Below are 55,019 nucleotides of genomic sequence, written 5' to 3'. Positions count from 1 at the left end.
TCGCGGTCGACCTGATAACCACCGGTAAACGCACCGAACGCCGGCATCAGGCTGATGCGCTCGCCCAGTTTGAAACAAGCCAGACGCAAGCTCTGCCGCCCTTTGCCGTGCAACCGATAGACCGGGTGTACATGCCCGGCCAGCACGTGTCTTTCCGCGTGGGGGTCGGGCTCGTGTTGCAGGGCGAACGGGCCAAGCAACAGCGGCTCCGGCACCACGCGAATGTTCAACGATGCGGGCGGGTCACCCGCGCGTTTGTCGTGATTGCCGCGAATCAGCGTCATCGGCAGATCAGCGTGGCGCGCCCGCCATTCGGACAGCGCGCTTAACGTGCCTGGCGCATGGGAGCCCGGGCCGTGGAGAAAATCGCCAAGGAAGATCAGTTGCCGGCAGGGCATTTTCGCCAACAGTCGATCTATCACGGCGATGTTACTCGCCGTCGTGCCTTGCGGAACCGGCTGACCGAGGCTGCGATAGGCCGCAGCCTTGCCGAAATGCACGTCGGCGATCAACAGCGCCTGTTGCGCCGGCCAATACAGGGCCTTTTCCGGTAACAACCAGAGTTCCTCGCCCGCCAGACGAACGGGGTAGGGCGCATTCATCAGGCCTTGCCCTTGTCGGCTGATTGCTCCAGATCACCGACCATCCGTCTGATTCGGTCAGCGAGTTTTTCTGAACTCATGCTCTCGCGCATGCGTTCTACCAGCAGCGGAAAGCCTAAGGGTGTAGGACGTTTGATCAGGTGTACGTCTAGTTTCATGCGATTGATGTGCTCCAGCGTCTGTTCAAGCCTGTGAATATCCAGTTCCTCTCGCAGGACTTCTTCCCCGGCCTGCGCCAGCAGCAGGTTGTCGGCGTCATATTGTTTGAAAACCTCGAAAAACAAACCGCTGGAGGCCTGCACCTGGCGGGTACTTTTTGGCGCGCCGGGGTAGCCGGCGAACACCAGTCCGGCAATTCGGGCAATTTCGCGAAAACGCCGCAGGGCCAGTTCACCGGCGTTGAGGCTGGCCAGCACATCGCGCAGCAGATGTTCGGGGTTGAACAGTTCGGCATCAAGTTGCTGCGGCCAATCAACCGGGGTGGCGCTGAGCAACTCCAGACCGTAATCGTTGACCGCGATCGAGAACGTCACCGGCTGACGCTGACTGGCACGCCACGCGAGCAGGCTGGCAAGCCCCAGGTGCACTTGGCGACCGGCAAACGGATAGAGGAAAAGGTGCCAGCCTTCGCGGGATTTCAGCACCTCGACCAGTAAGTTGTGCGTCGTGGGCAGGCCAGACCAGCGCGCTTGTGTTTCCAGCAAAGGGCGCAGGGCCTGCATTTCCGGCCCGACAAAATCACCCTGTGCGGCGGCGGTGAAGCGTGTCACTACTGCCTCGGCCAATTCGTTGGAAAGCGGCATGCGCCCGCCATTCCAGCGCGGTACGGCGGCTTTTTTCGCGGTGCTGCGTTTGACGTAAGCAGTCATGTTTTCCACGCGCACCAGCTCCAGCAAACGTCCGGCAAACAGAAAGCCATCACCGGGCTTGAGCCGCGCAATAAAACCTTCTTCAACGCTGCCCAATTGCTTGCCACCACCACCCTTGCTCCAGAACTTCAGCTGAATGCTCGCGTCGCTGACGATGGTGCCAATGCTCATGCGGTGCCGCCGCGCCAGTCGCGCATCTGGCACGCGCCAGACGCCGTGCTCATCCGGTTCGACTCGTCGGTAATCCGGATACGCCGTCAGAGACATTCCGCCATGGCGTACGAAAGCCAGCGCCCACGCCCAATCCGCCAGTGTCAGGTCGCGATAAGCCCAGGCGCCGCGGACTTCTTCGTACAGCGCCTCGGGTATAAATCCGCCCCCCAGCGCCATGCTGACCAAATGTTGCACCAGTACATCCAGTGGTTTGTGCGGTGAGCGTCGCGGTTCGATACGCCGTTGCGCCACGGCATCGCGAGCAGCGACAGCCTCGATCAGCTCGAGGCTGTGGGTGGGCACCAGCGTCACCCGTGAGGTGCGTCCCGGTGCATGGCCGGAACGCCCGGCGCGCTGCATCAGGCGGGCGACACCCTTGGCCGAACCGATTTGCAGCACGCGTTCCACCGGCAAAAAATCCACGCCCAGGTCCAGGCTGGACGTGCAGACCACGGCCTTCAAATGGCCGTCCTTCAATGCCTGCTCTACCCAGTCGCGGGTGTCGCGGGACAATGAGCTGTGGTGCAAAGCGATCAAACCGGCCCAGTCCGGCCGAGCTTCAAGCAGCGCTTGATACCAGATTTCCGACTGCGCCCGGGTGTTGGTGAACACCAGGCTGCTGGCGCAGGCGTCGAGTTCGGCGACTACTTGCGGCAGCATCTTCAGACCGATGTGTCCGGCCCAGGGAAAGCGTTCGATGGTCGGTGGGAGGAGGGTGTCGACCTTGAGGTTTTTTTCACTCTGGCCCTGAATGCTGACGCCACCGCCCTGTGGGATCAGCACCTGCTCGGCGTGGGATTGATTACCGAGCGTGGCGGAGACGCCCCAGACGATCAGGTCTGGCTGCCAGTAACGCAGGCGGGCGAGGGCCAGTTGCAGTTGCACGCCGCGTTTATTGCAGAGCAATTCGTGCCATTCGTCCACGACGATCATGCGCAGGGTCGACAGTGCGCTGTGTGCATCGGCGCGGGCGAGTAGCAGCGTCAGGCTTTCCGGGGTGGTAATCAGCGTGGTCGGCAGACGTCGGCTCTGGCGCGCACGTTCGCTGCTGCTGGTGTCGCCGGTACGCAGGCCGATGCTCCACGGGATCTGCAGATCGGTCACCGGCGTTTGCAACGCGCGGGCGGTGTCGGCGGCGAGGGCGCGCATCGGCGTGATCCACAGCACGGTCAGTGGTTCGGCAACGGGTTTGCGTTTGCGCACCGTTTCAACAACCGGCGCGGATCGAGCGAAACGGTTGAGCGCGGCAAACCACACTGCATAGGTTTTACCAGCGCCGGTGCTGGCGTGGAGCAGTCCGGACTGGCCGTTTTTTACGGCGGCCCAAACCTGTTTCTGAAAGACGAACGGTTTCCAGGTACGGGCGCTGAACCAGGTGTTTGCAAGGTCGGGAGATTTCGCCATGCCGGCTGCGCGCGCTCTGGAGGGGTTCTTCCAATGACCGCGGCGTGGCAGGACAAGTTTAATTTTGTGGGTGATGGATTTCCCGGTGGGAGCGAGCCTGCTCGCGAAGGGGGCAGAACATTCACAATCTATGTGACTGACAGACCGCTTTCGCGAGCAGGCTCGCTCCCACAGGGTTACGTGGGTAGCTTATTTGAGGTTGCCACTGAGGAATTGCTTCAGGCGTTCGCTCTTTGGATTGCCCAACACGTCTTCGGGGGCACCTTCCTCTTCCACCAAGCCCTGATGCAGAAACAACACCTGGCTCGACACCTTGCGGGCAAAACTCATCTCGTGCGTCACCATGATCATCGTCCGGCCTTCTTCCGCCAGTCCCTGGATCACCTTCAGCACTTCACCCACCAGCTCCGGGTCCAGCGCCGAGGTCGGTTCGTCGAACAGCATGACTTCCGGCTCCATCGCCAATGCCCGGGCGATGGCCACGCGTTGCTGCTGACCACCGGAAAGAAACGCCGGGTACTGATCCGCCACGCGCGCCGGCAAGCCGACCTTGTCCAGATAGCGCCGCGCGCGATCCTCGGCTTCCTGTTTGCTGCAACCCAGCACCCGGCGCGGGGCCATGGTGATGTTTTCCAGCACGGTCATGTGGCTCCACAGGTTGAAGTGCTGAAACACCATTGCCAGTCGCGTGCGCAGGCGTTGCAGCTCACTGGCGTCCGCGACGTGCATGCCGTGATGGTCGGTGACCATGCGAATGGCCTGGTCATCAAGGCTCATGGCGCCGGCGTTGGGTTGTTCGAGAAAGTTGATGCAGCGTAAAAACGTGCTTTTGCCCGAGCCGCTGGCGCCGATCAGGCTGATCACGTCGCCGGTCCTGGCCTTGAGCGACACGCCTTTGAGCACCTGATGGTCGCCATAGCTTTTGTGCAGGCCTTCAACGGTCAGTTTGTACATGGGACAGACATCCTCAAGGCGAAAGTAGGTAGCCGCTGCGATAGGCTTCGGCGCCCGCGACGTGGGCGATCACCATGCCGGCCGTGGCCATGCGCCGCAGCGAACGGGCGTACATCAGGCCGGCAGTGGTGCAATGAACGGGGGTGATGCGATCGTGGATCGGGTCGATGATTTCGGCGATCTGTTGGCCCGCCTCCAGGTATTGCCCCGCTGTGGCGGTGTATACCAGCAGGCCGCCGACCGGCGTGGTCACGGGTTCCACCCCGGCCAGTGGCGTGGCCGGGTACGGCAATGGCGGCTGCGGTTTTGTCTCACCGACGATGGCATCGGACTGGACCAGATAGTCGATCAGCGCCTGACAGTCGCGGCTGGCCATGGGGTGATTGACATCGCCCTGGCCGCGCAACTCGACGGTCACTGAAAAACTGCCCAGCGGAATCTCGAACTGTTCGCCGAAACGTTCCCGCAGTTGCCACCACAGCAGGGTGAAACACTCATCGAACGACTGTCCGCCGGAGTCAGTGGCCAACAGACTGGCCTGCGAGCCCATGTAACGCGCCAGCGGCTCGACCTGCGGCCACGCTTCGGGCGTGGTGTAGAGGTGAACCACGGATTCGAAATCGCAGTGCAAATCCAACACCATGTCGGCATCGCAGGCCAGCCGTTGCAGAGTCAGGCGCTGTGATTGCAGTTGCGTGCTGGCGGTCTGCCGGGCGAGGGCGTGGCGCAGGCTGGTGCGGATCAGTTCGAGGTTGCGTTGCGGGTCATCGCCCAGCTGGCCCTCGATGGCGTTGCCGATTTCTTCGCTGAGGTCGACGAACCAGCGATTGAAGTTCTGCCCGCTCTCCAGTTCGTAGCGGCCCAGTGGCACGTCCATCAGCACTTGATCGAGGCCGATCGGGTTGGCCACCGGTACCAGCACGATCTCGCTGCGCAGACGGCCGGCCGCCTCCAGCTCCGCCAGGCGCTGCTTCAGATGCCAGGCCACGAGCATGCCGGGCAATTCATCGGCATGCAGCGAGGACTGGATGTAGACCTTGCCTCTGGCTTGTTCCGGGCCAAAGTGAAAACTGTGAATCTGTCGTGCGGTCCCCGGCAGCGGGGCGAGCAGGTCATGGATCTGGTGTCGCATGTTCTTTCTCTTTATTCCTGAAAGCGCGGCTTAGTGAGTCGGCCCGAGGAAGGCCAGCCATCGGCGTTCGGCGAGGCGAAACAGGCCGACCAGCGCAAAAGTAATGGTCAGGTAAATCAGCGCGGCGATGCCGAACGACTGAAAAGTCAGAAAAGTTGCCGAGTTGGCGTCCCGGGCGACTTTCAGGATGTCGGGGATGGTCGCGGTGAAGGCCACGGTGGTCGAGTGCAGCATCAGGATCACTTCGTTGCTGTAGTAAGGCAACGAACGCCGTAGGGCCGAAGGCATGATCACGTAGGCATACAGCTTCCACCCGGTCAGACCGTAAGCCTTGGCCGCTTCGACTTCGCCGTGGTTCATGCTGCGGATCGACCCGGCGAAAATCTCCGTGGTGTAGGCGCAGGTGTTCAAGGCAAACGCGAGGATCGTGCAGTTCATCGCATCGCGAAAGAAGCTGTCGAGGATCGGCTGCTCGCGCACGGCGGCGAGGCTGTAGATGCCGGTGTAGCAAATCAGCAGTTGGATGTAGAGCGGCGTGCCACGGAACAGGTAGGTGTAGAACTGCACCGGCCAGCGGATATAGAAGTGCGGAGAAACCCGAGCGATCGACAGCGGAATCGACACAATGAAACCGATGAAGATCGACGCACTGAGCAGCCACATTGTCATCGCCAGCCCGGTGATGTTCTGGCCGTCGGTATAAAGGAAGGCTTTCCAGTATTCCTGCAGGAGTTCGATCATCGTACGGCCTCCCGGGAACCGGCGGCATAACGGCGTTCGAGCCAGCGCAGGATGAAATTCGAGGCACTGGTGATCAGCAGATAGATCAACGCGGCGAGGACCAGGAAGTAGAACAGCTGATAAGTGCTTTTACCGGCGTCCTGCGCGGCTTTGACCAGATCGGCCAGACCGATGATCGACACCAGCGCCGTGGCCTTGAGCATCACCATCCAGTTGTTGCCGATGCCCGGCAGGGCGAAGCGCATCATTTGCGGGAACACCACGAAGCGAAAGCGCTGCCCGCGTTTGAGGCCATACGCCGTGGCGGCTTCAACCTGCCCGCGTGGTACGGCGAGGATCGCGCCACGAAAGGTTTCGGTGAAATACGCGCCATAAATGAAGCCCAGGGTCAGCACCCCGGCGCTGAACGGGTCGATCTCGATGTACTCCCATTCCATGTAATCGGTCAGCGACGTCAGCCAGGTTTGCAGGCTGTAGAAGATCAGCAGCATCAGCACCAGATCCGGCACCCCGCGGATGAGCGTGGTGTAGAGCTGGGCGGGCAGACGCACCAGTTTGACTTTTGACAGCTTGGCACTGGCGCCGAGCAGGCCGAGCAACACGGCCACCAGCAGCGACATCGCCGATAATTTGATGGTCATCCAGGTGCCTTGCAACAGCAACGGGCCGAAACCCTGAAGGCTGAACGCGGAGAGCCCCAGATTTTGTAAGAGGTTTTCGAACATAAATCAGCAACCTGAGCGGATGGAAAAGGCGCCCATCGAGGATGGGCGCCGGGGCATTATTTGCCGCTGTGCAGATTCAGATCGCCAAAGTGTTTCTTTTGAATCTCGGCGTATTTGCCGTCGTCGTGTAACGCTTTGATACCTTTATCCAAAAGCGCTTTCAGCTCAGTGTTACCTTTCTTAATACCGACAGCCGTTTTGGCCGGCAGCAATTCGCTGTCGACGGGCTTGCTGACTTCGTAGCCTTCACCTTTTGGCGACTTCAGGAAGCCCAGTTCGGCTTGCAGCATGTCCTGAATGGCGGCATCGAGACGGCCCGAAGTCAGGTCAGAGTAAACCTGGTCCTGATTCTGATAGGCCTGAGTCTTCACGCCAGCCTTGTCCAGCACGGCTTTGGCGTAGGCTTCCTGAATGGTGCCTTGCTCGTAGCCGACGGTTTTGCCCTTGAGGGACGCGACGTCTTCGCTCAGGCCGGAACCCTTCTTGAACACGTAGGCGGTCGGGCCGGAAAACAGTTCGCTGGAGAAATCGATGACTTTTTCGCGAGCCGGCGTGACGGTCATCGACGAGATCACACCGTCGAATTTGTTGGCCTTGAGGCCCGGAATCATGCCGTCGAAGTCACTTTCGACCCACTTGCACTTGACCTTCAGTTCGGCGCAGATCGCGTTGCCCAGATCGATGTCGAAGCCTACCAGGCTGCCGTCGGCCGCTTTCGACTCAAACGGTGCGTACGAAGGGTCAACGCCGAAGCGCAGCTCTTTGTATTCCTTGGCCAGCGCGGAGCCAGCGGCCATGCACAACGCCAGTGCAGAAAGGGTCAGCAATGCTTTTTTCATTATTCAATCCCTAAGAACCAATATGAGCGCTTGTGGCGCAGAATTATTGTTACTGGAACGCGTACGACCTATAGAAAGTAGCAATTTCCGAACCATAGTCCCGAACAAGTGTTTTAAAAGGTGGGATTGATAGATAAGCAGAAAATTGATGCACGGAAACGGGCATCGCAAATGTGATGCACTTTTTGTGTGCGGATCGTTCCCGGGCGGTGCGTGGGAACGCTCGCGGGTGAGGGTCAGGCCAACAGATCCTGCAACGTCGCCAGGCTATCCGCTTCCTCCACAGTCTTGTCCTGCCGCCAGCGCAGCATCCTGGGGAAACGCACGGCGATTCCGCTCTTGTGCCGGCGCGAGAGGGCGATGCCTTCAAATCCCAGTTCAAACACCAGGCTGGGTTTTACACTGCTGACCGGGCCAAATTTTTCCACGGTGGTTTTGCGCACGATGCTGTCGACCTGCCGCATTTCGGCATCTGTCAGTCCTGAATAGGCCTTGGCGAACGGCACCAGTGCGCGTTGACTGGACTCGGGCGGGCCGTCCCATACGGCGAAGGTGTAATCGCTGTACAGGCTGGCGCGGCGGCCATGACCGCGTTGTGCGTAAATCAGTACCGCGTCGACACTGAAGGGGTCGACCTTCCATTTCCACCACACGCCCATGTCTTTGGTGCGACCCACGCCGTATAAAGAATCGCGTGCCTTGAGCATCATGCCTTCGACGCCCAGGCGCCGCGAGGCTTCGCGCTGACGGGCGAGGTCGAACCAGTCCGTGCCGGTCAATACTGGCGAGGGCAGCAACACCGGGCTGTTGCAGCGGGCGATGACATCGTCCAGTTGCGCGCGCCGCCGGGCTTGCGGTTGATTGCGCCAGTCATCGCCTTGCCATTCCAGCAAGTCGTAGGCGAGTACCACCACCGGTACGTCTTCGAGGATTTTCTTGTCGAGGGTTTTGCGCCCGATTCGCTGTTGTAGCAGGGCGAACGGTTGCACCGCGGGCGGCTCGGTCGATTGCGGATCAAAGGCATCTTCGGTGTGCGGGCGGTTGCTTTTCCACACCACGATTTCGCCGTCGATGACCGTGCCATCGGGCAAGCCGTGGACCAGCACATCCAGTTCGGGGAAGCGCTCGGTCACCAGTTCTTCGCCGCGCGACCACACCCACAACCGCCCGTCACGCTTGACCACTTGCGCGCGAATGCCATCCCACTTCCATTCCACCTGCCAATTGCTGGCAGGGCCGATCAGCGCTTCGAATTCTTCAACCGGTTGCGACAAGGCATGCGCGAGGAAAAACGGGTACGGCTGGCCACCGCGCTGAGCATGCTCGTCGGCAGATTCTGCGGCGATCAGCTTGAGATAGCTGGCTGCATCGGGCCGATTCGACAGGTCGGTGTAACCCACCAGACGCTGGGCCACACGTTTGCTGTCGAGCCCGGCCATCGACGCCAGTGCGCGGGTCACCAGCAGTTTCGATACGCCAACGCGGAAGCTGCCGGTGATCAGTTTGATGCACAGCATCAGGCTTGGCCGATCCAGTTGCGCCCACAGTGCGGGCAATTGCAGTGACAGCGCCTCCGGGGTTTCACCGCGTAGCGGTAGCAATTTGTCCTCGATCCATTCGGCGAGGCCGGCGTCGGAGCTGTGCGGATTTTCCGGCAGCACCAGCGAAATGGTTTCCGCAAGGTCGCCGACCGATTGATAGCTCTCCTCGAACAGCCATGGCGTCAACCCGGAGACCGCGACCGCCAGTTCGCGCAGGATCCGCACCGGCACCAGTTGCCGGGGCCGGCCACCGGACAAAAAGTACACCGCCCACGCCGCATCTTGCGGTTCGGCCTTGGCGAAGTAGGCCTGCATGGCGGCCAGTTTGGCGTTGCTGGACGTGGTGGCGTCGAGTTCGGCGTACAACTCGGCGAAGGCTTTCATGCTGGTATCTCTGCAATGGTCGGAGTGGCAGCTGCGCTATCTTCTTCGTCGTCGCCGTATTCGGTGTTGAAGCCTTGGGCATCGAGACCTTGCTCGCGCAGATGGCGCACCAGCACACCAATTGAGCCATGAGTGACCATCACCCGTTCGGCGCCGGTCTGCTCAATCGCCCATAGCAGACCGGGCCAGTCGGCGTGGTCGGACAGCACGAAACCGCGATCGACCCCGCGCCGCCGACGCGTGCCGCGCAGGCGCATCCAGCCACTGGCGAACGCGTCGCTGAAGTCACCGAAGCGCCTCATCCAGGTGCTGCCGCCGGCTGAAGGTGGAGCGATGACCAAGGCCTGGCGCATGATCGGATCGTTTTTTTTCACATCACCGGCGTAGATCGTCGGCGGCAGGTATACGCCGGCGTCGCGGTAAACCCGGTTCAACGGTTCGACGGCGCCGTGGCTGAGGATCGGCCCGAGGCTTTCGTCGATGCCGTGGAGGATTCGCTGGGCTTTGCCGAAGGAATAGCAGAACAACACGCTGGCCTTGCCCGCGGCGATATTGCCTTTCCACCATTCGTTTATTTCGCTGAACACCTGCCCCTGCGGCTGCCAGCGATAGATTGGCAGGCCGAAGGTCGATTCGGTGATGAAGGTGTGGCAGCGCACCGGTTCGAACGGCGCGCAAGTGCCGTCCGGCTCGATTTTGTAATCGCCGGAGGCGACCCAGACTTCACCGCCATATTCCAGGCGAACTTGCGCCGAGCCGAGCACATGACCGGCGGGGTGGAAACTCAAGGTGACACCGTGGTGGGTCAGGCGTTGGCCGTACGCGAGGGTTTGCAGGTTGATGTCCTGCCCCAGGCGCGAGCGCAGAATCCCTTCGCTGGCGCTGCTGGCCAGATAGTGCTGGTTGCCGGTGCGGGCGTGATCGCCGTGGGCATGGGTGATTACCGAGCGCTCGACGGGGCGCCAAGGGTCGATATAAAAATCCCCGGCGGGGCAGTACAAACCTTCCGGGCGCGCGATAACAAGATCCATGTCATTGCCAGAATGGGGGGCTTGTTAGCTATGAGGTTGGCGCGTGGTGAGAAGTTCTATGGATTTTCGAGAGCTACCCTCACCCCAGCCCTCGCCCGAAGGGAGAGGGGGCCGACCGCGTTGTCCGGCGAGTTACATTGACCTGAAAAACCGAGTCGATTATGGATTCACGGCGGGGTTTTTACGTCGGTGTGTCTTTGCAGCAACCCTCACCCCAGCCCTCTCCCGAAGGGAGAAGGGGTCGACCGTGTTGTCTGGCGGAGTTACATCGACCTGAAAAGCCGAGTCGATTATGGATTCACGGCGGGGTTTTTACGTCGGTGTGTCTTTGCAGCAACCCTCACCCCAGCCCTCTCCCGGAGGGAGAGGGGGCCGACCGTGTTGTCTGGCGAGTTACATCGACCCGAAAAGCCGAGTCGATTATGGATTCGGATGAGTTCGCTCAGGTCGGTGCATCTCTCGAATATCCCCGGATCAGTCCCCTCTCCCTCTGGGAGAGGGCTAGGGTGAGGGGCTCTTGATCTTTGTTACTTGCCCGGGGTCAGAGTCAGACGCGCTTTCCCATAAACCCGATCAAAATTCTGTGGCTGCATCGGTAACCCGATGTACTGCCCCTTGAGCCACTGATCGATGCCATTGAGGTAGTTCGGGCTAAGCGGATTCCCCGACTGCCCTGTGCCGTTCTGCCCCATCAAGGGTTCGGTCTGACCGAAGTCGACGATAAAACGCATCGATGGCGCACGGGTCGTAGTGAAGTCCTGGCCCCAGGCAAACGCCGAAGTATTCAGTGTCGTGTGATCGCCGCCTGCCGCCAGTGGCCCGCGAACGGTCTGGCCATTGGCGTTCTTCCACGCATAGCTGTGCAATTTGCCCCACTGCCAGGTCTTGTGATCACCGCCCAACTGACTGTCGCCAGCGTTGATCGCCGCCGCCAAGCTGCGGGCGAGTATCACGGCCTTGTCTTCTTTTTGCGGCGTGCGAAGGTCATCCCAGAACGGACTGTCCTCGCGCTCCAGCAAATGATCGGCCTGCGCCGCGTAGGACAATTCACCGTTAGCGATAAACGCTTTCCACGCCGGGCTGGATTCGGGGCCGAGTTCGTCGAGGAAGATCTGCTTCATGCTTTCTTGCAGAAACAGTTCATAGATCGCCGCATCGGCCGAAGTCGGGCTGAGTTTGCCGTCGAACGCCATCAACCGCGTGAACGCTTCACGCGCCTTGCTGCGATCGGCATCCGGCAAGGCATCAATCGCCTGTTTCAGCGGCTGCTTCATGCCTGGCGCGTCAAAGACTTTCTTCAGTTTGGCGGCGAATGTTGTGGTCTGGTCGTATTGCATGGCGATCACGCTGCGGCTGTCGTGCTTGCCGCTGCCGGCCAGTTCTGCCAGACGCTCGCCGCGTTCCGGTGCAGCCCAGGAGTTGGATAACTGCATGCCATAACCATGCGGGATGACTCGCTGGTTGGCGGTGCCGAGCCAGCCTTGCGCCGGGTCCTGATCGTAGGGGTGCAGCATCGGGTCGGCGTAACCGTCCCAGTCATAACGACCTTCCCAGCCTGGCGATGGCAGCAGGCCTTCGCCTTCACGGCGATTGGGGAAGCGCCCGGTGACTTGCCAACCGATGTTGCTGGCGTCGGCGAACACCAGATTCAACGCGATGGCGCGGATTTCCCGGCTGGCGTCCGACGCGCGTTCAACGTTCTGCGCACGGCTCAGGTCAAAAAATGCGTCCAGCGATTTGTCGTCGGTGAAGCTTGGCGTCTGCAAGGCCAGGCCGTAGCCGCTGCCTTGCGCTGCAGCCTTGGCACTGTTGAGCAGTGCGCCGTGACGGGTTTCGTACACCGCTTCGCGAATCGGCCGCTGGCCTTTGACGAAGTAGGTTTCGTTGCGCACGCCCAGTGGCTGCCATTTGCCATTGACCTCGTAGGTCAGGCTGCTGCCCTGGCGCCGGATTTTTTCCAGGAACAGGTCCTGGTTGTCGCCGAGCACGCTGCTCATGCTCCAGGCCACTTTGCCGTTGAAACCACCGAGCACCATCGGCAGACCGGCAACGGTCACGCCGGCAGCCTGATGTTTCGGCGCGCGGATCTGCACGAAACTCCACAGCGACGGCGCGGCCAATGGGCCGTGACTGTCGCTGGCCAAAAGACTTTTGCCGCTGCGGCTGCGTTGCGGCGCGATGGCCCAGTTGTTCGAAGACGTGGCGCCCAGCAGGTTCAACGTCGACAGCTGTTGGCTGACGCTGCTCAATTCGCTCAGGCCGGGGATCTGCCCGTTGAGCTTGAGGCCTTGCAGCTTGTCGGCTTCGCCCAGCGGCAGGTTTTCGTCAGGCGCCGACGGGGTCAGCCATGCAAGCTTGTCGGTGGTGACGGTCTGTGTCAGTACCAGCGAAGCGATTTCTTCCGGCAGGTTGGCCGACTGGCTGAAGTTCAGCAGGGCGAAAATCAGCGCCGAATCTTCTGGTTTCCAGTATTCAGGCTTGTAGTCACTGGAGGCGAGGTCGCCCGGCAGCTTGTCGGCGTAGCGGAACAGGTAGGCGTTGACACCCCGCGCATAGACTTCGAAGAAGCGCTTGAGCCGGGGTGAGGAGGCTTTGTACAGCTCGCCGGCGCTCTTCTTCAGATTGACCGCGCGCATGTAGCGGTCGGCGTCGAGCATCGACGCGCCGGACATTTCCGCGAGACGGCCCTGAGCCAACAGGCGCAGGGTGACCATCTGATTGATGCGGTCGCTGGCGTGGACATAGCCAAGGGCGAACAGCGCGTCGTGGAAGCTGTTGCTTTCGATCAACGGCATGCCCATGGCATTGCGGCGCACTGAAACGTTCTGCGCCAGACCCTTGAGCGGTTGCACGCCAGAGGTGGGCGGGAGGGTGTCCTGAGCGTTCCAGGTCTGACAACCGGTCAGGCTCAAAACACCGGCCACTGCTGCGGCAACGCCGAACCGGGGAAGAAAATGTGTGAGGGCTGGCGAGGCCATGGCAAAGCTCCTGCGGGGGTGTAGAGGCTGGGGGCGCAATAAAGGCGCTACGTTAGTGAGCAGGAGGATGCCGCGCAAGCGGGGCGAGTGGTTATTTCTTGCCACTGATCGATGATCGTTTCATGGCTTGCCTGGTTGAAGGCAGAGATGCTGAACTGCGACAAATCAAACGACCCTCGCGAGAAAACCGCCATGGAGCTTCAGGCCAACGCTGCACTGATCATCATCGACCAGCAAAAAGGCATCCTGCATCCGCGCTTGGGGCGGCGCAATAATCCACTGGCTGAAGAACGCATCCTCGATTTGCTGAGTGTTTGGCGGCGCAGTGGGCGGCCGGTGATTCATGTGCAGCACCTGTCGCGCTCGCCGGATTCAGTGTTCTGGCCCGAGCAGGAAGGGGTGGAGTTTCAGCAGAGATTTTTGCCCCGGGATGGCGAATGGCTGATTCAGAAACAAGTGCCGGACGCGTTTTGCGCCACTGGGCTGCAAGCGCGCCTGCATGAGGCGGGAATCGGGCAGTTGATCATCGTTGGCGTCGCCACCCACAACTCCGTGGAGTCCACGGCGCGCACGGCGGGCAACCTGGGGTTTGATGCCTGGGTGGCGGAGGATGCGTGCTTCACCTTCGACAAGGCTGATTTTTTCGGCACGCCGCGTTCAGCTGAAGAGGTGCATGGGATGTCGTTGGGGAATCTGGAGGGGGAGTATGCGACGGTGGTCAGGGTTGAGCAGATTCTGGCGGCAGGCTGAACCTTACTGAATGTGCCGGCCTCTTCGCGAGCAGGGTAGATTGCATTTCAACTGAAGAAACTCCGCCACTGTGGGAGCTGGCTTGCCAGCGATAGCGGTGTATCAGGCGACATCGCGGCTAAGAGTGCCGGCCTCATCGCTGGCAAGCCAGCTCCCACAGGATTTGCGGTGCACACAGGTGTCTTGCCTGGCACCGGTCAACTGTGGGAGCGAGCTTGCTCGCGAAAGCGATCTGTCAGGCGAAGAAACACTTCGCCGAAAGCATCACGCCCCGTGGCACTTCTTGAATTTCTTGCCGTTGCCGCAAGGGCAAGGGTCGTTACGGCCGACGTCTTTCAGGGCATTGCGCACCGGTTCCTGGTGGGCGTGGCCGCAGTTCGGGCCGTGAACATGGCCGTGGTCGTGATCGTGATGATGGTCATGATCATGATCGTGGTTGCAATCAGGGCCATGGACATGAGGTTGTTGGGTCATCGGTGTTGCTCCGGAATTAAATCGGCGGGGATTATCACGCCATTGCGCTCAAGGTGCACGTAGTGAGCGATGAATAAACCGGTTTCCATTTCCCCCTGCAATCGATAGGGAATCTGCTGCTCCGAGTTTTTCAGCATTTTCACCACGCCTTTTACCTTCGGCCAAAGGTTGGTACGGATCGGCACTTTGAAGTACGCGCTGTGTTTGGGGCCGACGGTAAACCAGTGTTCATGCTCGCCTTCAGCCAGCAACATGTCAGCCAGATGAATACGGTATTCCAGGCCGCGCACGGTCAAATCGCTGTCGTTGGGATTGTCGACGCGAAAGTGCAGGATGAACTTCTGCTCGAGGAGTTTGGCGCGCACCACTTCGACTTTTACCAGGTGTACGGCGGGGTCGCGGGTGTCGTCGGCGAACCATGAAGCGCAACCGCCGAGCCCCAGAAACAGGAAAAAGGCGAGGGATTGCAACGCGCGTCGTTGAGCAAACATGGAGTAGCTCCTTTTGTTGCTCAGTCTAGCCCTAAAAGATTGGCCGATTTTTTGATCTCAAGCGCCGAAATATCCCGCACAGCACTTTTTGAACTTCTGCCCGCTGGCGCACGGGCAACTGTCGTTGCGCCCCAGTTTCAACTGCACCGTCGGATCGATGAAATACCAACGCCCGGCGTTCTGCACAAAAGAAGAGCGTTCGCGGTGGCTGTGTTCGCCCTGGCTATCGTGCCAGCGCGCGGTGAAGGTGACAAAGGCATGTTCCGGCTGGCCGCCGAAGACTTCTGAGCTTTCGACCTCAAGGCCCAGCCAGGTGCTTTGCGCGCTCCAGGCGCCGATCGATTGCCGGTCCAGTTCTGCTTGCTGAGCGGGCAGGGTGGTCGCCACCAGATAATCGATCAGGCCCAGCACGTAGGCGCTGTAGCGCGAGCGCATCAAGGCTTCGGCGCACGGCGCCGGGAGGCCTTCGTGATAATGACCGCAGCAGGCATCCAGCAGATTACCGCTGCCGCAAGGGCAAATGGCTGTACTCATTGCATTACCACCAGTATTTCCCGAAGTTTTCCGGATTGGCCCAGAACCGTGAGTTGAGCCAGTCGGGGACTTGTTTGTAGTCAAGCAGATCATAAGTGAACAGGGTCAGAACCTGCTCGTCGCGGGCAAAGCGCTCGCTGGCTTGCAGCGCCAGCGAATAGAAATCGGTTTCCTGCCAGCCACTGGCCGACAGATCCGCCAGCACCGCAATGCGACTGGCGTTGAGATTACGAATGCCGCCCAGCAGATTCAGGCCGTCGCGCTTGGGCAAATGTTCCAGGCAATCGACTACAAGGGCCAGATCGAAGCGCCGTGCCGCCAGTTCAGCAGGCAAGGCACCCGGGGCGGCATGGGCAACGCAGGTGTCCGGGTGGGCTGCTTTAAAAGCGGCCAATGCCGGGAATTCACTGGCGCCGATCAGCAGCAAACGCGCCGGGGCATAGCGATCCAGCAAAGCGGCTAACGCCTGTTGGGGCGTGCGGGAAGAAATGACGGCGTTCATCGAAGCTCCTCAATCAGACCGCCAAGACTAGCCTGCCTGACTGCGGCAGCAAAGAGCCCTGTCTCGCAGGTTTCCAGCAAAAACGCCGAAGTCCTGTGAACACGGTGGCAAACAGCAGTCGCCTATTGCTGGCGGAGATTAAAACTCCGGTCTTTACTCCCTGAATCGGTTTCAAGCCGATCCCTCAGGAGAAAACTAGATGAGCATAGTTCGGACAGCATTACCCTTGGTTCTGCTAACCAGTGTGTTGACTGGTTGCGCAGGTTTGCAGAAAACCGACTGGCCGACCTGTGCGGCGGTCGGTGGTGTCGTCGGTGCCGGTCTCGGCGCTACCGAGAGCGCCTCGTGGGCGGGCGGCGGCGCACTGATCGTCGGTGGTATGGCGGCGGCCTATTGCTGGGTGCACGGTGATGGCGACGAAGACGGCGATGGTGTGCCGGACAGTCGCGACAAGTGCCCGGGCACGCCTAAAGGTGTGCAGGTCGATGCAGACGGTTGCCCTCCACCCGTCCCTGCGCCAGTGGTTGAAGAAGCTGTGGTAGTCAAGGAAGAAACCATCGTCATCCGCGATGTTCACTTCCAGTTCGACAAAGCCACGCTGACCGGCGCTGACAAAATGGTGCTCGACAAGGTCGCCACGCGCCTGAAACAGGAATCCTCGACTGCGCAACTGACCGTCACCGGTCACACCGACAGCGTGGGCAGCGATGCCTACAACCAGAAACTGTCGGATCGTCGTGCACACTCGGTGGTCAAGTACCTGGTCGAGAGCGGCATACCGCAGGGCAGCTTCGTTTCGGTGACCGGTGCCGGTGAAAGCCAGCCAGTTGCGGATAACAAAACCGCTGACGGTCGTGCCCAGAACCGTCGTACCGAAATCAAAATCAACCGTTAGTCCTCTTGCATCCGCGGCTTGTGCAGTCGCGGATGCGGGTCTTTACTCCTGTGTAACCGGTATGGGCCGGTGACACAGGAGCTTTCACAATGACTGTTTTCTCAAGGTCCGTCTTGCCGGTGCTGCTGCTTGGCAGTTTGCTGACCGGTTGCGCCACTCACAGCGATGGCACTGCACCCCTCAATCAACGTACGTGGCCGATCTGCAGCCTGCTTGGCGGGCTGGTCGGCGGCGGGCTCGGCGCTATTGAAAGCGCTGGCTGGGCCGGTGGCGGCGCAGCGCTGGGGATTTTAACCGGCGGACTGATCTGTTACGCCCAGGATGGCGATGAAGACGACGACGGCGTGTTCGACCGTCGCGACCGTTGCCCGGATACCCCGGCCAACACACCGGTCGATCACCGTGGTTGCCCGCTGCCGCAGTATCCGGTCGTTGAAAAACCGGCCGAACCGGCGCCGCAAACCGAAGTTGTCACCTTGAGCGATGCCGGCGATGTGTTGTTCGCATTCGACAAGTCCGACCTGACCCCGGCGGCGACAGCCCAGCTCGATACCCTGATGGACAAACTGCGCAACGCCGACGTGGTGAGCATCAAGGTGATCGGTCATACCGACAGCAAAGGCTCGGATGCGTATAACCAGGCATTGTCGGAACGGCGCGCCAGCAGTGTGGCGGCTTACCTGCTGAGTCAGGGGCTTGCACCGAACAAACTCACCAGTGAAGGGCGTGGCGAGGGTGAGCCAGTGGCAGACAACGCGACGGACGAGGGTCGCGCGCAAAACCGTCGCGTGGAGTTACATATCAATCGTTAGGATGGGTCTGTAGTCCGCAAGCTAGAGCTGTCGGACGGCGATTAATGTCGATCCGGCAGCCATTTGGCGGCTGCATAATGATTTTTCATTTTTGCCTCTGGCTTATCCCCCGCAGAAGCCGTTACTGTGCGCCCAAAGAATAATTCGCAACACGGGGGAGCGTATGAAAGTGTTCTGGGGGCTGGGGCGATTATTGACCCTGCTGTTCTGCTGCGTGGTGCTGGCTAATCAGCTGGTGCCATTCGTACATCCGCTGCACCTGTTGGTCAATCTGGCCGGCGGTCTGCTGTTGCTGATCCATGTGCTCGAAATCCTGCTGTGCAATCGCAGTCTCAAGGGGCGCCCGCACCCTTGGCGTGATCGTGCCCGCATCCTGTTGTTCGGCGTATTCCACCTGCAAACCATCCCGGCCCCGGCCGCTCCGGAGGCTTCTTCCCATGCGTAAACTTTGTCTGCTCGCTGCATTTATCAGCCCGTTGGCCTGTGCCCAGGTGGTCAGCGTCGAAACCAATTCCCTGATGCGCCTGCCGAACACCGCCGGTACTTTGCAACTCGAAAAGCTGGAAGTGGCCGATTACGGCACCTTGCTGATTCCCGCCAATGTGACTGAGTTGAGTGTCGGTGAGTTGCGCCTCGGCCATGAAGCGCGGATCGCTATCGTTCCGGGTGAGCAGGCGCTGGAGATGAAAGTCAATCGCGCAGAACTGAGCGAAGGCAGCCGGATCACCGCTCGCGGTGCCCCGGGGACTTATGAAAAAGCCGCCCGCGCAGGGCGCAATCTGAACCTGCAATTCAAGGCATTGAACGCACCGCAGCTGCAAGTCGATGCGCGCGGTGGCACGGGCGCGCCGGGGTTTGTCGGGCTTGATGGCGGCAACGGTGAAGATCCGGGCTGCACCTATGGCTCGGCCGGGCACGGTGCGGATGGCAGTGACGGCAGCGATGGCCAGCCAGGTGCCCCGGGTGCGCTGGTACGGCTTGAAGTACCGCGCGAATTTCCGGTCGAGCTGATCAAGGTCAATGTGGCCGGCGGTGCCGGTGGCCCGGCGGGTGTCGGCGGCAAGGCGGGGAAGGGTGGCAAGTCCAAGGGCTGCCTGGTGTACCGCGCCGATGGCGGCAAGAGCGGCAAGGCGGGGGCTGATGGTCAGCCGGGGCCAGTGGGTGCAGCGGGTGCGGTGACTGTGCAGCGCCTTTAAAAGCTTTCCCTCACCCCAGCCCTCTCCCAAGGTGAGAGGGGGCCGACCGAGGTGTGTGACGCTATCCAACGACCTGAAACATCGTGTCGATTGTGGATTCACGGCAAATTTTTCACGTCGGTGTATTTCTCGAATATCACCGGACCGGTCCCCTCTCCCTCTGGGAGAGGGCTAGGGTGAGGGCTCCTGATCTTCAGCGTCTGTACTTCAAAACATCGGCCGAGCCGCCGCAATCGCCACCAGCACCAGCCCGACAATCAGATTGAGTCCCACCACCCGCCGAATCCGCCCCAGCACCGCCGCACCCGCCGGCCAGTCCTTCGCCTCAACCGCTTTGCGCAACTCCGGCAGCATCAACCCCTGAATCCGGATAAACAGCGCGGTCATCACCACATACAAACCCATCATCACCTGCACGTATTTCGGTGCGGTCTCGAACCCGACTTGCTGCAGATGGAGCATACCCACGCCGCTGATTGGCAACAGGATCACCGCGACCCAGACCCAGCGGAAAAAACCTTGAAATACTTCTACCCACAGCGTCAGCCGATTGGGGCCGTCCAGAGCCTTCATAGCCGCGGGGCGCAAGACTATCCAGGCGAAAAACATACCGCCGACCCACACTAAAGCGGCCAGCACATGCAGGGGATAAACGAGGCTAAAAGGTGTCATTGAGGTACTCCGTTCTGCGCGATAACGATTCGCGGGGTATGATAGCCGCCGAACCGAACCACTGAAAATTTATCCAGCGTTTTTGCGCCCGACACTCAATGATCAGCACTGAACTCAAAACCACGATCCAGGGCGCCTATTCGCGTTTTCTAGAGGCCAAGAGCCTCAAGCCGCGTTACGGCCAGCGTCTGATGATCGCTGAAATCGCCAAAGTTCTCGGGGATATCGACACCGACGACGAAGGCCGGCGCAGTGGCGACCCCGCGATTGTCGCGGTGGAAGCCGGCACCGGTACCGGCAAAACCGTGGCCTACAGCCTGGCGGCGATTCCGACGGCGAAAGCTGCCGGCAAACGCCTGGTGATCGCCACCGCGACCGTGGCCCTGCAAGAGCAGATCGTCTACAAGGACTTGCCTGACCTGATGCGCAACAGCGGGCTGAATTTCAGCTTCGCGCTGGCCAAGGGCCGTGGCCGCTATATGTGCCTGTCCAAACTCGACATGCTGTTGCAGGAAGGCCACGCGCAAACCGCCACCGCGCAGCTGTTCGAAGAAGAAGGCTTCAAGATCGAGGTTGATGAGGCCAGTCAGAAGTTGTTTACCAGCATGATCGAGAAGCTCGCCGGCAATAAATGGGACGGCGACCGCGACAGTTGGTCGACCGCGCTCGAAGACGCCGATTGGGCGCGACTGACCACCGACCACAGCCAATGCACCAACCGCCATTGCCCGAACTTCGGCCAGTGCGCCTTTTACAAGGCGCGCGAAGGCATGGGCAAAGTTGATGTCATCGTCACCAACCACGACATGGTCCTGGCTGACCTGGCATTGGGCGGCGGCGCCGTGCTGCCCGACCCCCGCGACACCATCTACGTCTTCGACGAAGGCCATCACCTGCCGGACAAGGCGATCGGCCATTTCGCCCATTACACGCGTTTGCGCTCCACCGCCGACTGGCTGGAAACCACCGCCAAGAACCTCACCAAGCTGTTGGCCCAACACCCACTGCCGGGCGATCTTGGCAAACTGATCGAGCAAGTGCCGGAGCTGGCGCGTGAGATCAAGGCCCAGCAGCAGTTCATGTTCAGCGCCTGCGAGCAAGTGGCCGATTTCAAACCCGGCGAAGACGTCGAAGGCCGTGAGCGGCCGCGCCATCGCTTTGTCGCCGGGGTCATTCCCGAGCACATGCGTGAAATGGGCATCGAGCTGAAAAAAGGCTTCTCCCGCCTCAATGACCTGTTCACGCGCCTGACCGACCTGCTCAAGGAAGGCATGGATGGCGAGGTCAACATCGGCATCGCCAGCAATCAGGCCGAAGAATGGTATCCACTGTTCGGCAGCCTGTTGTCGCGGGCGTCCGGCAATTGGGAACTCTGGACCGCGTTCACCGCTGAAGACCCGGAAGACAGCCCGCCCATGGCGCGCTGGCTGACCTTGGCCGAAAGCGGCTCGCTGTTTGATATCGAGGTCAACGCCAGCCCGATTCTCGCCGCTGAAACCTTGCGCCGCAGCCTGTGGAATGTCGCCTATGGTTGCCTGGTCACCTCGGCCACCCTGACTGCCCTCGGCACGTTCGACCGCTTCCGCATGCGCGCCGGTCTGCCGAAAAAAGCCGTCACCGCCGTGGTGCCAAGCCCGTTCCATCACGCTGATGCGGGCGTGCTGCGGGTGCCGGATCTGAAGGCCGACCCACGCGATGCTCCCGCCCACACGGCGGCGATCATCCGTGATTTGCCGGACCTGGTCGAAGGCTCACGCGGCACGCTGGTGCTGTTTTCTTCGCGCAAACAGATGCAGGACGTGTTCGACGGTCTGGACCGTGACTGGCGCAAGCAAGTGTTCATTCAAGGCAACCTGTCGAAACAGGAAACCCTGAACAAGCACAAGGCGCGGGTCGATGGCGGCGATTCCAGCGTGCTGTTCGGTCTGGCCAGTTTTGCCGAGGGTGTCGACTTGCCGGGCGCGTATTGCGAGCACGTGGTGATCGCCAAGATTCCGTTCTCGGTGCCGGACGATCCGGTCGAGGCGGCACTGGCGGAATGGATCGAAGCACGGGGCGGCAATCCGTTCATGGAAATCTCGGTGCCCGATGCCTCGCTGAAACTGGTTCAGGCCTGCGGTCGTCTGCTGCGTACCGAAGAAGACCGCGGCACCATCACCTTGCTCGATCGGCGGCTGGTCACCCAGCGCTACGGCAAGGCGATCCTCAATGCGTTGCCTCCTTTCCGTCGTGAAATATCCTGAGACATCGGTGGGCAATTTTGCCCGCCGCGTTGTCTATCTCTCTGCCATCGCTTTTCCATTGGCCATTTGGTCGTTAGGGAGAACTCCGTTCTTATGATCCGCCGTTCGTTGCCTGCCGTATTTGCCATGATCTTCGCTGCTCCGTTGCTGGCGGCGCCTGCTGGCCAGCAGACGTTGTTCAACTTTGTCCGTCCCGCCGACGTGGTGAAAATCGCCACGGAAAACGCCGACCTGCCGCAAGCCAACGCCGAGCAAACCGCTGAAGGTGAAGTGCTGCGCCGGGTGACGTTCAACGCGGTGGCACGTCCGACGTTGCGTCTGACCCCGCAAACCGGCGCATGGGACTGGTCGCAGTCCGGGATGATGAGCCTGCGCATTCAGAGCGCGATGAACTGGGCTGTGACGGTCTACGTGCAGATTCAAAGCAACAACGGCCAGACGCTGACCAGTCGCGTCGATCTGCCAGCGGGCCCGGCGCAAACCTTGCTGGTGCCGTTGGTGGCAAGTTCGCCGCTGAGCCAGGGCATGAAGGCCGGCCCACCGATGCCAATGACCGTAGATGGCCAGCGCATTCTGCTGGCCAGCAGCAGCGGTGAGATTGATCGCAGCCAAGTGGTATCGGTGAGCCTGTCGCTGGATCAGCCGAAAGTTGCCCAAAGTCTGCTGCTTGAACGCTTTGGCGTGCAGGACGGCGAGGGCATCACGCAAGCGGTGTACGGCAATCTGGTCGACGCTTACGGCCAATCGACCCGCAGCAAATGGCCGGAAAAAATCTCCAATGACGAACAGCTCAAATCCGCCGCCGCCAAGGAGCAGCAACAGCTGAAAACCTGGCTTGCCGAGCGTGAAAAGGCCTCACTGGACAAGTTCGGTGGCTGGAGCAAAGGTCCTGCGTTCAAGGCCAGTGGTTTTTTCCGCACCGAAAAACGTGACGGCCGCTGGTACCTGGTGACGCCTGAAGGGCATCCGTTCTACTCCCTCGGCGTCAACACCGTCAGCCCCGAGGTCAATCAGACCTACGTGGCCGGTCGCGAGTGGATGTTCGAATCCCTGCCAAAATCCGGTGAACCTCTCGCCAGCCATTTCGGCGAAGGCGATAACCGTGGCGGCAACGGCGCCGATCAGGGCCGAGGCTACGGCAATGGGCGCTGGTATGACTTCTATGGCGCCAACCTGCAGCGTTTGAATGGCGAACCGTGCAAACCCGACAGCGACGTCAAGGCTGGGGTGGCCGAAGCGGCCAAGGCTGGCGCGGCTGAGGAAACCGCCGTCAATGCCGCCGAACCGATCGCCACCTCCGAGCAACCCAAGGCTGGCGTCGCGGAGGCGGCCAAAGCGGAATCGGTTGCGCCAGCGGCCCAACCGCCCGCTGCCACGCCGTGTACTGCCACGGTCGATGAGCAGAAGTGGGCCAGTCATACCCTTGATCGTCTTCAGGCCTGGGGTTTCAACACCCTCGGCAACTGGAGTGCAGACGCTGTGGTCGATGCCGAGCGCGTGCCGTACACCTTGCCGCTGTCGATCGTCGGCGATTACACCAGCATCAGCACCGGCAACGACTGGTGGGGCGCGATGCCCGATCCGTTCGACCCGCGTTTCGCCATGGCGACCGAGCGTGCCGTGGCCATCGCGGCCCGCGATCATCGCGACGATCCGTGGCTGATCGGCTATTTCGCCGACAACGAACTGGCGTGGGCCGGTCCCGGCAACGATGCGCAATCGCGTTACGCGCTGGCTTACGGCACGTTGAAAATGACCACCGACGTACCGGCCAAACGCGCGTTCCTCAAGCAGTTGCGCGACAAGTACCGCAATCAGGCGGGGCTGTCGAAGGCATGGGGTATCGATCTGCCGGCGTGGGAGTTGATGGAAGATCCGGGTTTCGTGCCGCCCATGCCGAACCCGGAGCATCCGGAAATCGAAGCCGATTTCAAATATTTCCAGAAAGTCTTCGCTGACACTTATTTCAAGACCATCTCCGACTCGCTGAAATGGCATGCACCGAATCAACTGCTGCTCGGTGGCCGCTTCGCCGTCAGTACCCCGGAAGCGGTCGCGTCGTGCGCGCAGTATTGCGATGTACTGAGCTTTAACATGTACACCCTCAAGCCGCAGGACGGTTACAACTTTGCCGCGCTGGGCGCTTTGGACAAACCGGTATTGATCACCGAGTTCAACTTTGGCTCGACCGATCGCGGCCCGTTCTGGGGCGGCGTGACGCAACTGGCCAAGGAAGAGGATCGCGGCGCGGCGTACGCCAACTTCCTCAAACAGGCGCTGAATGAGCCGTCGATTGTCGGCGTTCACTGGTTCCAGTTTCTCGATCAACCCGTGACCGGGCGTCTGCTGGACGGCGAGAACGGGCACTTCGGTTTGGTGGGCGTGACGGATTTGCCATATCAGGGATTTGTTGACGCGGTGCGCAAGGGCAATTTGCAGGCTGTCGATCAACTGGGCAAAGAGGCCGCGAAACCGCCGGCTGCGGCGGCTCATGAAGCTGAAGGCAGCCGCAAGGGGGAGGCGGGTAAAGGTCCGGGTGCGGGTCACTCGGGTGGGCATTCCGGCAATGGTCACTGAGTTTTAGATCGCCAGGATCGCCCGGAGATGACCACCGAGCCCACAGCTGTTCCCAAACCCCTCAAGGACTGGAACAATGCGGGCCACTTTGTAGAGCGTTTTCGCGGGGGAGTTGCGGGTGCAGATTCAGGGACATTACGAACTTCAGTTCGAAGCGGTGCGCGAGGCTTTCGCCGCACTGTTCGACGATCCCCAGGAACGCGGCGCAGCCTTGTGCATTCAGGTCGGCGGAGAAACCGTCGTCGATCTCTGGGCCGGCACTGCCGATAAGGATGGCGCCGAAGTCTGGCACAGCGACACCATCGCCAACCTGTTCTCCTGCACGAAAACCTTCACGGCCGTCACCGCGTTGCAATTGGTTGCCGAAGGCAAACTGCAACTGGATGTTCCGGTCGCCCGCTACTGGCCGGAATTTGCCGCCGCCGGCAAAGAATCCGTCACGCTGCGTCAATTGCTTTGTCATCAGGCAGGTCTGCCGGCCCTGCGCGAACTGCTCTCGCCCGAAGCGCTTTATGAATGGCAAACCGTGGTGGACGCCCTAGCCGCTGAGGCGCCGTGGTGGACGCCGGGCACCGGTCACGGTTACGCCGCGATCACGTACGGTTGGCTGGTCGGCGAATTGCTCCGCCGTGCCGACGGTCGCGGGCCGGGTGAGTCGATCGTCGCCCGTGTCGCCAAGCCATTGGGTCTGGATTTCCATGTGGGTCTGGCGGATGAAGAGTTTTATCGCGTGGCGCATATCGCTCGCGGCAAGGGTAATGCTGGCGACGCCGCTGCTCAGCGACTGCTGCAAACGACGATGCGTGAACCCACTGCCATGACCACCCGCGCTTTCACCAATCCGCCGTCGGTGCTCACCAGCACCAACAAACCGGAATGGCGCCGCATGCAGCAACCGGCGGCTAATGGCCACGGCAATGCGCGCAGTCTGGCCGGGTTCTACGCGGGACTGCTTGATGGCAGCCTGCTCGAAAGCGACATGCTGCAAGAGCTGACCCGCGAGCACAGTCTGGGCGAAGACAAGACCCTGTTGACTCGCACCCGTTTTGGTCTGGGCTGCATGCTCGATCAACCAGACGTGCCCAACGCCACCTATGGCCTCGGCCCACGGGCCTTTGGTCATCCGGGCGCAGGCGGCTCTATCGGTTTTGCTGACCCGGAGCACGATGTTGCATTTGGTTTTGTGACAAATACTCTGGGGCCGTACGTCTTGATGGATCCGCGTGCGCAGAAGCTCGCGCGGGAGCTAGCCACTTGTCTGTAAAGTATCACCCGAGGTTCCAGGGCCGGAACCTCGAAAGGTTTTTCGATTCAAAGCGTCTGTTTATCCGGGCGAAAGTGCTCTGATTTTTCATTACTTCATTTTGTGGATTTTCAATGTCAGCTAAAACGACTCTCGCCCTGGCCCTGTGTGTTGCGATCACCGGTTGTGCACAGACTCCTAAAAACGACGCGGACGGCGGCACCTGGTGGCCGTTCGGTTCTTCTGACAAAGTGGCGGCCAATGAGCCTGCACCGACTCCAGCTCCAGCTCCGGCGCCGCAGAAACCTGCCGCCACCGCGCCGGTTGCCAAGGCTGAAAGCAGCAATCCCTGGTACTGGCCGTTCGGCTCCGATGATGCCGCTGTCAAAGCTGACATGAAGGCCGAAGTAGCACCTGAAGCCAAGAAACCGGTCTCCGTCGCCAAGGCTGAAGCTGACGCAGGTGGAAAATGGTGGTGGCCGTTCGGCGGCAAGGATCAGCCTGTGGCCAAAGCGGTACCGATGCCGGATCCGAAAGTCACCCAGGCCTGGCTCGACGATTACGAGCCGCGTCTGCGCACCGCCATCAAGGACAGCAATCTGCAACTCGAGCGCCGCGAAAACGTGCTGGTGGTCACCGCGCCGGTCGAAGGTTCGTTCAACCCGGATCGCCCGGCGATGTTGCTGCCAGTCACCCTCGGCCCGTTCACCCGGGTGGCGAAAATCCTCGAAGCCGACCCGAAAACTGCCGTGCTTGTACTGGGTCACAGCGACACCAGCGGTGCTGCTCCAGCCAACGTCAAACTGAGTCAGGAACGGGCCCAGGCCATTGCGGCGATTTTCCGCCTCAGCGGTTTGCAGCGTGATCGTCTGATGCTGCGCGGCATGGGCTCTGAAGCGCCACGTGCCGCCAACGACAGCGTTGAAGGCCGTGCATTGAACCGTCGTGTTGAACTGCTGGTCACCCCACAAAACACCATGGTTGCGTTGCTCAGCAAATACAACATGCCGGCGCCGAAGCCAGTGACGATGGTTGCTGCGCAAGACGTCAAGCCAGTGGCCAAACCAGTGACGCCAGCCCCTGCTGCGAAGAAAGCTGCCGTACCCGCCACCAAAAAAGCCCCGGCCAAGAAAGCTGCCGCCAAGGCACCGGCGAAAAAAGCTCCAGCCAAAGGTCCAGCGAAGAAGACCGCGCCAGCCAAAGCCGCCGCGACCGACAAGAAAGTCGCCGCCACCGAAGCCGCCAAGAAGTGATCCGCTAACGAAAAGGAATGCGCCATGACCCAGGCTCTGGCAGATATGCGTCGTGATTACACCCGCGATGGCCTGACCGAGGCGCAAGCCCCGGCCGAGCCGTTTGCGCTGTTTCACCAGTGGTTTGCCGATGCGGTGAAAACCGAGCAGGCGCCGGTGGAAGCCAACGCCATGACCGTGGCCACGGTGGATGCGGACGGGCGTCCGCATTGCCGCATTCTGTTGCTCAAGGGCCTGGACGCGCAGGGTTTCACCTTCTTCACCAACTACGAAAGTGCCAAGGGTCAGCATCTGGCGGCGAATCCGTTCGCGGCCATGACCTTCTTCTGGCCGACTCTTGAGCGTCAGGTGCGCATCGAAGGTCGGGTGGTGAAAGTCACGCCTGCAGAGTCCGATGCGTATTATCAAGTGCGTCCATTGGGCAGCCGTCTCGGTGCCTGGGCGTCGCCGCAGAGCCGGGTGATCAGCGGGCGAGGGGAGCTGGAAGATTTGCTCAAGGCCACCGAGCAGCGCTTCAGCGATACCCAGCCCGATTGCCCGGAACACTGGGGCGGTTACCGCTTGCTGCCCGAGCGCATCGAGTTCTGGCAGGGCCGTGCGAGCCGGCTGCACGATCGCCTCAACTACCGGTTGCAAGATGCCGACTGGATTCTTGAACGTCTGGCACCTTAAGCAGTCTACCGAGCGAGATAACCTGCTGCTGCGGCCTCTAGCCACATCGGCAGGTCTCTGCGCTTGATCTTCAGCGCCTGAGCGCGGGCCAACTGTTCGAGCATGAAGGCACGTTTGCCTTCATCCTTACCAGCCAGTGACAGCGCGAGGTCGCGGTCCATCCAGCGTTTGATCCGCAAGTACAACCACCCGTGGAAGTACAGGCCGGCGACGGTGGTAACGACGATGATGAAGTAATCCATGAAAATCCTCGGGGGCGGTGGCGCAGGATCGGTCATTTGACGCTAAGGTAGGGCTTCTGAGGGAAGAGCGCAGGCGTCTGTACCTTGCCTGAATGAAAGCCAATTTATCCGCACTGTGTCGTGACAGACGTCAAGCGGCGGAGTTAAATGAATAGATGTTCTTTTGGAGTTGATGCTATGCGTAAGTCTGTTCTGCTGGTTGCTTCCTTTTCCACGATGGCGATGTTGCTTACCGGCTGCCAATCGAGCCTGACCGGTGACTCCTACTCCCGTGACGAAGCGCGTCGCGTGCAGACGATTCGCATGGGCACCATCGAATCCCTGCGACCGGTCAAAATCGAAGGCACCAAGACCCCGATTGGCGGCGCTGCAGGCGCTGTGGTCGGCGGTGTTGGTGGCAGCGCTATCGGCGGCGGCAAGGGCAGTATCGTTGCTGCTGTCATCGGTGCGGTGGCGGGCGGTCTGCTCGGTTCCGCAACCGAAGAAGGCCTGACCCGTACGCAAGGCGTGGAAATCACCGTTCGTGAAGACGACGGCAGCATGCGCGCCTATGTGCAACAGGTTCAGGAAAATGAAGTATTCCGTGTTGGCGAGCGGGTACGGATTTCGACTGTTGGCGGGACTAGCCGCGTTTCGCACTAAACGAGATTTAGGGTAAAGAAAACCCCGATCAGGTGAGCTGATCGGGGTTTTTTGTGGCCGTTGCCTTTTTGAATCAAGTTTTTCAGTCTTCGCGACAAAGTCCGATGCAGTAAATCAAATCGTCCCTGAAGGGTATATTGACGAGCTGCATGATTTCTCTCGCTTGGGTTTGCGTCAGATCATGCTCACTCATTGGTACGTCTTTCAGGGATTTCCATCCCATAACGTTGAGAACTGCTTGCTCAGAAGTCTGCGGTACATCTTTGTCATATTGCAGAGAGTCGTCTGGATTTGATTCTGGGAAAAATCCAGAAAGAGCTAAAAAAATCATTTTCAATACTCGATCGTCACTTGGTTGTAGTGCGCCTTTCGGGTTGTGCTTTACCCGTCTGCTCGCCCGTTTGAATATCGAACTCGCCGAGATGAGGGGAATGCAGGGAGTAACTTGGGGCCTTTTGTTCGATTCGCAGGCGTACGCGGGTGCGGGCCTGTTTGAGCGCGCTCAGTTGTAAAGAGCGCTGTCGCCAAGGCTTGACGGCATGAAGAGCGCGACCAATCCCACCAGGGTGGCCGCTGCGGTACTGGCGGCGACGGCGGGTAGCGCTTCGAAGGCAGAGCCGGCCAGGGTAAAACCGCCGATCCCGGTCGGAATGGCCGTTGCGCTGATTTTCTTCAGTGCAACAGCGCCGTTCGCATCAGCCTCACGGGCGCCCAGCAGGATCAGCTCGCCGTAATCCTTCAGGCTATCGGTCGGCACCATCCCGGAAGGGTTGGAGTAATCAATGATCGCGTCCGGCAACTTGCAGGACTTGGCGAATACGCAGCCGGCGCGCCGTCATGTAGCGGCAAGTGACGTGATGGCCGTCGCCCGCGGGTGGGTTGGAAACCCGGGGAATGTCCTTGTTGCGAGCCACTGATCGTCCTTTCGTTCATCCATCGACAGCCCCTCGGAAAGGGCTGCACGACGTTAACGAAGCAGGAAAATTGTGGCTGTAGGACGAGTCGCTAAAGCGTGGGGATTTTTCGACTAAATCAATTTGTCTAGCACGAATTCTTTGAACCAAGGGGGCTGGATGTCTGATTTGATTTCAATAAGCTCGCCGTCAGTGATCTCCGCTATTTGCGTCAATCCTTCACTACCTTCGTCCGAGTTGTCAAAGACGCTCTGTTGGATGTCAGGATGGCTTCAGACAGAAGCTCAAGAGACCTCCAGTAACGTGCTTCTATTTTGTCCGGAGGAACGCTGTGCCCGCCTTGGGACACACGATAGGCAACCCTGGCAATGTTGATCTGAGGATCGGCGGTAGCGACGTAATAAACATACACCCTGTAACCGGACTGATGGGCTTCGGCGAGCAGGCTGACTTTGTCTAAGGAGGACATAACGGTTTCGAACGTGAAACTAATGCGTTCTTTGATCAATGATCTACGTATGAAATCGGCAAGCGCTGATGCGACGTAGGAGTCGATTTCAGTATTTGAAAAGCTTAGGCGTTCACCATCAATCTTGAGGGAATCGAGCTTTGCTAGCGAATGCGGGGATTTCTGAACTAGGGGATGCTCACGGAAAAAGTCAAAGATAGCTTCTTTGTGAGCTTCGATACGATAGGAGGTGAAGTCAAAATACCCGGTGTCTTTTATTGAGCGTTCAATGTCATCGGGATTTATGTAATTGCCCAGTAAATGTGCGGGAACGAGGCGATTGAAAGTGCTTTTTCCTGATCCGTTGGGGCCTGCAAATATCCGTATTCTTGGTGTGCTCAAAAAGTAGCTCGTTTAGAAGATTTATTGATGTGCAGGCGAGTGCCGCTTTTCAGGTTTCCATAGGTGCCGATTGAGCGCAAAGCAATCGAGGTCTTCTCAGTTACTTCAAACAACTGGCCATCTTTAGCAACGAGAACCGATGCGCCGTTGGCAAGAGCCATCTTATAGGCGTTGCTGAATGCCTTCAGAGCAATATCTGGAATCCGAGACTCCTGCACGGCAATCTGATCGTCCGTCATTGGGCGTTTTTCTGGTTTACGGGACATATCTGACTCCAGATAACTGTGTAGAGAAAGTACTGGCTTCTACGAAAGATATAGCACACTTGCCGGGTGAAGAGCCAAGCCCCTTCGCATGGAGGGGCTCCGCTTTTTGTAGAAAGGTGCGTCTCAGGCGCTTTGTAACGTGCTCTTGCGACTGGCCGCCGCCGTTACCGCATAACCAATCAACGCGGCGAACAGCGAGCCGGTCAGAATGCCCATCCGGTCCATGCCTGCGTATTCACTGGCACCTGGAACGAAAGCCAGCGACCCGACAAACAGGCTCATGGTGAAGCCAATCCCGCAGAGAATCGCGACCCCCAGCACCTGACCCCAATTGGCACCCTGAGGCAGGGCGGCGATGCCCGTCTTCACGGCCAGCCAGGTTAGGCCGAACACACCGACGGTCTTGCCCACCAACAGGCCCACGGCAATGCCCATGGGTACGAGATGGGTGAAGCTTTCGACGGTGACGCCACTCAGTGACAGGCCAGCGTTGGCGAAGGCGAACAGTGGCAGGATGCCGTAGGCGACCCATGGATGCAGCGCGTGTTCGAGGGTCAGCAGCGGCGAAGGCTCGGCGTTTTTCGTGCGCAGCGGGATACAGAAGGCCAGGGTTACGCCGGCCAATGTCGCGTGCACACCGCTCTTGAGTACGCACACCCACAGGATCAGGCCGATGATCATGTACGGGCCAAGCTTGACCACGCCGAGGCGGTTCAGCGCCACCAAGGCGGCGATGCATGCCGCTGCCAGACCCAGCGAGAGGGTCGAGAGATCGCCGGAGTAGAAGATTGCAATGATCACGATGGCGCCGAGGTCATCGATGATTGCCAGGGTCATCAGGAACAGTTTCAACGACACCGGTATGCGTTTGCCAAGCAGAGCCAGCACGCCGAGGGCGAAGGCGATGTCGGTAGCGGTCGGGATCGCCCAGCCGTCGAGGGCAGCGGGGTTGTCGCGGTTGAGGAACCAGTAGATCAGCGCTGGCACCAGCATGCCGCCAATAGCGGCCGCGCCGGGCAGGACGAGCTGCGATGGTCTGGACAACTGACCGTCGAGTACTTCGCGCTTCACTTCCAGGCCGATCAGCAGAAAGAACAGCGCCATCAAGCCGTCGTTGATCCACAGCAGCAGGGGTTTAGCGATTTTCAACGCACCGATCTGCGCCACCACCGGGGTGTCGAGCAGGCCGCTGTACAGCCACGAAAGCTGTGAGTTGTTGATAATCAAAGCGAGGATGGCCGCGGCGATCAGTAATAGACCGCTGGCAGCTTCCAACTGAAAGAAACGCGTGAAAGTGCTACGCAGAGCCAAGGTCGCTCTCCATCGATAAGTCAAAAAGGTGGAACACCCTAACCCGTACTGTTAGTTGTTAAAACAAAAGTTATATTCTTTTTTGTTATATATCGTTACAACGCGCCTTCCTGAAAGCCAAGGTCAGCCTAGCAGTTGGCTGACACATTGAGACGCAGCTGTATCTGTGCGCGATGCAGGAATTTTCCTAAGCTTGCGAGAGAGCCTTCGAGGAGGCTGAACTCCTGCCCGATTCGACCGAGAACCCTGACCATGAGCGACACCCGACAGTGGGCCCGCGAAGCCATCCGCATCATTGAAGCGGATTTCCAGCGCAGCGCCGACACCCATCTGATCCCCTTGCCGCTGCCGGGTTTTGCGGGCATCGAGTTGTACTTCAAAGACGAATCCAGTCATCCGACCGGCAGCCTCAAGCATCGCCTGGCCCGCTCATTGTTCCTCTATGCACTGTGTAACGGCTGGCTCAAACCCGGTGCACCAGTGATCGAAGCCTCCAGCGGTTCGACGGCGATTTCCGAAGCGTATTTCGCGCGCATGCTGGGTCTGCCCTTCATTGCAGTGATGCCGGCGACCACGTCCAAAGAGAAAATCGCCCAGATCGCTTTCTACGGTGGGCAAAGCCATCTGGTGAAAGATCCGACGCAGATCTACGCTGAATCCGAACGCCTGGCTCGCGAGCACGGCGGCCACTTCATCGACCAGTTCACCTATGCCGAGCGCGCCACCGACTGGCGGGCGAACAACAATATCGCCGAATCGATCTTCCAGCAGATGCGCTACGAGCAGCACCCCGAGCCGAGCTGGCTGATTTCCAGCCCCGGCACCGGCGGCACCACCGCCACCCTCGGCCGTTACGTACGCTATCGCCAGCACTGCACCCGCGTGTTGTGTGCGGACGCCGAACGTTCGGTGTTCTTCGATTACTACCAGACTGGCGATGCGAGCCTGCGCCTGGATTGCGGTTCGCGGATCGAAGGCATCGGCCGGCCACGGGTGGAGGCGTCCTTCCTGCCCAAGGTGATCGATGCGATGGTCAAGGTACCGGACGCCTTGTCACTGGCGGCCATGCATTATCTGGCGCAGCGGCTGGGACGGCACGTCGGTGGGTCGAGCGGGACCAATCTGATTGGCGCACTGATGGCGGCGCAGCAGATGAAAGCGGCGGGGGAGTCGGGTTCGATCGTGGCGATTCTGTGCGATGGCGGCGAGCGTTACGCCGACACCTACTACGATCAGCAATGGCTCAAGGCTCAGGGGTATGAGCTGGACGAGTTGATCGAGGCAGTGGCGGCGAGTGCCGAACGCGGTGAGGCACTACCAACCTCAGTCCTGCGCGCCAATATCTGACCCACCGAAAAAAAATTGTGGGAGCTGGCTTGCCAGCTCCCACAGGGTTTCATGCTGCAGGTGCTAAGCGTCAGGCGTCCAGGCCGAGAATGTCCCGCGCCACAGCCTCGGCAATCCGAATTCCGTCGACACCCGCCGACAGAATCCCGCCCGCATAACCCGCGCCTTCACCGGCGGGGAATAAGCCCTTCACGTTCATGCTCTGCAGCGTTTCGTTGCGCGTGATGCGCAGTGGCGACGAGGTGCGCGTCTCGATCCCGGTCAACACCGCATCGTGCAGCGAGTAACCGCGAATCTGCTTCTCGAACGCCGGCAAGGCTTCGCGGATCGCTTCAATCGCGAAATCCGGCAGCGCCAGCGACAGATCACCCAACGCGACCCCCGGCTTGTACGACGGTTCGACTTCACCCAGTTCGGTCGAAGGAATGTCGTTGATGAAGTCGCCGACCAGTTGCGCCGGCGCCTTGTAATCGCTGCCGCCGAGGATGAACGCGTGGGATTCCAGACGTTCCTGCAACTCGATCCCGGCCAGCGGGCCGCCCGGATAATCGACTTCCGGGGTGATGCCGACAACGATGCCGGAGTTGGCATTGCGTTCGTTACGCGAGTATTGGCTCATGCCGTTGGTGACCACCCGGTTCGGCTCGGAAGTCGCCGCCACCACGGTGCCGCCCGGGCACATGCAGAAGCTGTAGACCGAACGGCCGTTCTTGGCGTGGTGCACCAGTTTGTAGTCGGCGGCGCCGAGTTTCGGGTGGCCGGCGTACTTGCCCAGACGCGCACGGTCGATCAGCGATTGCGGGTGTTCAATACGGAAACCTACCGAGAACGGCTTGGCTTCCATGAACACGCCGCGGCTGTGGAGCATGCGGAACGTGTCGCGGGCGCTGTGGCCGAGGGCCAGAACCACATGTCTGGAGTGCAGGGTTTCGCCGCTGGCCAGTTGCACGCCGACCAATTGGCCGTCTTCGATGAGCACGTCGCTGACGCGCTCCTGAAAGCGTACTTCGCCACCCAGCTCACGGATCTGCTCGCGCATGTATTCAACCATGCCGGTCAGACGGAACGTACCGATGTGCGGCTTGCTGACGTAGAGGATTTCTTCCGGTGCGCCGGCCTTGACGAACTCATGCAGAACCTTGCGGCCCAGGAACTTCGGATCCTTGATCTGGCTGTACAGCTTGCCATCGGAGAATGTCCCCGCACCGCCTTCGCCAAACTGCACGTTGGACTCAGGGTTAAGCACACTTTTACGCCACAGACCCCAGGTGTCCTTGGTGCGCTGGCGTACTTCGGTGCCGCGCTCCAGAACGATCGGTTTGAAGCCCATTTGCGCCAGCAGCAGGCCGGCAAAGATTCCGCACGGACCGAAACCGACCACGATCGGGCGCTGGTTCAGGTCACCCGGCGCCTGGCCGACGAATTTGTAGCTGACATCCGGCGCCACGTTGACGTTACGGTCGTCGGCGAACTTGCCCAACACCTTGGCCTCGTCGCGCACGTTGAGGTCGATGGTGTAGATGAAGCACAGTTCGGAGGACTTTTTGCGCGCGTCGTAGCTGCGCTTGAACAAGGTGAATTCGAGCAAGTCATCGCTGGCGATGCCCAGACGCTGCACGATGGCAACGCGCAGGTCTTCTTCGGGATGGTCGATTGGCAGCTTGAGTTCAGTGATTCGTAACATGGCGAGGATCCGGGTTCGCGGGGCGCACAACTGCGCCAGGGCGTTTGAAGGCCGCGATTATAAGCCGCAAAGGCCGGATCCGGTGAGGCTAAAACACTCAGTCGTTACGCGATCCGCCGAAATACCCGCAGCCGCGCTGCACCTGACCATCGATACGCAGCTCGGCACTCATGTGCTGCACGCTGCCAGTGCGGGTGTCGACGCAGCGCTGCGGTGCGACCCACAATTCGATGCGCTGATTGTTGGCTTCACTGCTCAGATTGAAGCGGCCATCGCCCAATTGTTCTTCAACATAAGGTACGGCGAGTGGTGGCTGACCGTCGCGGTCGATGACCATGCCTTTGCCGCTGACCTTGACGTTCCATTCCGGGTCATGGCCGACAGCACGCAGGATCAATAGCTTGAAATTGGGGTCATCGCAGGCCGTGCCGGAGCGCTCGACGCGATACAACTGAGTCAGATCGAGTCGGTCGCCGGCGACCTTGCCGCGCACGTCGGCGAACAGCTTGCCTTGTTCATCGGCAAGGGTGGCGGCCTCTTGCAGGACGCTGGTGCCGCCGATGTCGTTGACCACGTACTGACGCTGATCCTGACACGGCTGGAACACCAGTTTGCCGTCGGCAGCGGTCAGTTGCCCCTGCATCCGTGTCTGCCCCACATGCGAGGCACTTTCACGCTGGCCATCGAACAACTGGCACGCGGCGAATAACGGCAACAGGGCAACAAGGACTAACGAACGGGCAACACGCATCTTCGACTCTCCAGACAAGTGCCGCCACGTTACTGAGGCCAGCCACCGATCACAAGGTTTGTGTAAACGCTATTGAGTGGCCACCAGCGCCATTGCATAGTGAGGCGCTGTCGAGGAGCGGTGGCGAGGGAGGTTTGGATGCAATGGAAAACCATGATGTTGATGCTGATGATGATGGGGGGAGCCGGCGCTGGCCAGGCAGCCGACCTCGAATTTACCTCTTCTGCAGACTTCAAGCGGCTGCAAATACTGCTTGAGGATCAAGACGGGGCCAACCCGGATCACGTCGAATTATCAGTCACCCTGACGGCCGAAGCGGCGAAGCGCGCTCAACAAGTGAGCCTTGCCGCTATGGGGCAGCCATTGACCGTATCGATCAATGGCCTGCCGGTCACCACGGCAACGGTGCATTCCGCTTTGAGGGAGAGGTTCCGGATATCGATAGAACGTCCGGTGGCCAAAAGACTTTTGCCGACCCTGATCAAGTAAGTCTCATCAACCGACGTGAAACGTCTGACCTGTCTGCAAGCCTTCGACACTTTTGGCGTAGGCCAACGCCACCTCCGCCGCAGGAACGGGCTTGTAGCCACGGAAGTACGGGGCGTAGCCATCCATCGCCTCCAGCAAAACGGTCGGGCTGACCGAGTTCACTCGCAAACCGCGCGGCAGTTCGATGGCGGCGGCACGGACGAAGCTGTCCAGCGCACCGTTGACCAGTGCGGCCGAGGCGCCACTGCGGATCGGATCGTGGCTGAGCACCCCAGTGGTGAACGTGAACGAGGCGCCGTCATTGGCGAATTCACGGCCGATCAACAGCAGATTGACCTGACCCATCAGCTTGTCTTTGAGGCCGAGAGCGAAGCTGTCTTCACTCATCTCACCCAGCGGGGCGAATGTCACGTTGCCAGCCGCGCAGACCAATGCATCGAACTTGCCGGTCTGCTCGAAGAGCTTGCAGATCGACGCGCTGTCGCTGATATCGACGTGAAAGTCACCGCTGGTACGACCGATACGAATGACCTCGTGGCGTTGCGACAATTCTTTATCCACGGCCGAACCGATGGTGCCGCCAGCGCCTATCAACAGAATTTTCATCGTGCTGTGCCTCAAGTGATTGAACGAGGTTTCAATCTAGAGTGGTTTTTTCTGCGGATAAACGCGCTAATGGGCAACCTTTGGTTTTCAAATGGAAACAATCTGTGAGCGAAATGGATGATCTGGCCGCGTTTGCCGTGTTGATCGAAGCTGGCAGTTTCACTTTGGCAGCGCAGCAACTGGGTTGCAGCAAAGGCCAGTTGTCCAAGCGCATCAGTCAGCTGGAAGCGCGGTTTTCCGTGGTCCTGCTACAGCGTACGACCCGACGTTTGAGCCTGACCGCCGCCGGTGCGGCATTGTTGCCACAGGCGCAGGCACTTGTAGTCCAAGTGGAAAGGGCACGTCAGGCATTGGCGCGGTTGAAGGACGACATGGCCGGCCCGGTGCGTATGACGGTTCCGGTTTCGCTGGGGGAAACCTTCTTCGACGGTCTGCTGCTGGATTTCTCACAGCAATACCCTGAGGTGCAGATCGAGCTGGAACTGAACAACAGCTATCGCGATCTTTCGCGGGATGGGTTTGACCTGGCGATTCGTAGCGAAGTCGCCAATGACGAACGACTGGTGGCCAAACCGCTGCTGGCCTGGCAGGAAATGACGTGTGCCAGTCCTGACTATCTCGAGCGCTTCGGCGAGCCAATGACGCCCCAGGCGCTGGCCGAACATCGCTGTTTGCTCAACAGCCATTACAGCGGTCGCGAGGAATGGTTGTACCACCAGCAACACGAATTACTGCGGGTGCGGGTGTCGGGACCGTTCGCCAGCAACCATTACAATCTGCTCAAGAAAGCCGCTCTCACCGGCGCCGGCATCGCCCGGTTGCCGTCGTACCTGCTGCAAGAAGAATTGGCTGACGGGCGATTGCGCTGGCTCCTGCGCGACTACCAGACCCGGCGCATGCCGATGTACCTGGTACACCCGTATCAAGGCGGGTTGCCTAAACGCACGCAGGTGTTGGCGGACTATTTGATCGGTTGGTTCAAGCGCAGTGGCGAAGCGCTCGATCGCCTTCAGCGCTAATTCCGTGGGAGCGAGCCTGCTCGCGAAAGCTGTACATGGCGCAACACATTGGCTGAATGTGAAATCGTATTCGCGAGCAGGCTCGCGCCCACACGCAATTGCTCAGCTTGCGAATCGGCGGGCGATCAGGTGATCGATCGAGAGCTTGCCCGGCCCGGTTGCCATCAAGTAAAGCAACACCGCCGCCCAGGTGCCGTGGGTCGGGTATGCATCCGGGTACACAAACAACTGAATGGTCAGGGTCATGCCCAGCAACGCCAACGCCGAAAAGCGTGTAGCGAAACCGATCAGGATCAGAACAGGAAAGAAATGCTCAGCAAACGCGGCCATGTGCGCGGCGATTTTGGGCGAAAGCAGCGGCACGTGGTACTCGCTTTCGAATAGCGGAATCGTCGAGCCGGCCAAGCGTGGCCAGCCCAAGTGAAAGGTGCCGTCGATCAGATCGATGGCCAGGCCTTCGACCTTGGTTTGCCCGGATTTCCAGAACACCGCCGCAATCGAGAAGCGTGCAAGTAAAGCGATCAGGCTGTGGGGGATTTTTTCCAGCAGTGCGATGGCGCGGATGATCAGGTTATTCATGGCTGTTCCTTGAATGTCAGATGAGTGATGGCGTTGTGCGCGATCAGCAGACCGAGGGTTTGGGCCAGATCGAATGGCGGACTGTTTTCTGCCGCCGCCAGCAGTGGCTGGCCTTCGATCAAATGGCGAATGAACGTGCTGGCGCCGGGCTCGAGCGCAAACACTTCAACCTCCAGGCCGTTGCGCAGTACCAGAGCGTGCTGTTCACGGCTGATGTCGATGCCGGCGAGTGTTGCCTCCTGCTGGTGCGCCGCCCAGATCGCAACCACGGCATAGGCTGAATCAAGCAGGTGCAGGGACGGATGCAGTTCGAAACGCAGCTCGCTCAATACCTGCGGGGCGTTCAGGGGGGCGGTGATCTGTTCCGGGCGCACTGGCTCGGCATCGGCGGCGTGGTAGGCGCGGGTGCGCAAGTGTTCCAGGCGCGCGATGTCGGCCAGATAGGGCACGCTGCAGGCTGGTTCAAACGCGGCTATGAAATCCGCAAAATCTTCGCCGTAACGGCTCATCAACGGACTTTGCGGCGGCTGGCCCTGGACGAAAATGGCCGCCATGGCGCGAAAGAATGCCTCGCCTACCAATTGCATGACCACCGGGTAACTGTCCGCCAGCGCGTTGATCAACGAACGCTGCACGTTGTTGCGATACACCGCGAAACGGCTCTCAGGATCGGCGCCGTTGGCACTGCACAAACCTTCGGGGCAGGGCGATCCAGCGTTGAGCAGCGCGGCGCAGAAGGCGGCGTGAGTGCTCATGACGAACGCCTCGCACGCTGCAACAACTCATCGGCCTGCTGCGCCTCGGCCAGCAATACGTTGAGCGGCGGCACCTGATTGTCACGCTCGATCAGCGTCGCCACCGGGCCAATGCGTTCCAGCACCTGGCGATACAAATCCCAGACCGCTGGATCAATGGGCGCGCCGTGATCGTCGATCAACAAGCGATCGCCGAGGCTGTCGCAATCTTCGGCAAAACCGGCCAGATGAATTTCGCCGACCGCGTGCAACGGCAACGCATCGAGGTAGGCCAGGGGATCGCGCTGATGATTCACGCACGACACGTAGACATTGTTGACGTCGAGCAGCAAACCGCAGCCGCTGCGACGGATCACTTCGGCAATGAAATCTGCTTCGTCGATGGTCGAATGCCGGAAGGCCAGATACGTCGCTGGATTCTCCAGCAGCATGGGGCGTTTGAGGGTGTTCTGCACTTGGTCGATATGCTCGCAAACACGCTTCAGCGTCGGCTCGTCATACGCCAGCGGCAACAGGTCATTGAGGAACACCGGGCCATGGCTCGACCATGCCAGATGTTCGGAGAAGGATTGCGGTTGATAGCGCTCGATCAACTCGCACAGACGCTGCAAATGCTGAGTATCCAGTGGCCCTTCAGCGCCGATGGACAGTCCGACACCGTGCAGCGACAACGGATATTGCTCGCGGATCGAACCGAGAAAATGATGAAACGGACCGCCGGCAACCATGTAGTTTTCGGCGTGGACTTCAAAAAAGCCGACGTCCGGCTGCGAACCGAGCACTTCGCGAAAGTGCCCGGTCTTGAGCCCCAGCCCGGCACGGGGCGGGAGCGCTGCGCAGGCTGCCTGAGTGCGGGGGAGGGCATGATCGTGGGGTGTGAACATGATCGTCACTCAGGCAGGTGGCAGATCAGGACTTGGCTTTGAACTCGGTCATCTGACCGAAACCGGTCGGCGAGGTTTTGCTCTCGGTGGTGGCGCAGGTGCCTGCCGGAACGAGTTTCCAGGCGTTGGCCTGGTCATCCATTTTCGAGGTGCCGGCACAAGTGGTACCAGCGCCCGCAGCGCAATCGTTCTTGCCTTTCAATGCCACGCCGAAGCATTTTTCCATTTTGGTGTCGGCAGCTTGAGCGGTCGAAACGCTAGCGATGCTCAGCGCGGAACCAAGGGCCAGAACCAGTGCGGTGGCGGACAGGGTGCGGGTGGTAGCAGTCATGGTGTTTCTCCAGATTCAGCTTGGGTTTTACAAGCGAAATGCGCTTGCTTGCCCCTCTAGAGAAACCACATGGCGATGCGTTACAGCGCAGTGCAAAGTTTTTTCGAGAAAACCTTCGGACACTGCAATCCATGGTGGGAGCGAGCTTGCTCGTGAATGCGGTGTGTCATCTACATCAATGGTGTCTGACACAACGCCTTCGCAAGCAAGCTCGCTCCCACAGGGATGCAGGGTGAACTCGGGGTTATGGTGGGTAAAAAAAAACGGCCCGAAGGCCGTTTTTTATTTACCGCGATGACTCAACCGCCGAGGTACGCCTCACGCACTTTCGGGTCGGTCAGCAGCGCTTCACCGGTGCCTTGCATCACCACGCGGCCGTTCTCCAGAACGTACGCGCGGTCGGCGATTTTCAGCGCCTGGTTGGCGTTCTGCTCGACCAGGAACACCGTCACACCGTCCTTGCGCAGCTGTTCGATGATGTCGAAGATCTGCTGGATGATGATCGGTGCCAGACCCAGCGACGGCTCGTCGAGCAGCAGCAGTTTCGGCTTGCTCATCAGCGCACGGCCGATGGCGAGCATTTGCTGTTCGCCACCGGACATGGTGCCGCCGCGTTGGGCAAAGCGTTCTTTCAGGCGTGGGAAAAGTCCGAGAACCTTGTCCATCTGTTCCTGATAGTCGCCCTTGTCGGTGAAGAATCCGCCCATGGCGAGGTTTTCTTCGACGGTCAGACGGGCAAACACCCGACGACCTTCCGGGACCACGGCAATGCTCTTGCGCATGATCTGCGACGAGTCCTGGCCGATCAGTTCCTCACCCATGTAGCGGATGCTACCGCTGTGCGCTTGCGGCGAACCGCACAGCGTCATCAGCAGGGTGGACTTGCCGGCACCGTTGGCGCCGATCAGGGTCACGATCTCGCCCTGACGGACTTCGACGTTGACGCTGTGCAGGGCCTGGATCTTGCCGTAGAAGGTGGAAACGTTTTCGAACTGCAGCATTTACGCTTCCCCCAGGTAGGCTTTGATCACTTCAGGATTGTCGCGGATCTGTTCCGGCGTGCCGTCGGCCAGAGGCGTGCCCTGGTTGATCACAACGATGTGGTCGGAAATGCTCATGACCAGTTTCATGTCGTGCTCGATCAGCAGCACGGTGACGTTGTGCTCTTCACGCAGCATGCTGATCAGCGCTTTGAGGTCTTCGGTTTCCTTCGGGTTCAGGCCGGCGGCCGGTTCGTCGAGCATGAGGATCCGCGGACGGGTCATCATGCAGCGGGCGATTTCCAGACGACGTTGCTGACCGTACGCCAGGGTGCCGGCAGTGCGGTTGGCAAACTCTTTGAGGTTGACCTTATCCAGCCAGTACTCGGCAAATTCCATCGCCTCGCGCTCGCTTTTGCGGAACGCCGGGGTCTTGAACAGGCCGGACAGGAAGTTGGTGTTCAGGTGACGGTGCTGGGCGATCAACAGGTTCTCGACCGCCGTCATGTCCTTGAACAACCGCACGTTCTGGAAGGTGCGCACCACGCCTTTGAGGGCGATCTTGTGGCCCGGCAGGCCCTGAATCGGCTCGCCGTCGAGCAGGATGCTGCCGCCGCTAGGCTGGTAGAAACCGGTCAGGCAGTTGAACACGGTGGTCTTGCCCGCGCCGTTCGGCCCGATCAATGCAACCACCTGTTTTTCCTTCACGGTCAGGGCCACGCCGTTGACCGCCAGCAAGCCGCCGAAGCGCATGCTCAGGTTTTCAACTTTAAGGATCTCGCGGCTCATTTTCGCAACTCCATGTGTGGGCGTTGCATCGGCAGCAGACCTTGTGGACGCCAGATCATCATCAACACCATCAGGGCACCGAACATCAACATGCGGTACTCGCTGAACTCACGCATCATTTCCGGCAACAGGATCATCACCACGGCAGCGAGGATTACGCCCAGCTGCGAGCCCATGCCACCCAACACGACGATGGCGAGAATGATCGCCGACTCGATGAAGGTGAACGACTCCGGTGTCACCAGGCCTTGGCGGGCGGCGAAGAAGCTGCCGGCAAAACCGGCGAACGCAGCACCGAGGGTGAACGCGGAAAGCTTGATCACGGTTGGGTTGAGACCCAGCGCGCGGCAAGCGATTTCGTCTTCACGCAGCGCTTCCCACGCACGGCCGATCGGCATGCGCAGCAGGCGGTTGATGACGAACAGTGCCGCCAGCGCCAGCAACAGGGCAACGAGGTAAAGGAAGATCACCTTGTTGATCGAATTGTACTGCAGGCCGAAATACTCGTGGAAGGTTTGCATTCCTTCTGCGGCTTTGCGTTCGAAGGTCAGACCGAAGAACGTTGGCTTGTCGATGTTGCTGATGCCGTTCGGGCCACCGGTGATGTCGGTCAGGTTACGCAGGAACAGACGGATGATCTCGCCGAAGCCGAGGGTCACGATCGCCAGATAGTCGCCGCGCAAACGCAATACCGGGAAGCCCAGCAGGAAGCCGAACGTCGCCGCCATCAGACCGGCAATCGGCAGGCAGATCCAGAAACTCAGGCCGTAGTAGTGCGACAACAGCGCGTAGCTGTAGGCGCCGACGGCGTAGAAGCCGACGTAACCAAGGTCGAGCAGACCGGCCAGACCGACGACGATATTCAGGCCCAGGCCGAGCATCACGTAGATCAGGATCAGCGTTGCAATGTCCACCGCGCCACGGGAGCCGAAGAACGGCCATACCAGCGCCAGCAGGATCAGCGCAATGATGAAATAGCGCTGGGTGGTCGGCAGGGTCAGGAAGTTGCTGGCCTTGGCCGGGATCAGCGGCATGCCCGGCGAGGAACGCCAGGCCTTGCTGATCTGCTGGTTGAACAGCACGCGCAGGAACATCAGCACCGAGCAGATGGCGATGGTCGCCAGAACAGCCGTGCTGGTGTTGTGCACTTCCAGATTGATGCCGACGATGGTCAGTTTCAGACCCAGTACCGGGTAGGCCACGGCCCACACCAGCAAGGCACTGAACAGTGCCTGTTTCAGATTCCTAGTCATACTTTCTCAACCTCCGGACGGCCCAGAATGCCGGTCGGACGGAACAACAGCACCAGAACCAACAAGCCGAAAGCCACGACGTCCTTGTACTGGTCGCCGAAGATATCGGCACCGAAAGCTTCCGCCACCCCAAGCACCAACCCGCCGAGCATGGCGCCGGGGATGCTGCCGATCCCGCCCAGTACCGCGGCGGTGAAGGCTTTGAGGCCGACGAGGAAACCGGCGTTCGGGTTGATCACCCCGTATTGCATGCTCAGCAGCACAGCCGCGACGGCCGCCAGCGCAGCACCAATGACGAAGGTCAGGGCGATGATGTTGTTGGTGTTGATGCCGAGCAGGTTGGCCATCTTGATGTCTTCGGCACAGGCGCGACAGGCGCGACCCAGACGAGAGCGAGAGATGAACAGTGTCAGGCCGAGCATGGCGATCAACGTGACCACGAACACCACGATCTGCATGTAGGAAATCAGCACTTCTTGTGCGCCACCTGGCCCGAAGACGATGTTGCCCGGAATCAGGTTGGGGATAGCTTTGTCCTTGGAGTCTTGCGCCAGCAGAACCGTGTTCTGCAGGAAGATCGACATACCGATGGCGGAAATCAGCGGGATCAGACGGTTGCTGCCGCGCAGGGGGCGGTAGGCGATCCGTTCGATGCTGTAACCGTAGGAACTGGTCACGACGATGCTGGCGATGAACGCCGCCGTCATCAACAGCGGAACACTGTCGAGTCCCATCATGGTGAGCCCGGCGATGGCGATGAACGCCACGTAGGAGCCAATCATGTACACCTCGCCGTGGGCGAAGTTGATCATTCCAATGATGCCGTAAACCATCGTGTAGCCGATGGCGATCAGGGCATACATGCTGCCAACGTTCAGGCCGTTAACCAGCTGTTGGAAGAAGTGATAGATGTCAGGCATTACAGCGCTCCTAAAAACCTGATACGCATTTCACTGGTGGAGTCATTTTCCCGCCCGGCCCCGTGGATCTTTATCCACTTCGAATCCGGGTTTTGCCAGCGAACCGCTGATGACGGTTTTGAGATTTTCAGGTGGGGAGACTGGCGGATCACGCCAGCGCGGCCCTATACATTCGTAAAACAAAGCCCACGGCACGCCGTGGGCTTTATTGGCAGTCAGTTTGGCAATGCCTTACTGAGGCGAAACTTCAGTTTTAGGTTTGCCGTTGTGCCACTCGTAGACGACGAATTTGAAGTCCTTGAGGTCGCCCTTGGCGTCGTAGCTCAGGTCGCCAGTCGGGGTCTTGAAGGTGCCGGCGTGGATGGCTTCCGCCACTTTGGTCGGGTCTTCGGACTTGGCAGCCTTGATGCCTTCGGCGATCAGGGTCACGGCCGAGTAGGACGGGAACACGAACGGGCCGCTCGGGTCTTCTTTCTTCGCCTTGAATGCATCCGCCAGGGCGATGTTGGCAGGGTCCTGGTCGAAGGATTTCGGCAGGGTCACCAGCAGGCCTTCGGCAGCGTCTTTGGCGATCTGGGTGATCGAGTCGTTACCCACGCCTTCCGGACCCATGAACTTGGCTTTCAGGCCTTTTTCCTGAGCCTGGCGCAGGATCAGGCCCAGCTCCGGGTGGTAGCCGCCGTAGTAAACGAAGTCAACGTTGGCTTGCTTGAGTTTGGCAATGATCGCCGAGAAGTCCTTGTCGCCGGCGTTGACGCCTTCGAACACGGCAACTTTGGTGCCTTTCTTCTCAAGGGTCGATTTGACGGCAGTGGCGATGCCTTCACCGTACTGCTGCTTGTCGTGCAGCACACCGACGATTTTCGGTTTGACGTGATCAGCGATGTAGTTACCGGCGGCAGGGCCCTGGGCGCTGTCCAGACCGATAGTACGGAAGATCATTTTGTAACCACGGGCGGTGATGTCCGGGCTGGTGGCAGCCGGGGTGATCATGATCACGCCTTCGTCTTCGTAGATGTCCGAAGCCGGTTGAGTGGAGCTGGAGCACAGGTGACCGACCACGAACTTGACGCCGTCGTTGACGACCTTGTTCGCAACCGCTACCGCTTGTTTTGGATCGCAGGCATCGTCGTATTCAACGGCTTCGAGGTTCTTGCCGTCGACGCCGCCCTTGGCGTTGATCTGTTCGATGGCCATTTTCGCGCCACTGAACTGCATGTCGCCGTACTGGGCTACTGGACCGGTCTTGGGACCGGCGATACCGATCTTGATGGTGTCAGCTGCGAACGAATGGCTGGCAACCCCGGCCAGAACCATAGCGGCAAACAGTTTGGAAATCTGCTTAGTAGCCTTAGTCATAGTGCTCCACTCTTACTGTTGTAATTTTTTTTTGAGTTCTGGCGCCGTAGCAGCAGAACCGGGTCAGATATCTTTGCGATACCTTCCGGAAATGCCCTCGGCAACTGTACCGGTACAGTGTAGAGCGCCGGTTGTTGGCCTGGGAAGCAGGCGCCGAGGGACAAAACTTGAGGGTGTCGCATTTTTGAATGAAAAAGACAGAATTGCGGCGGGGCGTTCGTGGGTTTATATCCCAATCAACAGCATTCCTTGGCCTTCCTGCGCTTTTCGTTCGGTGCAGCTTTTTGCAACCGGGTTTTTCTGACGGACCACCGACGTTATTATTCGCGTCGATTTCTTTTCCGGACAGAACCCATGAACCAAGAACCTAGCACCCTCTATGCCAAGCTGCTTGGTGAAACCGCATCTATTACCTGGAAAGAGCTGGAGCCGTTCTTCGCCAAGGGTGCCCTATTGTGGGTCGACCCGGGCCTGGATCTGATCGCCGCCGCCGAAGCCGTGGCCTCGGATGAAGGCGAGAAAGTCGCTGCCTGGCTGGCCGAAGACAAAGTCGCCAAGCTGTCTGAATCGCGGGCGCTGGATCTTTTCGAGCGTGACCCGGTGCTGTGGGCCGTGGTGGTCAGCCCGTGGATTTTGATCCAGGAAAGGGCAGGCGAATAAGCGGTCGCACCTTGTTGGTGCGCGACATCATTCAAAGAAAGTGTGTAGCCGAGTAGCGTGATGGCACGTTGCCGTAGAGATTCGCCACAGGCAGGGGTGGCATAACGGTGACGTAAACGTAACGAGCACAGTTTAGGAAGCCGCCTGATGGCTGCTTAATTGTTTCTGGATGTTGGATCGGCTGATATTTTCAGTGAATTTGATGGCCTCATCGCTGGCAAGCCAGCTCCCACAGGGTCGGTGTTGAACACACAACCTGCGCACGACCCAAAACCTGTGGGAGCTGGCTTGCCAGCGATTGCGGCAACTCGGTCTGGAGTCAGACCGTAAACGACTTCCCGGTATGGTTATTCAGCGAAATAACCTTGGTCTTGCCAATCCGGTGACGGTAGATCTCGCGCAGGTACTTGATCGACTTCTTCACGCAATCACGCGACAGGCGAATGTCGTTGATCGAGACAAACTTCTCTTTATCGTTGATCAGTTCGCGGTACTTCTTTTCGTACATCGGTTTGATCGCGTACCAGTTGGTGTCGAGGATCTTCGCCGGGTTTTCGAACTCGTTGAGCAGTTCGTCGATGCGGTCTTCGTCGAATTCTTCATTGATGATGAAGTCGAGGATCGAGTTATCCAGCGTCTCGTCGAAACGGTACGGGTTTTTCGCAAAGCAGCGTTTGATGAACGCGACGATCAGGGTCAGGAAATCGTCCGACAGGCACGGGCTCTTGGCGATCAAGGTGGTGAGCGACAGGTTGGCCGAGGCGCCGATCACCAGTGCGTAGCGCTTGAGCGTGGTATTGGGGAACAGGCTGTTGAGGTGCGTCTTCAACCGGTTCAGATCCATGTATGACAGCTTGTAGTCTTTGGGCAGTGAAACGATCGAGACGACCGACGAGCAGTTCTTGAAGAAATGCAGGTCGTGCAGGGCAGCGGCGTCGTAGCCGGAATTCTTGTACTGCTCGAGCGAGGCACGATAGCGCTTGGACTCGATCGGCAACAGGCTGATGCCTTCGATGGCCTGAGTGACTTTGTTGAAGTGCGGCAGGTCGATCGAACGGAAGAACAAGTCGTCGATGTTCAGTCGCTGCGGCTCTTTATCGAACACCTTGAATTTGTCGCTGCTCGGTGGCGGGGTTTCCGGCACCACCGATTCGGCGTAGGCGATCGACACCGGGCCGGCGAGGCTCATGAACAGGTCGTTGGCGTCGAGGCGAATGGTCTCGCCGATGTCGATGCCGGCGCGACGGAAGTAGTTCTGGTCGTAGTCGGTGGTGACTGCCTGCGCCGTCAGAATGTTGAAGATCTGCTGCGAGATGTACTGGTTGGCGTGTTTCTCCATCGCATTGACATCAATGTTCTGGATGTTGCCGTCATCGTTCTCTTCGGCGTAACGCATGATGTCGTTGGAGATCAGCATCATCGCGTTCCATGGGCGGATACGGCCCATGACGCTGGCTTCGCTGCTGTCTTCATTGGCGAAGTTGTAGGAGAAATCCCATTCTTCCGAAAGGTATTTGCACAGCAGACGACCGGCGTTGATGTGCAGCGCCTCGGACATTTCGCTGCGGTGATCGGAAATGTTCGGCAGCACACAGATGCCGCTGGTGAAGATCGGTTCAAACACGAACGAATGACCGCTTTTGCCGTCGTGTTCGTCCATCGGTTTGGTGTCGAACGTCTTGTTCATGTACGAGTGCTGCTGGGCCAGGCCAAATTCCGAGGCCATGCCCGACCCCGTACCGCCGCCGGCACTGAAGATCGAAAAGTACAGGCGCGACTGGTTGGCCTTGATGCCGCAGCTGTCGATCAGGTACGAGTGGATCATTTTCCAGTCAGGGCTGGAGAAGCGCTGGGTGTCCTTGTTGAGGATGATCTTCGCCAGATACTGGCCGAGGATCGGCGCGTTACCGGCGCCACCGGCGTGGACTTCGGACAAGTCCATGATTTTCATTTTGCTGTAGTCGCGCAGGAAGCCGCTCTTTTCGCTCTTGCGCGAGAAACGGATGCGTCCGGCGATGTCCTTGTCGAGGTCGCCGAGCATCACCAGCGGTTCCACCAGGAACACCGGTTTGCTCGCTTTGCTGGTGCCAAGTCGCAGGTTGTTTTTGATCCACTGCGCCGGGCTGTAGCCCTTGTCGGCCGAACGCCGGTCGGCTGCACGGTCTTCGTTGTTGAATTCATTGAGGTAGAACTTGCGCGCGTTGTACACCAACTCCGCCACATCAAGGGCGATGTTGGAGCCGCAGCGACCGAGGCCGATCAGGCACACCGACGGAAATTCCTGATCACTGTGCTGCTCGTTGTCGCCTTCCAGGTGCGGCGGGCGCGGGAACACCATGTCGCGCAAACCGTCGAGGTTGTCGAGGATGCGGTCGGTGTTGGTTTCGGTGAAGTACAGGTATTGCTGGGTCGACAGCGGGCGTGAGGGAACCAATGGCTTGGACGATGACGGGCTGATGGCGGCCGGGCTCAAGGTCAGATCGGATACCGCTGTGGCGGGATTATTTTTAGAAGTCATTGTGCGCCATGTACCTGGACTGGATTGGTCCGGTGACTGAGTGTCATCGAACCTCACGAAATAAGCTGTCGCGTCTTTTTTGCGCGAATTTGGCCCGAGCGTCAGGGACTTGGCCTGACTGTCGCTGGGGGGAATCCTTTCCTGATCGTTGATGAATCGGCCATTATTCGGCGATCTTTAATCAAAAGGAGGCTAAATGATGTCATCGCTACCTTCGTTGGGATTTGCCGGAATTGGCCTGATGGGCCTGCCGATGTGCCGACGCCTGCTGGCGGCGGGTTATCCGCTGACGGTGTGGAACCGCAATCCGGCCAAGTGCGCGCCACTGGTCGCGGCCGGCGCCCGACAGGTCGCCAGCCCTTCCGAGCTGTGCGAACACGCCGACGTGGTGATGACGTGCCTGGCGGATACCGCCGTGGTCCGCGAGGCGGTGTTTGGCCCGGCCGGTGTCGCCGAGGGCGCGAAGGGCGGCCAGTTGCTGGTGGATTTTTCCAGCCTCGAACCTACGGCCACTCGAGAGATGGCTGCGCAATTACTGAGTCAAACCGGCATGGCCTGGCTCGACTCTCCGGTGTCCGGCGGGGTGGTCGGCGCCGAGGCCGGCAGCCTGGCGATCATGGTCGGTGGTGAGGCGGCAGATCTTGAGCGCGTACGCTCGGTGCTGCTCAATCTTGGCCAGCGCGTCACGCACATGGGCGGGGTGGGTGCCGGTCAAGTGACCAAGGCCTGCAATCAGATGATCGTCGCCTGCAATGCACTGGTGATCGCCGAAGTGGTGGCACTGGCCGAGCAGGCCGGGGTCGATGCGCGCTTGATCGCTGAAGCGTTGGCCGGTGGTTTTGCCGATTCGAAACCGTTGCAGATCCTAGGCCCGCAAATGGCCGAGAGCCGTTTCGAACCGGTGAAGTGGCACGTACGCACGCTGCTCAAGGATCTCGACACCGCTGTGAAATTCTCCCGCGAGCAAGGCTCGGCCACGCCGATCAGCGGATTGGCCTCACAACTGATGCGCCTGCATGGGGCGCAGGGCTTTTTGGCGAAGGATCCAGCGACACTGGTGCAAATGTACCGCGCGCCAGCATCAACGGATTGACCGAGTGTGATTGTTTGCGTTGATTGATTTCTTCCAGCACCGGGCGTAGCTCGTCCAGCGGCACCGGGCGGCTGAGCAAGTAACCCTGAATGAAATCGCAGCCGGAGCGTTCGAGGAATTCGTACTGCTCCAGGCTTTCGACGCCTTCGGTGACCACCTGCAAATGCAGGGTGTGGGCCATGACGATGATCGCCTGGACGATCTCCATGTCTGCCGTCGCCTTGGGAATGTCGAGGATGAACGAACGGTCAATCTTCAGCGTGTTGAGCGGCAAGCGCTTGAGGTAAGCCAGTGACGAGTAGCCAGTGCCGAAGTCGTCGATCGACAGCGACACGCCGAGGGCGCGGATCTGCCGTAACAGCACCAGGGTATTGGCGATATTGCCCATCAAGGCATTTTCGGTGACTTCCAGTTCCAGACGTTCCGGAGCGACGCCCGCGGTGCGCAACGCATGTTCGATTTCGTCGGCCAGTTCTTCGCGAGCCAGGTTCAACGGCGAACAGTTCCAGGCAATCTTCAGTTCTTCGCAGCCATGTTTCGACAGCTCGCCCAGGTCCTTGCAGGCCCGGCGCAGCACCCAGTTGTCCAGCTCGGCAATCAGGCCATTGTTTTCCGCGATGCTGATAAAAGCGTCAGGTGTCAGCAGACCACGAGCCGGATGCTCCCAGCGGATCAGCGCTTCAAGCTTGGTCACCCGACCGGTTTTCAGCTCGAAGATCGGTTGGTAATACAGCGTCAGGCCGTTTTCTTCGCGCAATGCATGGCGCAGTTCTTCTTCGAGTTGCAGTTCGAGGGTCGCGCGGTTTTTCAGGCTGGCACTGAAAAAGTGCAGGCCATTGCGCCCGGCGCCCTTGGATTGATAGAGCGCCAGATCGGCGTGCTTGAGCAGTTCTTCGCAGGTGCTGCCATCTTCAGGAAACAAACTGATGCCGATGCTGGTGGTCATCACCATGCGGCGTCCGGCCAGTTCGACCGGCTCCTTCATCTTGGCCATGATGCGCTGGGCCATGTTGCGCGCCTCTTCACGGTCGCGCAGGCTGATCAGAATGCAGAACTCGTCACCGCCGAAACGCGCCACCACGTCTTCATGGCTGCGCACCGAACCTTTGATGTGATTGGCAATGGCCTTGAGCAGGGCATCGCCGGCGTCGTGGCCAAGGCTGTCGTTGATGCGTTTGAAGTGGTCGATGTCGAGAAACATCACCGCGAGCATGCCGCCTTCGGTGGTTTTCTGGCTGAGCTTCTCGGCAAAGATCTGATTGAAGCCGCGGCGGTTGATCAGGTTGGTCAGGGCGTCGTAGTTGGCCACTTGTTGCAGCGCCATGCGCGCCTGATCAAGTTGGCTGAGCAGGGCGTTGACCCGGCGCAGGTCGTTTTCCTTGTTCTGCAGTTTCTTGTCGGACAGCGCCGCGCTGATCGCGCTGCTCAGAATCAGCAGGATGATCAGCGCGACCGTCAGGCCCAGTTGCAGCTGGCTGGTATCGACGGGCGTCGCGGGAAGGCTGCCCTCGGGCAAGACCAGTTGCAGGGCTGCCATCCCGGTGAAATGCATGCTGAAAATGCCCGCGCCAAGAATCAGCGCCGCGCTGTATTTGAGCAGTTGATGCGCCATGCCACTGCCTTCACGCAAGTAACCGGCTACCCACAGCGCGGCGAAACTGGCGCCGATGGCGATAGCAATCGACAGTGCAAACAGCGACGGTTCGTAGTACGCAGTGGCCCGCGATTGCATGGCGGCCATACCCACGTAATGCATGCCGGCGATGCCGAGGCCGATGAGCAGTGCGGTTTTCAGGTAGAGCACCAGGCTTGGCTGCGCGTGGCTCAGCGTATACATCGCCAGCCACGAGGCGAGCAGGGCGATCAACAGGGAAAACAGGGTGATCGGCAGGTCGTACTGGATTTCAATCGGCGTCTGAAAAGCGAGCATCCCGATGAAATGCATGGCCCAGATGCCGCCGGCCAGGCAGGTGGCGCCTATCCAGCGCCACAATCGCTGCGAACTCGGGTCGTCGGCGTGGGCAACCCGCTCGGCCATATCGATGGTGGCAAAACTCGCAGCGCAAGCAACCAGATAGGCCACCAGCACCAGCAAGGGATTGTGTGTGCAATCAAGAATGACCTGCCCGCTCTCTGGCAGCTCGGTAACGAACTGCAAACCAAGCCACTCCATAGCACGCCCCGTGTCTCAAGTCCTACCGCGCGGTTAACGCTGGCTGAAGACAGAAGTATAGAGGCGGTTTTCGGAGAGCAAGCGGTAGTGGCACATTGGCGCTAATGATTTCGGCATTAGCGTCATAGCGATTGGCACTAAGGGTCAGGCGATTTTCTCAAAGGGGATTTCGGCCCAGTCCGGTTGCAAGGGAGGCAGTCCGAAACGGGCGCGCGCCTTGTCGCAATCGACATTTTGCTCGCCGTTTTCCCAAGACGATTCGAATTCACGACAGGCGCTGGAGCGTTTGTCATAAATCGAGCAGCTCACGGTGCTGCCAACCTCACCCTCCAATGCGGTGCACCGCGGCGATTTGCAGTCGGTGCCGTTCATCGCCACCCGGCTGGGAGAGATTTGGGTCACCAGCTCATCGGGCACGGTGCCCCCGGACGAAGCACATTCACCCCAGAAAAAAGACACGCGAAAATGGGAACAGCAGGCACCGCAATTCAGACACGGACTGACTTCGGACATTGGGGAGGGTATCAAAGGGATTGATCGGGAGATCCGGACGGATCCGGCGGCCATTCTAGGCTTCGCAACGGCAATGGGAAGGGGGGCTTGAAACTATTTTTTTATGGCAAGGTTTTGCCGGAAAAGCCCCGGATTCAGGGGGATTGCAGACTTATCAAGGGCTTACGTTTCGTTACAGTGGCATGGCCCTATATCAGGCAGACGAATGATCACAGACAGCCGCCACTGCGCTGACTAGATTGCAGGTTCCGGGCTCGGATGCGTTGGCAGTGAAGCCCTATAACAATAAAGAGACGGACCCATGCAGAACTCGACCCAAGCGGCGAATGCCTGGCGCATTCTGTTCCTGCTGTTCCTTGCCAACCTGTTCAACTTCTTCGACCGCACCATCCCGGCGATCATCATCGAACCGATCCGCATGGAATGGCACCTCAGCGACTTTCAGCTGGGCATTGTCGGTACGGCATTCACCATTGTTTACGCGATCGCCGGTTTGCCGCTTGGGCGCATGGCTGATACGGGTTCACGCAGCAAACTGATGGGGTGGGGGCTGGCGACGTGGAGTGCGTTGACCGCCGTCAACGGGCTGGTCGGCAGTTTCTGGAGTTTCCTGATCGTGCGCATGGGCATCGGCATTGGTGAGGCCAGCTATGCGCCGGCCGCCAACTCGTTGATCGGCGATCTGTTCCCGGCTCATCGCCGGGCGCGGGCCATGGGCATCTTCATGCTGGGGCTGCCGTTGGGGCTGCTCTTGGCGTTCTTCACCATCGGCTGGATGGTCAAGGCGTTCGACAGCTGGCGTGCACCCTTCTTTATCGCCGCCGTACCGGGCTTGCTGCTGGCGGTGTTCATGTTTTTCATCAAGGAACCCAAGCGCGGGGCGGCGGAAAGCGTGCAGGTGTCGCAGGAGAAAGTCGACAAGCCGATCCGCCGGATCCTTGCTGTGCCGACCTTCCTGTGGCTGGTGATGGCGGGGCTGTGCTTCAACTTTGCCACTTATGCCTGCAACTCGTTTCTGGTGCCGATGCTGCAGCGTTATTTCCTGATGCCGTTGCAGGAAGCGGCGGTGGCGACCGGCGTGATCGTCGGCGTGACCGGGCTGATCGGCCTGACCCTCGGCGGCTGGATTGCCGACAAAATCCACCAGCGGGTGGCTAACGGTCGTCTGTTGTTTGCGGCATTCAGCCTGATCATCTCGACACTGTGCACGGCGTGGGCGCTGCACGCCGGACGGATCGAGATTGGTCTGTTTGTTGCGGTGTTCAGCTTGGGTTGGCTGTTTGCCTACAACTTCTACACGTGCGTCTACACGGCGATCCAGGACGTGGTCGAACCGCGCCTGCGAGCCACGGCGATGGCGTTGTTCTTTGCCGGTTTGTATTTGCTGGGCGGAGGATTGGGGCCAGTGGTGGTGGGTGCGTTGTCGGATCATTTCGCGCACACGGCGATGGTGGCCGCTGGGGCGCAGCAGATGACCGAAGCGTTCAAGGCTGTCGGGCTGCATGATGCGATGTACCTGATTCCGGTGGCGCTGCTGCTGACCATGATGTTTCTGTTTCTGGCGGCGCGGTGTTTTGTGCGCGATGCGCAGCGGATGAAAGAGGGGTTGGTGGCGGTGGTTGAGCCTGATGTTTCGGTAGCGACTGCATAACCGCTATCGCTGGCAAGCCAGCTCCCACAGGTCTTGGGTGATCACATGATCTGTGGGCGACTCCATCACTGTGGGAGCTGGCTTGCCAGCGATGAGGTCATCAACATCAGTGGGTTAATAACACGCAAAAAGAAGGCCCGCATCGCTGCGGGCCTTTTTTGTTTCTCACCGGTGAAGCAGGGCGGTTTAACCCGCCACCAGTACCCGGATCGCTTCCAGGCGCAACGCCGCTTTATCCAGCATCGCCAGGCCCTGCTCACGCTGCTCGCGCAACGCAACCAGTTCGCTGTCACGTACGGTCGGGTTGACCGCTTGCAGCGCGGTCAGGCGCGCCAGTTCTTCGTCGGTGTCGGCCGCCAGACGGCGACGCGCCTCGGCCACGCGCTCGGCGTGACGCGGGGTGATCTTCTCTTCACCGGCGTTGATCCGTGGCGTCAGCTGATCGCGCTGGGCCTGGATGAACTTGTTGGCGCTGGCGCGTGGCACGCTTTCGAGCTGATCGTTCAGCGTCTCGAACGAAACGCGTGACGACAAGTCGTTGCCGTTGGCATCCAGCAGGCAGCGCAGGGCGGCCGGCGGCAGGTAACGGCCCAGTTGCAGCGAACGCGGGGCAACCACTTCGCTGACGTAAAGCAGTTCCAGCAACACGGTGCCCGGTTTCAGCGCCTTGTTCTTGATCAGCGCAACGGCGGTGTTGCCCATCGAACCGGACA

Annotated in this window: 54 protein-coding genes and 1 pseudogene (2 of these 55 only partly in view); 17 read left to right on the top strand and 38 right to left on the bottom strand. The window is 59.7% G+C overall.

The window, feature by feature from the left end; genetic code table 11:
* The 10 genes from pdeM to AB4P91_RS26415 form a co-directional block, all read right to left on the bottom strand.
* On the bottom strand, positions 1–602 hold the 5' portion of the coding sequence (gene pdeM, locus AB4P91_RS26460; RefSeq protein WP_395604017.1) for a ligase-associated DNA damage response endonuclease PdeM. It extends 55 nt beyond the left edge of the window; 602 of the gene's 657 nt are visible here — the first part of the coding sequence; it begins with the start codon at positions 600–602; the stop codon falls past the left edge of the window.
* The gene (locus tag AB4P91_RS26455; protein WP_395604016.1) at positions 602–3,088 is read right to left on the bottom strand and encodes a ligase-associated DNA damage response DEXH box helicase; all 2,487 of its coding nucleotides are present in this window, start codon (positions 3,086–3,088) and stop codon (positions 602–604) included. Before AB4P91_RS26455 ends, pdeM begins: the two co-directional genes overlap by 1 nt.
* 189 nt (positions 3,089–3,277) lie before the next feature.
* Positions 3,278–4,042 (bottom strand): ABC transporter ATP-binding protein, encoded by a 765-nt coding sequence (locus AB4P91_RS26450; RefSeq protein ID WP_150594469.1) that lies wholly within the window; start codon positions 4,040–4,042, stop codon positions 3,278–3,280.
* Between the two features lie 13 nt (positions 4,043–4,055).
* A complete protein-coding gene (locus tag AB4P91_RS26445; RefSeq protein ID WP_395604015.1) occupies positions 4,056–5,174 on the bottom strand; it encodes a succinylglutamate desuccinylase/aspartoacylase family protein in 1,119 nt (372 codons plus the stop codon).
* Positions 5,175–5,204: 30 nt separating this feature from the next.
* Positions 5,205–5,915, bottom strand: a complete 711-nt coding sequence (locus tag AB4P91_RS26440; protein WP_047300003.1) for an ABC transporter permease — start codon at positions 5,913–5,915, stop codon at positions 5,205–5,207.
* Positions 5,912–6,640 carry an ABC transporter permease gene (locus AB4P91_RS26435; RefSeq protein ID WP_150604959.1) on the bottom strand — a complete coding sequence of 243 codons (729 nt, stop codon included), beginning with the start codon at positions 6,638–6,640 and terminating at the stop codon, positions 5,912–5,914. Before AB4P91_RS26435 ends, AB4P91_RS26440 begins: the two co-directional genes overlap by 4 nt.
* Positions 6,641–6,696: 56 nt before the next feature.
* Positions 6,697–7,479, bottom strand: a complete 783-nt coding sequence (locus AB4P91_RS26430; RefSeq protein WP_150594467.1) for a transporter substrate-binding domain-containing protein — start codon at positions 7,477–7,479, stop codon at positions 6,697–6,699.
* A gap of 236 nt (positions 7,480–7,715) precedes the next feature.
* The gene (locus AB4P91_RS26425; RefSeq protein WP_150594466.1) at positions 7,716–9,404 is read right to left on the bottom strand and encodes an ATP-dependent DNA ligase; all 1,689 of its coding nucleotides are present in this window, start codon (positions 9,402–9,404) and stop codon (positions 7,716–7,718) included.
* A complete protein-coding gene (locus AB4P91_RS26420) occupies positions 9,401–10,435 on the bottom strand; it encodes a ligase-associated DNA damage response exonuclease (protein WP_150597648.1) in 1,035 nt (344 codons plus the stop codon). Before AB4P91_RS26420 ends, AB4P91_RS26425 begins: the two co-directional genes overlap by 4 nt.
* A 527-nt stretch (positions 10,436–10,962) precedes the next feature.
* Entirely contained in the window at positions 10,963–13,413 is a 2,451-nt protein-coding gene (locus AB4P91_RS26415) for a penicillin acylase family protein (RefSeq protein WP_395604014.1), read from the bottom strand.
* A 192-nt stretch (positions 13,414–13,605) separates the two neighbouring features.
* On the opposite strand from AB4P91_RS26415, the gene AB4P91_RS26410 reads away from it, so the two are divergent.
* Positions 13,606–14,163 (top strand): cysteine hydrolase family protein, encoded by a 558-nt coding sequence (locus tag AB4P91_RS26410; protein WP_150687767.1) that lies wholly within the window; start codon positions 13,606–13,608, stop codon positions 14,161–14,163.
* A 264-nt stretch (positions 14,164–14,427) separates the two neighbouring features.
* On the opposite strand, the gene AB4P91_RS26405 is transcribed toward AB4P91_RS26410, so the two are convergent.
* The 4 genes from AB4P91_RS26405 to AB4P91_RS26390 are packed head-to-tail and all read right to left on the bottom strand — an operon-like array spanning position 14,428 to position 16,164.
* Positions 14,428–14,637, bottom strand: a complete 210-nt coding sequence (locus tag AB4P91_RS26405; protein WP_008083915.1) for an SEC-C metal-binding domain-containing protein — start codon at positions 14,635–14,637, stop codon at positions 14,428–14,430.
* A complete protein-coding gene (locus AB4P91_RS26400; RefSeq protein WP_150594462.1) occupies positions 14,634–15,128 on the bottom strand; it encodes an LEA type 2 family protein in 495 nt (164 codons plus the stop codon). The genes AB4P91_RS26405 and AB4P91_RS26400 overlap by 4 nt, the downstream gene beginning before the upstream one ends.
* 57 nt (positions 15,129–15,185) lie before the next feature.
* The gene (locus tag AB4P91_RS26395) at positions 15,186–15,662 is read right to left on the bottom strand and encodes a YchJ family protein (protein WP_395604013.1); all 477 of its coding nucleotides are present in this window, start codon (positions 15,660–15,662) and stop codon (positions 15,186–15,188) included.
* A 4-nt stretch (positions 15,663–15,666) separates the two neighbouring features.
* Positions 15,667–16,164, bottom strand: a complete 498-nt coding sequence (locus AB4P91_RS26390) for a DUF6231 family protein (protein ID WP_150597365.1) — start codon at positions 16,162–16,164, stop codon at positions 15,667–15,669.
* Between the two features lie 199 nt (positions 16,165–16,363).
* Between AB4P91_RS26390 and AB4P91_RS26385 the strand changes: the two genes are divergently transcribed.
* The 4 genes from AB4P91_RS26385 (at position 16,364) to AB4P91_RS26370 (ending at position 19,067) form a co-directional block, all read left to right on the top strand.
* Positions 16,364–17,059 carry an OmpA family protein gene (locus tag AB4P91_RS26385; protein ID WP_042557964.1) on the top strand — a complete coding sequence of 232 codons (696 nt, stop codon included), beginning with the start codon at positions 16,364–16,366 and terminating at the stop codon, positions 17,057–17,059.
* Between the two features lie 89 nt (positions 17,060–17,148).
* Entirely contained in the window at positions 17,149–17,871 is a 723-nt protein-coding gene (locus AB4P91_RS26380; RefSeq protein ID WP_395604012.1) for an OmpA family protein, read from the top strand.
* A gap of 163 nt (positions 17,872–18,034) precedes the next feature.
* Positions 18,035–18,316, top strand: coding sequence for a DUF1145 domain-containing protein (locus AB4P91_RS26375; protein WP_150594459.1), 282 nt, complete (start codon positions 18,035–18,037; stop codon positions 18,314–18,316).
* Positions 18,309–19,067 carry a collagen-like protein gene (locus AB4P91_RS26370; protein ID WP_150597364.1) on the top strand — a complete coding sequence of 253 codons (759 nt, stop codon included), beginning with the start codon at positions 18,309–18,311 and terminating at the stop codon, positions 19,065–19,067. The genes AB4P91_RS26375 and AB4P91_RS26370 overlap by 8 nt, the downstream gene beginning before the upstream one ends.
* 207 nt (positions 19,068–19,274) lie before the next feature.
* Here AB4P91_RS26370 and AB4P91_RS26365 read toward each other — a convergent pair whose 3' ends face one another.
* The gene (locus AB4P91_RS26365; RefSeq protein WP_047300012.1) at positions 19,275–19,739 is read right to left on the bottom strand and encodes a CopD family protein; all 465 of its coding nucleotides are present in this window, start codon (positions 19,737–19,739) and stop codon (positions 19,275–19,277) included.
* A gap of 98 nt (positions 19,740–19,837) precedes the next feature.
* Here AB4P91_RS26365 and dinG point away from each other — a divergent pair, with 98 nt between their 5' ends.
* The 5 genes from dinG to pdxH all read left to right on the top strand — a co-directional run bounded on the left by dinG (position 19,838) and on the right by pdxH (position 27,727).
* A complete protein-coding gene (gene dinG, locus AB4P91_RS26360) occupies positions 19,838–21,982 on the top strand; it encodes an ATP-dependent DNA helicase DinG (protein ID WP_042557969.1) in 2,145 nt (714 codons plus the stop codon).
* Between the two features lie 93 nt (positions 21,983–22,075).
* On the top strand, positions 22,076–24,559 hold the full coding sequence (locus AB4P91_RS26355) for a beta-galactosidase (RefSeq protein WP_395604011.1): 2,484 nt from the start codon (positions 22,076–22,078) through the stop codon (positions 24,557–24,559).
* A gap of 118 nt (positions 24,560–24,677) precedes the next feature.
* Positions 24,678–25,823, top strand: coding sequence for a serine hydrolase domain-containing protein (locus AB4P91_RS26350; RefSeq protein ID WP_395604010.1), 1,146 nt, complete (start codon positions 24,678–24,680; stop codon positions 25,821–25,823).
* A gap of 113 nt (positions 25,824–25,936) precedes the next feature.
* Positions 25,937–27,055 carry an OmpA family protein gene (locus tag AB4P91_RS26345; protein ID WP_395604009.1) on the top strand — a complete coding sequence of 373 codons (1,119 nt, stop codon included), beginning with the start codon at positions 25,937–25,939 and terminating at the stop codon, positions 27,053–27,055.
* A gap of 24 nt (positions 27,056–27,079) precedes the next feature.
* Positions 27,080–27,727, top strand: coding sequence for a pyridoxamine 5'-phosphate oxidase (pdxH, locus tag AB4P91_RS26340; protein ID WP_150594453.1), 648 nt, complete (start codon positions 27,080–27,082; stop codon positions 27,725–27,727).
* A gap of 5 nt (positions 27,728–27,732) precedes the next feature.
* Here the strand turns inward: pdxH and AB4P91_RS26335 are convergent, their stop codons facing one another.
* Entirely contained in the window at positions 27,733–27,969 is a 237-nt protein-coding gene (locus tag AB4P91_RS26335) for a hypothetical protein (protein ID WP_150597360.1), read from the bottom strand.
* 177 nt (positions 27,970–28,146) lie between these two features.
* On the opposite strand from AB4P91_RS26335, the gene AB4P91_RS26330 reads away from it, so the two are divergent.
* Complete coding sequence (locus AB4P91_RS26330; RefSeq protein WP_016771369.1) at positions 28,147–28,611, top strand: glycine zipper 2TM domain-containing protein; 465 nt, start codon at positions 28,147–28,149, stop codon at positions 28,609–28,611.
* A gap of 82 nt (positions 28,612–28,693) precedes the next feature.
* On the opposite strand, the gene AB4P91_RS26325 is transcribed toward AB4P91_RS26330, so the two are convergent.
* The 6 genes and pseudogenes from AB4P91_RS26325 to nhaA all read right to left on the bottom strand — a co-directional run bounded on the left by AB4P91_RS26325 (position 28,694) and on the right by nhaA (position 31,952).
* Complete coding sequence (locus AB4P91_RS26325) at positions 28,694–28,942, bottom strand: pyocin S6 family toxin immunity protein (RefSeq protein ID WP_395604008.1); 249 nt, start codon at positions 28,940–28,942, stop codon at positions 28,694–28,696.
* A gap of 16 nt (positions 28,943–28,958) precedes the next feature.
* Positions 28,959–29,018 (bottom strand): hypothetical protein, encoded by a 60-nt coding sequence (locus AB4P91_RS26320; RefSeq protein ID WP_395605004.1) that lies wholly within the window; start codon positions 29,016–29,018, stop codon positions 28,959–28,961.
* 42 nt (positions 29,019–29,060) lie between these two features.
* Positions 29,061–29,525: pseudogene (locus AB4P91_RS26315) on the bottom strand (toxin); the annotation flags it as partial.
* Positions 29,526–29,736: 211 nt separating this feature from the next.
* Positions 29,737–30,375 carry a zeta toxin family protein gene (locus AB4P91_RS26310; protein WP_395604007.1) on the bottom strand — a complete coding sequence of 213 codons (639 nt, stop codon included), beginning with the start codon at positions 30,373–30,375 and terminating at the stop codon, positions 29,737–29,739.
* The gene (locus tag AB4P91_RS26305; protein ID WP_395604006.1) at positions 30,372–30,641 is read right to left on the bottom strand and encodes a hypothetical protein; all 270 of its coding nucleotides are present in this window, start codon (positions 30,639–30,641) and stop codon (positions 30,372–30,374) included. Before AB4P91_RS26305 ends, AB4P91_RS26310 begins: the two co-directional genes overlap by 4 nt.
* A gap of 123 nt (positions 30,642–30,764) precedes the next feature.
* Positions 30,765–31,952 (bottom strand): Na+/H+ antiporter NhaA, encoded by a 1,188-nt coding sequence (nhaA, locus tag AB4P91_RS26300; protein ID WP_150594448.1) that lies wholly within the window; start codon positions 31,950–31,952, stop codon positions 30,765–30,767.
* A gap of 252 nt (positions 31,953–32,204) precedes the next feature.
* On the opposite strand from nhaA, the gene AB4P91_RS26295 reads away from it, so the two are divergent.
* Complete coding sequence (locus AB4P91_RS26295; protein ID WP_042557978.1) at positions 32,205–33,299, top strand: PLP-dependent cysteine synthase family protein; 1,095 nt, start codon at positions 32,205–32,207, stop codon at positions 33,297–33,299.
* Positions 33,300–33,369: 70 nt separating this feature from the next.
* On the opposite strand, the gene AB4P91_RS26290 is transcribed toward AB4P91_RS26295, so the two are convergent.
* Together AB4P91_RS26290 and AB4P91_RS26285 are read right to left on the bottom strand one after the other, a co-directional pair.
* On the bottom strand, positions 33,370–34,983 hold the full coding sequence (locus AB4P91_RS26290; protein WP_395604005.1) for an NAD(P)/FAD-dependent oxidoreductase: 1,614 nt from the start codon (positions 34,981–34,983) through the stop codon (positions 33,370–33,372).
* Between the two features lie 97 nt (positions 34,984–35,080).
* Complete coding sequence (locus AB4P91_RS26285) at positions 35,081–35,734, bottom strand: COG3650 family protein (protein WP_395604004.1); 654 nt, start codon at positions 35,732–35,734, stop codon at positions 35,081–35,083.
* A 138-nt stretch (positions 35,735–35,872) separates the two neighbouring features.
* On the opposite strand from AB4P91_RS26285, the gene AB4P91_RS26280 reads away from it, so the two are divergent.
* Positions 35,873–36,223 carry a hypothetical protein gene (locus tag AB4P91_RS26280; protein WP_150594444.1) on the top strand — a complete coding sequence of 117 codons (351 nt, stop codon included), beginning with the start codon at positions 35,873–35,875 and terminating at the stop codon, positions 36,221–36,223.
* 6 nt (positions 36,224–36,229) lie between these two features.
* On the opposite strand, the gene AB4P91_RS26275 is transcribed toward AB4P91_RS26280, so the two are convergent.
* On the bottom strand, positions 36,230–36,829 hold the full coding sequence (locus AB4P91_RS26275; RefSeq protein WP_395604003.1) for a short chain dehydrogenase: 600 nt from the start codon (positions 36,827–36,829) through the stop codon (positions 36,230–36,232).
* A 104-nt stretch (positions 36,830–36,933) separates the two neighbouring features.
* On the opposite strand from AB4P91_RS26275, the gene AB4P91_RS26270 reads away from it, so the two are divergent.
* Positions 36,934–37,848: a LysR family transcriptional regulator gene (locus AB4P91_RS26270; protein ID WP_150687778.1), complete on the top strand. Its 915-nt coding sequence runs from the start codon at positions 36,934–36,936 to the stop codon at positions 37,846–37,848.
* Between the two features lie 102 nt (positions 37,849–37,950).
* Here AB4P91_RS26270 and AB4P91_RS26265 read toward each other — a convergent pair whose 3' ends face one another.
* The 9 genes from AB4P91_RS26265 to AB4P91_RS26225 all read right to left on the bottom strand — a co-directional run bounded on the left by AB4P91_RS26265 (position 37,951) and on the right by AB4P91_RS26225 (position 45,698).
* Positions 37,951–38,427, bottom strand: coding sequence for a DoxX family protein (locus AB4P91_RS26265; protein ID WP_395604002.1), 477 nt, complete (start codon positions 38,425–38,427; stop codon positions 37,951–37,953).
* Positions 38,424–39,182 carry a DUF2063 domain-containing protein gene (locus AB4P91_RS26260; protein WP_395604001.1) on the bottom strand — a complete coding sequence of 253 codons (759 nt, stop codon included), beginning with the start codon at positions 39,180–39,182 and terminating at the stop codon, positions 38,424–38,426. Before AB4P91_RS26260 ends, AB4P91_RS26265 begins: the two co-directional genes overlap by 4 nt.
* Positions 39,179–40,066: a DUF692 domain-containing protein gene (locus AB4P91_RS26255; RefSeq protein WP_395604000.1), complete on the bottom strand. Its 888-nt coding sequence runs from the start codon at positions 40,064–40,066 to the stop codon at positions 39,179–39,181. The genes AB4P91_RS26260 and AB4P91_RS26255 overlap by 4 nt, the downstream gene beginning before the upstream one ends.
* Before the next feature lie 25 nt (positions 40,067–40,091).
* Positions 40,092–40,397 (bottom strand): DUF2282 domain-containing protein, encoded by a 306-nt coding sequence (locus tag AB4P91_RS26250; RefSeq protein WP_150594438.1) that lies wholly within the window; start codon positions 40,395–40,397, stop codon positions 40,092–40,094.
* A gap of 299 nt (positions 40,398–40,696) precedes the next feature.
* Positions 40,697–41,398, bottom strand: coding sequence for an ABC transporter ATP-binding protein (locus AB4P91_RS26245; protein ID WP_042557988.1), 702 nt, complete (start codon positions 41,396–41,398; stop codon positions 40,697–40,699).
* A complete protein-coding gene (livG, locus tag AB4P91_RS26240) occupies positions 41,399–42,166 on the bottom strand; it encodes a high-affinity branched-chain amino acid ABC transporter ATP-binding protein LivG (protein WP_042557989.1) in 768 nt (255 codons plus the stop codon).
* A complete protein-coding gene (locus AB4P91_RS26235) occupies positions 42,163–43,419 on the bottom strand; it encodes a high-affinity branched-chain amino acid ABC transporter permease LivM (RefSeq protein WP_042557990.1) in 1,257 nt (418 codons plus the stop codon). The genes livG and AB4P91_RS26235 overlap by 4 nt, the downstream gene beginning before the upstream one ends.
* A complete protein-coding gene (livH, locus tag AB4P91_RS26230) occupies positions 43,416–44,339 on the bottom strand; it encodes a high-affinity branched-chain amino acid ABC transporter permease LivH (protein ID WP_042557991.1) in 924 nt (307 codons plus the stop codon). The genes AB4P91_RS26235 and livH overlap by 4 nt, the downstream gene beginning before the upstream one ends.
* Positions 44,340–44,570: 231 nt before the next feature.
* Positions 44,571–45,698, bottom strand: coding sequence for a branched-chain amino acid ABC transporter substrate-binding protein (locus AB4P91_RS26225; RefSeq protein ID WP_047300025.1), 1,128 nt, complete (start codon positions 45,696–45,698; stop codon positions 44,571–44,573).
* Between the two features lie 354 nt (positions 45,699–46,052).
* Here AB4P91_RS26225 and AB4P91_RS26220 point away from each other — a divergent pair, with 354 nt between their 5' ends.
* A complete protein-coding gene (locus AB4P91_RS26220; protein WP_150594437.1) occupies positions 46,053–46,358 on the top strand; it encodes a DUF2288 domain-containing protein in 306 nt (101 codons plus the stop codon).
* Positions 46,359–46,677: 319 nt separating this feature from the next.
* On the opposite strand, the gene AB4P91_RS26215 is transcribed toward AB4P91_RS26220, so the two are convergent.
* The gene (locus tag AB4P91_RS26215; protein ID WP_395603999.1) at positions 46,678–48,876 is read right to left on the bottom strand and encodes a hypothetical protein; all 2,199 of its coding nucleotides are present in this window, start codon (positions 48,874–48,876) and stop codon (positions 46,678–46,680) included.
* Between the two features lie 196 nt (positions 48,877–49,072).
* Here AB4P91_RS26215 and AB4P91_RS26210 point away from each other — a divergent pair, with 196 nt between their 5' ends.
* The gene (locus tag AB4P91_RS26210; RefSeq protein WP_395603998.1) at positions 49,073–49,969 is read left to right on the top strand and encodes an NAD(P)-dependent oxidoreductase; all 897 of its coding nucleotides are present in this window, start codon (positions 49,073–49,075) and stop codon (positions 49,967–49,969) included.
* Here AB4P91_RS26210 and AB4P91_RS26205 read toward each other — a convergent pair.
* Together AB4P91_RS26205 and AB4P91_RS26200 are read right to left on the bottom strand one after the other, a co-directional pair.
* Positions 49,860–52,142, bottom strand: a complete 2,283-nt coding sequence (locus AB4P91_RS26205) for a putative bifunctional diguanylate cyclase/phosphodiesterase (protein ID WP_395603997.1) — start codon at positions 52,140–52,142, stop codon at positions 49,860–49,862. The two genes, AB4P91_RS26210 and AB4P91_RS26205, sit on opposite strands and share 110 nt — an antisense overlap.
* A gap of 144 nt (positions 52,143–52,286) precedes the next feature.
* A complete protein-coding gene (locus tag AB4P91_RS26200) occupies positions 52,287–52,655 on the bottom strand; it encodes a YkgJ family cysteine cluster protein (RefSeq protein WP_150597348.1) in 369 nt (122 codons plus the stop codon).
* 301 nt (positions 52,656–52,956) lie between these two features.
* Between AB4P91_RS26200 and AB4P91_RS26195 the strand changes: the two genes are divergently transcribed.
* Complete coding sequence (locus AB4P91_RS26195; protein WP_395603996.1) at positions 52,957–54,306, top strand: spinster family MFS transporter; 1,350 nt, start codon at positions 52,957–52,959, stop codon at positions 54,304–54,306.
* Positions 54,307–54,492: 186 nt separating this feature from the next.
* Here the strand turns inward: AB4P91_RS26195 and rapA are convergent, their stop codons facing one another.
* A protein-coding gene (gene rapA / locus AB4P91_RS26190; protein WP_150597347.1) for an RNA polymerase-associated protein RapA crosses the window boundary here: on the bottom strand, positions 54,493–55,019 show its 3' portion. 2,320 nt of this gene lie beyond the right edge of the window; the window shows 527 of its 2,847 coding nt (coding positions 2,321–2,847); its start codon lies off the right edge, out of view; it ends in the stop codon at positions 54,493–54,495.

It is taken from the genome of Pseudomonas sp. B21128 (assembly GCF_044218865.1).
Taxonomy (GTDB): Bacteria; Pseudomonadota; Gammaproteobacteria; order Pseudomonadales; family Pseudomonadaceae; genus Aquipseudomonas; species Aquipseudomonas iridis.
Note: the sequence above shows the minus strand (reverse complement) of the source record. Positions and strands in the feature narration are given on the sequence as shown.

What these genes read in the sequence shown, in the direction of transcription:
- AB4P91_RS26455 (WP_395604016.1), bottom strand. Translation starts at nt 3,088, where the DNA reads ATGGCGAAATCTCCCGACCTTGCAAACACCTGGTTCAGCGCCCGTACC.
- AB4P91_RS26450 (WP_150594469.1), bottom strand. Translation starts at nt 4,042, where the DNA reads ATGTACAAACTGACCGTTGAAGGCCTGCACAAAAGCTATGGCGACCAT.
- AB4P91_RS26445 (WP_395604015.1), bottom strand. Translation starts at nt 5,174, where the DNA reads ATGCGACACCAGATCCATGACCTGCTCGCCCCGCTGCCGGGGACCGCA.
- AB4P91_RS26440 (WP_047300003.1), bottom strand. Translation starts at nt 5,915, where the DNA reads ATGATCGAACTCCTGCAGGAATACTGGAAAGCCTTCCTTTATACCGAC.
- AB4P91_RS26435 (WP_150604959.1), bottom strand. Translation starts at nt 6,640, where the DNA reads ATGTTCGAAAACCTCTTACAAAATCTGGGGCTCTCCGCGTTCAGCCTT.
- AB4P91_RS26430 (WP_150594467.1), bottom strand. Translation starts at nt 7,479, where the DNA reads ATGAAAAAAGCATTGCTGACCCTTTCTGCACTGGCGTTGTGCATGGCC.
- AB4P91_RS26425 (WP_150594466.1), bottom strand. Translation starts at nt 9,404, where the DNA reads ATGAAAGCCTTCGCCGAGTTGTACGCCGAACTCGACGCCACCACGTCC.
- AB4P91_RS26420 (WP_150597648.1), bottom strand. Translation starts at nt 10,435, where the DNA reads ATGGATCTTGTTATCGCGCGCCCGGAAGGTTTGTACTGCCCCGCCGGG.
- AB4P91_RS26415 (WP_395604014.1), bottom strand. Translation starts at nt 13,413, where the DNA reads ATGGCCTCGCCAGCCCTCACACATTTTCTTCCCCGGTTCGGCGTTGCC.
- AB4P91_RS26410 (WP_150687767.1), top strand. Translation starts at nt 13,606, where the DNA reads ATGGAGCTTCAGGCCAACGCTGCACTGATCATCATCGACCAGCAAAAA.
- AB4P91_RS26405 (WP_008083915.1), bottom strand. Translation starts at nt 14,637, where the DNA reads ATGACCCAACAACCTCATGTCCATGGCCCTGATTGCAACCACGATCAT.
- AB4P91_RS26400 (WP_150594462.1), bottom strand. Translation starts at nt 15,128, where the DNA reads ATGTTTGCTCAACGACGCGCGTTGCAATCCCTCGCCTTTTTCCTGTTT.
- AB4P91_RS26395 (WP_395604013.1), bottom strand. Translation starts at nt 15,662, where the DNA reads ATGAGTACAGCCATTTGCCCTTGCGGCAGCGGTAATCTGCTGGATGCC.
- AB4P91_RS26390 (WP_150597365.1), bottom strand. Translation starts at nt 16,164, where the DNA reads ATGAACGCCGTCATTTCTTCCCGCACGCCCCAACAGGCGTTAGCCGCT.
- AB4P91_RS26385 (WP_042557964.1), top strand. Translation starts at nt 16,364, where the DNA reads ATGAGCATAGTTCGGACAGCATTACCCTTGGTTCTGCTAACCAGTGTG.
- AB4P91_RS26380 (WP_395604012.1), top strand. Translation starts at nt 17,149, where the DNA reads ATGACTGTTTTCTCAAGGTCCGTCTTGCCGGTGCTGCTGCTTGGCAGT.
- AB4P91_RS26375 (WP_150594459.1), top strand. Translation starts at nt 18,035, where the DNA reads ATGAAAGTGTTCTGGGGGCTGGGGCGATTATTGACCCTGCTGTTCTGC.
- AB4P91_RS26370 (WP_150597364.1), top strand. Translation starts at nt 18,309, where the DNA reads ATGCGTAAACTTTGTCTGCTCGCTGCATTTATCAGCCCGTTGGCCTGT.
- AB4P91_RS26365 (WP_047300012.1), bottom strand. Translation starts at nt 19,739, where the DNA reads ATGACACCTTTTAGCCTCGTTTATCCCCTGCATGTGCTGGCCGCTTTA.
- dinG (WP_042557969.1), top strand. Translation starts at nt 19,838, where the DNA reads ATGATCAGCACTGAACTCAAAACCACGATCCAGGGCGCCTATTCGCGT.
- AB4P91_RS26355 (WP_395604011.1), top strand. Translation starts at nt 22,076, where the DNA reads ATGATCCGCCGTTCGTTGCCTGCCGTATTTGCCATGATCTTCGCTGCT.
- AB4P91_RS26345 (WP_395604009.1), top strand. Translation starts at nt 25,937, where the DNA reads ATGTCAGCTAAAACGACTCTCGCCCTGGCCCTGTGTGTTGCGATCACC.
- pdxH (WP_150594453.1), top strand. Translation starts at nt 27,080, where the DNA reads ATGACCCAGGCTCTGGCAGATATGCGTCGTGATTACACCCGCGATGGC.
- AB4P91_RS26335 (WP_150597360.1), bottom strand. Translation starts at nt 27,969, where the DNA reads ATGGATTACTTCATCATCGTCGTTACCACCGTCGCCGGCCTGTACTTC.
- AB4P91_RS26330 (WP_016771369.1), top strand. Translation starts at nt 28,147, where the DNA reads ATGCGTAAGTCTGTTCTGCTGGTTGCTTCCTTTTCCACGATGGCGATG.
- AB4P91_RS26325 (WP_395604008.1), bottom strand. Translation starts at nt 28,942, where the DNA reads ATGATTTTTTTAGCTCTTTCTGGATTTTTCCCAGAATCAAATCCAGAC.
- AB4P91_RS26305 (WP_395604006.1), bottom strand. Translation starts at nt 30,641, where the DNA reads ATGTCCCGTAAACCAGAAAAACGCCCAATGACGGACGATCAGATTGCC.
- AB4P91_RS26295 (WP_042557978.1), top strand. Translation starts at nt 32,205, where the DNA reads ATGAGCGACACCCGACAGTGGGCCCGCGAAGCCATCCGCATCATTGAA.
- AB4P91_RS26290 (WP_395604005.1), bottom strand. Translation starts at nt 34,983, where the DNA reads ATGTTACGAATCACTGAACTCAAGCTGCCAATCGACCATCCCGAAGAA.
- AB4P91_RS26285 (WP_395604004.1), bottom strand. Translation starts at nt 35,734, where the DNA reads ATGCGTGTTGCCCGTTCGTTAGTCCTTGTTGCCCTGTTGCCGTTATTC.
- AB4P91_RS26280 (WP_150594444.1), top strand. Translation starts at nt 35,873, where the DNA reads ATGCAATGGAAAACCATGATGTTGATGCTGATGATGATGGGGGGAGCC.
- AB4P91_RS26275 (WP_395604003.1), bottom strand. Translation starts at nt 36,829, where the DNA reads ATGAAAATTCTGTTGATAGGCGCTGGCGGCACCATCGGTTCGGCCGTG.
- AB4P91_RS26265 (WP_395604002.1), bottom strand. Translation starts at nt 38,427, where the DNA reads ATGAATAACCTGATCATCCGCGCCATCGCACTGCTGGAAAAAATCCCC.
- AB4P91_RS26260 (WP_395604001.1), bottom strand. Translation starts at nt 39,182, where the DNA reads ATGAGCACTCACGCCGCCTTCTGCGCCGCGCTGCTCAACGCTGGATCG.
- AB4P91_RS26255 (WP_395604000.1), bottom strand. Translation starts at nt 40,066, where the DNA reads ATGTTCACACCCCACGATCATGCCCTCCCCCGCACTCAGGCAGCCTGC.
- AB4P91_RS26250 (WP_150594438.1), bottom strand. Translation starts at nt 40,397, where the DNA reads ATGACTGCTACCACCCGCACCCTGTCCGCCACCGCACTGGTTCTGGCC.
- AB4P91_RS26245 (WP_042557988.1), bottom strand. Translation starts at nt 41,398, where the DNA reads ATGCTGCAGTTCGAAAACGTTTCCACCTTCTACGGCAAGATCCAGGCC.
- livG (WP_042557989.1), bottom strand. Translation starts at nt 42,166, where the DNA reads ATGAGCCGCGAGATCCTTAAAGTTGAAAACCTGAGCATGCGCTTCGGC.
- AB4P91_RS26235 (WP_042557990.1), bottom strand. Translation starts at nt 43,419, where the DNA reads ATGACTAGGAATCTGAAACAGGCACTGTTCAGTGCCTTGCTGGTGTGG.
- livH (WP_042557991.1), bottom strand. Translation starts at nt 44,339, where the DNA reads ATGCCTGACATCTATCACTTCTTCCAACAGCTGGTTAACGGCCTGAAC.
- AB4P91_RS26225 (WP_047300025.1), bottom strand. Translation starts at nt 45,698, where the DNA reads ATGACTAAGGCTACTAAGCAGATTTCCAAACTGTTTGCCGCTATGGTT.
- AB4P91_RS26220 (WP_150594437.1), top strand. Translation starts at nt 46,053, where the DNA reads ATGAACCAAGAACCTAGCACCCTCTATGCCAAGCTGCTTGGTGAAACC.
- AB4P91_RS26215 (WP_395603999.1), bottom strand. Translation starts at nt 48,876, where the DNA reads ATGACTTCTAAAAATAATCCCGCCACAGCGGTATCCGATCTGACCTTG.
- AB4P91_RS26210 (WP_395603998.1), top strand. Translation starts at nt 49,073, where the DNA reads ATGATGTCATCGCTACCTTCGTTGGGATTTGCCGGAATTGGCCTGATG.
- AB4P91_RS26205 (WP_395603997.1), bottom strand. Translation starts at nt 52,142, where the DNA reads ATGGAGTGGCTTGGTTTGCAGTTCGTTACCGAGCTGCCAGAGAGCGGG.
- AB4P91_RS26200 (WP_150597348.1), bottom strand. Translation starts at nt 52,655, where the DNA reads ATGTCCGAAGTCAGTCCGTGTCTGAATTGCGGTGCCTGCTGTTCCCAT.
- AB4P91_RS26195 (WP_395603996.1), top strand. Translation starts at nt 52,957, where the DNA reads ATGCAGAACTCGACCCAAGCGGCGAATGCCTGGCGCATTCTGTTCCTG.